The sequence below is a fragment of the Haladaptatus sp. HS23 genome, assembly GCF_056892285.1.
In genome coordinates this window covers 1-57671 of record NZ_JBXGLH010000021.1, presented here as the reverse complement: position 1 = coordinate 57671, position 57671 = coordinate 1, and the positions used below count along the sequence as shown (strand labels likewise).

Genomic DNA, 57671 nt, shown 5'->3' with positions numbered 1-57671 from the left:
GTCGACAACTATATCTGGTATTCTAGTTCCGCTTCTCGACGACCGTTTTTGATAACGATCCTTGTCAAGAAAGAAGAAACTGAACAGGAACGGTGTATGTCGAACCGAACCGTTGCGGGCGTCAGTTGTCCTCGCCGCCGTCAGCAGGTCGAACGGACGCTCTATTGCTCGCTCCACCCCACTACTCCCGCTACCGCTTCCACTTCCGAGTCCGAGGAACGAATCACTGTCGTGGATAGACTCTCTTCGGACGTGTCAGGAGTTGACGTGGATGACTTCGTAGGAGTGACTGCGTATCGAACGGATGATGTTCCGCGCTTGTCCGGCACCACTCGTCTCCACCTGAAAGACGAGGTACGCTTCGCCGACGTCCAGTTCGGGTGCCGAACGGTCGTGTCGGACGTTACGGATGTTCGCGCCATGGCTCGCGATGATGCCGGACACCTCCTGCATCTTGCCGGGTTGGTCGTGGATACGGACTCGCAGGCGGAGGAGTTGCTCGCGGTTCGTCAGTGCGTGCACTAACACGGTCTGGAGCATCGTCATATCGAGATTCCCGCCACAGAGCAACGGCATCACCGTTTCCCCCTCGACGTCAAGGAGTTCGCCCATGATGGCCGCGACGGAGGCCGCACCGGCACCCTCGACCACCTGTTTCGACCGTTCGAGCAGGAAGAGGACCGCCCGTGCGATTTCGCTGTCCGTCACGGTGACGATTTCGTCGACGTGATCTTCGATGATCCCGAGTGTCAACTCGGAGATGCCGCCGGTCGCGATGCCGTCGGCGATGGTGTCCACGGAATCGAGCGTCTTCGGAATCCCCTTGTCCAGGCTGTCAGGAACCGTCGCGGCACCCGTCGCCTGCACGCCTACGATTCGCGTCTCGGGGGACAGTTCGGCGAACGCCATCGCGATACCGGAGATGAGGCCGCCGCCACCGATGGGAACCACGACGGTATCGACGTCCGGGAGGTCCTCGTACATCTCCACGCCGAGCGTTCCCTGTCCGGCGATGATGGCCGGGTCGTCGTAGGCGTGGATGAGTTCCGCGGACCCTTCCTCCGCGAGGCTCTGTGCGTGGTTCATCGCCTCTCGGAAGTCCTGTCCGACGAGTTCGACCTCGCCGCCGTAGCCCCTCGTCGCGTCTATCTTCGTTTGCGGAGCGGTCTTCGGCATGACGATTGTGGAGTCGATGCCGAGTTTGGTCGCCGCGAGCGCGACGCCCTGCGCGTGATTACCGGCGCTCGCCGCGACGACGCGGCCGGTGTCCGTCCCGACGACGTCGCGTTCGATTTTGTTGTACGCGCCGCGCGTTTTGAACGACCCCGTCCACTGGAGGTGTTCCATCTTGAGGTGAACCTCGCCGCCGGTTCGCTCGTCGAGGGACGTACTCCGTTCGACGGGTGTCCGCTTCACGACTTCGGGGTCGTCGAGCCGTTCGATGGCCTGTTCGATGTCCGAAAAGGAGAGTCGTTCCGACGGGTTGGTGGTCATTTGTGTGTCCGTTGTCGTACACCACTATGATGGGCACGGTTCGACGCGAGAATCCCACCATGGGATTTCAGGCCATCCAATACGACACTAAGGTTTCAAGGCGAATTTTCCCACCGAGAGCGCGAAATCGAGTGACGACGAAACGGCCACATCTTTCACAAGCGGCTCCCCCCATCGAAACGTATGGACGAACTCCCGAACATCGGTCTCGGTACGTACAAAAACACCGACCCAGAGCAGTGTGTGGACATCGTTTCCACTGCGCTGGAAATCGGCTATCGTCACGTCGACACCGCACAGGCCTACGACAACGAAGCTCACGTCGGCGACGGTATCGAACGTGCGGACATCGAGCGCGAGGACGTTTTTCTGGCGACCAAGGTCTGGGACGACAAACTCGCACACGACGACGTGTTGGAGAGTGCGGACGACAGCCTCGACAGACTCGGTGTCGAGAGCGTGGACCTATTGTACGTCCACTGGCCGCGGAACACGTACGATGCCGGGGAAACCCTTTCGGCATTCGACGAACTCCACGACGACGGGAAAATCGATCACGTCGGCCTGAGCAACTTCACACCCGAACAACTGGACGAAGCACGCGACGTCCTCGACGCGCCGATATTCGCCCATCAAGTCGAGATGCACCCCCTGCTCCAACAGGAGGAACTCCATGAATTCGCGCGCGAGGACGACCACTGGCTCGTCGCTTACGCGCCGATCGCACGTGGGGAAGTGACCGAAGTTGACGAGATTCAGGAGGTTGCAGAGAAACACGACACAACACCTCATCAGGCGTCGCTGGCGTGGCTCGCTGCGAAGGAGAACGTGGTCGCCATCCCGAAGACGTCGAGCGAAGACCACCTTCGGGAGAACTTCGAGGCAGGGAAACTGGAGTTAGATGAAGACGATATCGCAGCGATAGACGCCATCGAGCGCGAAGAGCGCCTCATCGATCCCGACGACGCACCGTGGAATCAGTGACACGAGTACGTGTTACCGTCCGGAGAGCGGGAAGAACGCCTTTGGGACTCGACGGAGGAGGTTCCTCATGAAAGACACCGACGCCAAAGCCACCGTCCGAAAGTACTACGAATCGCTTCGTCAGGGCGAACCGCTCTATCCATATTTCGCAGAGGACGACTCGCTGGTCAAGTTCGGGATTTCGGAGCGACTCGTCGGGTTCGAGGCAGTCGCGGAGGGATTGCGCGAACAGACCTGTGGGTCTGAGGACTGGGCGGTGACGAGCCACGAACTGCGAGTGACCGAACGTGAAGACTACGCGTGGTTCAGCGACATGGTCGACATGGCGTGGACGGACACCTTGACCGAAACGCGCCACGAATTCAATACCCGGTGGAGCGGAACACTAGCCGAACGGGACGGTTGGACGTTCGTCGGAATGCACGTGAGCGTTTCACACGAGCTTTGAATCGTTTGCAGTGACGACGGCATCACTCAGTAGTAAAAAATGAGGCACCGAGGCGGTCGACCGTCGATGTGGGCGTGACGGTCCGTGAAACGGTATCGTACGTTAGCATTCCCGCATCTGCGAGTAGCGGAACATCGACATGGTGGAGTGTCACGCGGGTTCGCCGCTCATCGGAATGGGTCGGTCCTCGTCCCTCCGCGTTGGCTTTCTCCCGCGCCAGATGGGTGGCGAGTTTCGACAACTGCACCGCACCGTGATCGCGGAGATACGTGAGGACGGCACGGCGTCGCCAGTCTGTGACCACCGAAGCCATCTCGGACGACGGCCGGTCGAACACGGTTACATCAGTTCCTTCGTCACACAGTGTGGAATTCGAGTTCATGGGTGATACACCCTGGGTCACCGTAGGTGGCACCAAACGGTCGTTTCAGCGGTGTCGCGAGTGACCCAGTCACACGAGTGTAGGAACACCTGGTGATTATGATTTCTCACCAATGTCTCAAAACTCTCGATTATTGGGAAAACCTGTTGTCTGATGACCATAAACAGAAAGAAGGGAGTTCCGAGAACTTCCGAGTCGATTGCGATACTGACTACATCGATGGCGAAGAGTCGTTTCCCCCGTTCTGATGGGGGTCCGTCGAGTCCTTACTCATTCCCCCCGTCCGTTGATTCGATAGATGAGTCGGTTTCCGATGGATCTGTATTGACTGTATCAGCTGAGGGCGTCTCGTCGGTCGTTTTCCCGTCGGAATCCGGGATGGGGTCCGCGGCAGTTGCGAACGGCGTTAGCTCGCGGCCGTGGAGAAGGTCTGGGAGGATGATTCGTGCGCCGTGAACGAACAATACCATCAGAAGTGGGCCAAGGAACAATCCGTACCACCCGAAGAGGAGCGGACCGAGGATGTAGGCGAACAAAACAAGGCCGACATGGAGATTTCGGCCGGAAATGTACGGCCGCAACAGGAGTTCGGTCAACCCGTCGACGATGACCGCTGCAACCACAAGGAAGGCAAGTGGAAACCAGATCGACTGTGGAGAGGTGACGAGGGACCGTCCCAAAAGATACAGACCTATCGGTACGTAGACGATTTTCATGCCAATGACGGGAATCAGACTCCCTAGACCAGTCAAGAGCCCTAAGAGGACCGCTGCAGGAATACCTACTTCCGGCGGTGCAACGCTATCGAGCGCCGTGTAGGTGATGGCTGCGACGATGGCGACGACGAACGCGTTCAGGATGTTCCCGAAATAGATGGTTTCGAGGTCAGTGTCGACCTCCGCCAAATAAGCGTGCGTTGCGCTGTTCTCCCCGCTGATCTGTGTTGAAAACCAATGAGCGAGTTTTTGATCGTCTCGAAGGAGATAGAACGCGATAATGAGCGCGATAAAGACATGCAAAAGCCCCGATGCGACGGCACCAAGATACCCACCGGCCGACGTTAGGACCTCGCTTGCCGTTCGAGGATCGAGATACTGGGTGAGTTGCTGGGGATTCAAGAGTATTTGATTGATTGCGTCTTGGGGATTTTGCTGCCCGAGGACGCTTTGCACGTATGGTCCCAACAATGACTCATATTGCTCGAGGTCGATCCCGGCGAGTTCGCCCAATTGCCGAATACTCACGAATACCGTGTACGCGATGAGGAGTATGCCAGGGAAAGCGAGTACTCCCAACGCAAGTCCTGCTGCGAGGCTACGTGGTCGGATGCGATGGCTCAATCGACGATAGACTGGCCGCGTCGCATAGTAGACGAATAGTCCGAGGACAATCGTTCCAACATAAGAGTAAAGGATAAAGGCGAAAACTAACCCGAGTATCCCGAAGATGAGCCACCAAGCGGTCCGTTCGCGGTTCTGTGTTGGGTCAAAGTTCATATTTCATCCGTTGAGTGGGTTGCATTAAAGAACAGCATCAGATATTTCGACTGTTAACACGAGAACCGAACAGAAAAGACATCACGATTGCGAATAATCGAGCTTTCCCTCACCTTCGCTCATTCGAATCCAGTAGAGACGGGTGTACGGGATGTGCAGATATCCTTCGTCCTTGAGGTTCAACCATTTTTCAAAGTGTTTTCTATTATTAAAGTAGTTCTAGATAATTACGGAGGTGAATGTTAGAGACCGTGGATAGGTCGAATTGACGTACTCGTTTCTCGGCATTTTTGGTATATTTTTCTCTTGTAGTTTCATCACTGTATTGGCGGATTGCTGAAATTATTTCGCGGTGTGATCGAGGATCATCAATTAAAATACCACTATCTCCGATTGCTTCTGGTATTCCTCCGTTATTAGAGCCAATAACCGGTGTACCACTTGCTTGCGCCTCAATATAAACAATACCAAATCCTTCGACATCATATCCATCCTTTAATGGGGTGAGGATAAAAACATCAGATTCTCTCAATCTCCTATTCTTCTCTTCTTCCTTGACCCACCCCAAAACTTCGATAAAGGGGAGGTCTCGTGTCATTTCCTCTATTGCAGCACGGTTAGGGCCATCTCCAATAATAGTCAAGGAACAGTCTAACCCCTGCTCATTAGCAGATTTGACTGATTTCACTACAGTTTTCACATTTTTTCGATCAACCATCCGTGCGATCGAAATGAGCGACAAGGAATTCTCGGATTGGTGTTTTGTTTCTTTTTGATAGGATCCGAGATCAATCGACGGAGGTGCTACATATCTGTTTTTTTCGGACGGTATGTCTGAGAGGTTTTCTGTGAATTCACTAACTGAATGGACCACCGAGGCGTATTCGTATGCTCTTTTGGCGAGTGACTTGTTTTCGAGTTCCAATGCATGGATAGTCAATACGGAAGGCACATTGTATTCGTTTGCAGCTACCAATGCCGGTAGATTCTTAATATGAAGACAATGAATGATGTCCGGTTTATATTCATTTATTTTTGCCACACTCCTTTGATATTCATCTTCAAAAAACAGACCGTCGCCTGTGGTGAGGCTGTTGTAACCGTAAATCCACCGTGTCTTTGGAATCCGTGCCTTCGACCAATTACGATCACTTGGATCTAGTTGTAGTACTTCGACTTCATGACCTTGCTTTCGAAGTCCTGTTTCGAGATTGACTGTAACCGTTTGTATGCCCCCTGGTGGTGGTGGATAATCAGGTGTTACTAACAAAACTTGCATAAGCGAGGATTCGCCCCTCGTTGATAAAGTAGATTGTGGATCGAGTTCATCGATATTTAACTCCGATATCATGGTGAAAAAAGGCCTTTAACGTGCCTCTACAGTACGTTACTGCTCGGATTGACAGGGTCTAACTAATAAATTCTACTACAATGAAAATTATCACGATAGCTGACTCCGTTGTGTTACTTCTTTTATTATACGATGTCGGTTGGTTATGGATAAGCTTAAAAATAAGTAGTGACTACGGCATAATAGGAGTTTAAAATTTGAATGTACACTACCGATCAGATAATTTCAGGTATATCAAAGCCTAAAAAAATCGCGAAAGAACTTAGAAAACAGTCCGGAACGTTCCAAAACCGAATGTTTGGATGTGATATCATGTCCGAAGAGTGGGACAATTTGATCATATTGGATGCTTGCCGCTTTGATTTATTTAAAGACGTTTCAAACTTGGAGGGGGATCTAACGTCGAAACGTTCTAAAGGATCTGCAACACAGGAATTCGTTCTAAATAATTTCACCGGCAAAGAGTTTTTTGACACGTGTTATGTGACCTCGAATCCCTACGTTAGCATTCATGCCTCAGAAGCGTTCTATAATCTAGTAAATGTTTGGAAGGAGGGTTGGGATGAAGACACCGGTACCGTTCTTCCCCAAACGATGGTTGAAACTGCCATCGAAGAATATCAAGAGAATCCGGACAAACGGCTCGTAGTTCACTTTATGCAACCACACCACCCGTTTTTGGGTCAAACTGCGGAAGAAAATTTCTCCTCTTTTAATGGAAATATAAAATCTAGAAAAACTGCGCTTGGCGAGTCCGCGGATACGGATCCATCTGAAGATACTACACATGTTTGGGAAGCTCTCGAAAAGAACAAGGTTTCTGTCGAAACTGTGACTAAAGCATATGCAGAAAGCCTGAAAGAGGTGTTACCGTACGTTATAGAACTAGCCAAGCAAATCGAGGGGAAAACAGTAGTAACCTCTGATCACGGGAATTTGTTAGGAGAAAAGCCCCATCGCATTAACTTCCCAAAGAAACCTCGATATGGACATCCGGACTTCTCGACGGCTGAACCGTTAGTGAAAGTCCCGTGGCTAGAACTTCCTTTTGAGAATAGAAGGCAGATTGAACGTAATACTCCGAAGCAGGAGTCCACACCCCAGCCGGACGCACCGAACGAGGATATCGATCAACGACTCGAAGCGCTTGGGTATAAATAACAACAGTAACGTACTCACGCTTGGTGTACTATTCTATTTCCTCTTTAACCGGTTTATAATCTTGTTCGTTTTAGTTCTAAGATTCCCAATAGGGCTGTAGTTGATAGGAACTCAAACCCTGCGGTGATTTTTTCGCTCGTATCAATCCCTTCGTGTTCGATATCGGTGAGTGAATCAGACACCTTTTCTTGGAATCCATCTACTGACATTTGAGTATATTCTTGTAAAACCTGCTCGTTTTCACATATTTTATCGTATGATGTAGACAAATCCTCGAAAGTGATTCCACCATCGACGGTTAGATACATGTCCTCTTTGTAGCCGAGCCGTCTCAGTACAGATTTTACTTTTGGCTTATATGAAATCCCGAGAACGGGTTTATTTACTGAAGCAGCCATTATCACGCTGTGTAAGCGCATACCGACTACAAAATCCATTCTGTCGATTATACCCATAATCTCTTCCGGCTCATATATTTTTGTTATCACATGGCTGCTAGTATTCATCGCTGATTCTACTTGCTTGGATACCTCATAATCTGTTGCTTCCGTACTGCTCCCCTTTCCAAACGGTATAAATATAATCTCATATTCGGATGATAGAGTATCCAAGAACGAAGCTATTTGTTGCTTGTCCTTACCATTCAATTCGTAATCCCGTAATGAGACGCCAAGAAGTTTTGACTGAGCGGAGTCGACCAGTTCATTTATGATCTGGTGCCCCCTCTCGTCCTTTGTTAAGGAGAAAACTGGATCAGCCGATACTACGATTTCTGATTCGATACCCGCATCCTGTAGGACCTTCTTTGAATATTCATCTCTGGTAGTGATTGTATTCGAACGTCCCACGACCGATTCGATTTGCTTTTTAACTATGGAACTTTCGATGGGTCCCGCTCCGATTGAGAAAACTACGACTGGAGTATCTAGTATTTGGGCCAAGAAGCCTGTCTGGAGATAGCGGGATACCGTTAGGAATGAGTGATTATCCTGAAACAATCCACCACCTCCTATGATGACTGCATCGGCTTCGTTCACTGCCGTAATCATGGACAACCAATCGATGTTCACGATATCTCGTCCGATATTTGGCCTCCAAATCGCGTTTACCCCATATTTTTCTGCCGTCTCTTCAGGATTGTACGACAGAACTGTTATCTCACAACTGGTATATTCTGTCTTTAAAATATTAATGACGGATTGAAGAATGGCTTCATCTCCTGTATTTTCGGCACCGTAAAACCCTGTTATGACAAACTTTGTGCCCATTCGTATGTGATACGAAAGCGCAGAAGTTAATAAGCCTCCCGATGGATGAGTCCATGGATGACGAAATCCAAGCGAAATACTCTTCTAGAATCTGCGAGTTTTGTAATAATTTCAAAGTTTGTCTTGCTGGGGTCCGGTTTTATTGTTACTCCGTTACTCACTCGCGTTTTAGGACAGTCCGGGTTTGGTGTCTTTACTTTTGTTGTCGCCGTTTTCGGTATCGTTCGCTTAGTAAGCATGCTAGGACTTTTTGATTCGTTGAGAAAACATATAGCAGAAACTGACGATAAAAACTTAATCAGTGACTATTTTTCGATAGGTGTGGTTTTTACTACAGTCAGTGGTGTTGCCATCTCAATTGTGGCTCTCCTCATAATACTCACGTTGAATGTAAACCTCGGAGCACCAGCACCCAAGATAGCACTTATTCTCGTGTTTGGGGTCGTCTCCGGGAACATATATCAAATCTCGAGGTCTCTGTTTCATGGAATTCAACGGGAACAGATATCTACCAAGATCGAAATCGTGCGAAATATGTTATATCTCATCTTTTCAGCGATTGGTGGATTAGTTGGGGGGAGTACGGGAGCGTTAATTGGATTTGCTCTTTCGTTCTTTCTTGCTTCTTTGTATGGAATCGTTCTCTCCAATAAAACAGGAGGAATCACTTCAATCAATATCGCAGTGAGCAAGCCACGTACAAGTAAACTTCTTAGATATGGTTCTCTTCAAGCAATTGGAGGTGTTGCAGCTATGCTATTGTATAAAACCGACATTATTTTAATGGGTATTTTCACCAATTCTGAATCTGTTGCTATCTACAAATCTGCACTCCTCTCTGCAGAGTTAGTTTGGGTCATACCTTCAGCGATACAAGTCGTATTATTGCAAAACATATCTTTCAATTATTCTTCAAATAACGCTGCAAGAATCAACGATGTGTTAACGAAATCGATCCGGTTCGTTTCAATTTTTGTTTTCCTTACTGGTGTAGGTGTATTCTACTTGAGCAACGAATTTCTTCAACTCTATTTCGGCCCTGATTACCTCTCTGCCTCGATGCCTATGCGAATCCTGTTGGTTGGTACGATATTGTTAGGGATTACTAGGGTGATATCTCCTGCGCTCCAGGCGACAGGATGGATCAAATATTCTCAGATCGGATCTGTCCTTGCATTGTTCGTCAATACGGTGCTGAATCTATTGCTGATTCCCAAATATGGTGCACTCGGTGCTGCAATTGGGACATCGATATCCTACTGTGTCATTTTCATATCTAATGCGACGATATTCTATTATACAGAAATGGAACTCAGCGATGATAAATTGGTAGTAAAACTTATTGTTGCATTCTTATTATTCTCGTTATTGTTAGGAGGAATCAGTTCTATCATCAAGCTAAATCCTTTGTTTAAGATAATGGCTGTCTCATTTGCTGGGGTTGTCCTATTACTGATGATCCTTGTTCCGTTGGGATTAGTGAAAAGATCTGAATTCAATTCAGTCCTTGATTCGATATATAATCTAATGGGTAAAGTCGCCAAATCAGCCAATATCGATATCTAATGAGTCGCGTATTTGGCAACCATTTGGAGTAGAATTATGTTTCGAAATCATCACACTGCTCTCTTTCTATGGCTGAAGAAGTCGCTATAGCAACTAGCGCTGACAGCACGTCGTTTGAATAACCCTTCTTTCGTAAAATTTGTCCCCTCCGTCTAGAAATAGTCCTCTGTTGGACACAATCTCTTTTTCCTTTCAGAAACAGATCGTCGTGATAACTGGATCAATCAGCCTCTACTTAGATGCTTTGCGTCGATCTCGAACGGTTACCCGGTCTTTCCCAAAGGAGTAAATGGAGAATATGACGCATCTACTTTTACTGTAAGGGCTTGGGATTGCTTACAGAAAACAGTCCCGGTGGTTCACTATTAGTACAGATGATTGCATCGTTCGTCTCATCCACCGTCCGTTTCATTCACTGTCCAACGATTAGTGACTGGTTTGATTTGTGGCAATACCAAGAACACTTCTCTCTGTTCCAACTTGCATTTACTAGAAATTCACGTGTAACCGAGTGCCTCCAACTGATCCTTTACCATTTCGCTAGCGCTCTCACCATCTTTCGAATCCCATGAATCCGGAAAGTGTTTTTCCAATTTCTCGATCTCTTCTTTCCTCATTGGAACGAAGCTGTCTCCTGCCACGTCGGTTTTGACATCCGCTGTTAGCGTCATGTTGTTCCCAGCAGATTGAATCAACTTCCGGCCACCTGCGTAAACGGCCTTCCGTTCGAATCCGTACCGGACACCCTCACAAAGCACTGCTCTGTCTTCGGGGATTTTTTCAGACCAATTATGTCCAGGTAACTCCTCTGGAGGTGATGATAAAACATCTGCCAGAATAGTGTGTGGGATGTCACGGGAACTTGCCCATCCACTCCGAGGCAACAATTGTGGCGCGTTCGTTCCGAGTGGAACACGTGCAACCATATCGAATGGCGTCCCTCCGTGGCCAACACCATAATTCGGCTGTGAATGTGTAAACTCGCGATCTAGTTCACAATGTTCCCAGAATGCTTCTCCATGGTCTCCTGTGAGAACGACCATGGTATTTGGGGACGCAGCGAGCAGATTTTGAATTTGGTCACCAACGTAATCGAGTGCAGCTCGTGAGAGACGAAGCCTCTGTTCGAGAAATTCGTCGAATCCCGTCTTCTGTGTGCCAGTCCCGTCGTACCCCCCAAACCCTCTAATATCTTGGATGTCCATATCCACGCCCCTCTCTTCGAGGTAATCTCCAGGTGGTTGGACGGGGATATGTAGGTCACCCAAGTGTACATACGCAAAGGTTCTTTCTCGTCCCGTTCTCCATTTCGTATAATCGGAAAGTACCCGTTCCGCAGAGGCATCTCCATACACTCGATGGGATTGATACCACCCCTGTAAGGCTAAAAACGGCATCATGAAGGCACATCCAGCATACGTTTCGTAGCCTGCAGCTTCTAGATAATTGGAGAGAATCGGTGTAGCGTCGGTTTGTTTTGGAATTGCTAGATGTCTCTTCTTTTCATTCTTCGTATGAGCTACCGCTTCGTGCTGATGCGGGTACAAACCCGTTTGTAAGCTCGTAACTGCTGGAAACGTCCATGTTGCAGGAGAAATCGCACTGCTAAATTCAAGCGGGAGGTCAGGTATATGATCCGGTCTGAGTGCGTCAATGACTACAAATAAAATGTGATGGGGTGCATTGGACGAGCGCCGAAACGTCTCGTTTGGCGGTTGGTGGGATCGATTCGCTTGGTAACCCTGATATCGATAGTAAAAAGGCTTGGCGATTGTCTTGAATAGCTTGGAACGTTTAAGACTCCGTTTAATTGATTCTCGACTCATAATCACTGGACTTTTTTCCATTCTGTGGCGATTCTAAGAGCCCTGGAAGCTAATAGTTTAGTGTATTCCTTTATCTATTTTAGTAAGCATCGATGAAAACACCTGAATCCATCAAAATTTTGAAAACAATATTCAAATCCATGCCATTCGCTGGGTGAATCTATAATACATTTATTTGAATGGGGTCTCAACAAGAGTATCACTGGAACGCTCAATGGTCACGACGTTTCTCGATGGAATTGCTTTACTTTGACGCTTTCACGAAGGGAATTGTCGGTTACACATGTTCTGGTGGGAGTGTTATTGTACAGGATATAAAAATCGTAATCCAACGATGAATAGTAGTGGTGCTGTTTTGGATCTTATTTGGTCTAAAACGCTAATCAAGCAATTCGCGGTACACTTCCTCTGTACTCGCCACCATCTTCTCTTGTGAAAACTTTTTCCGCACTCGATTATCGGCGTTTTCACCGTATTCTCGAAGTTTGTCCGGGTCCAAGAGAAGTTCGTTCATTGCATCGGCGAGTGCTGTGGCGTCGCGCGGTGGGACGGTCAATCCAGTTTTACCATCCTTACTGACCCATGGAACTCCGGTTTGGAGATCTGTATTGATGACTGGCGTTCCGTACGCCATCGCTTCTAACTGGACAATGCCAAACGCTTCGCTCGGTTCCACTGATGGGAGTATGAAGAGGTCGGCGGCATCGTATAAATGATGGAGGTGATCGCGCGGTACGTACCCGAGCATACGGACTTTTTCCGAGATCCCCTGTTGCTTGATACGGTTCTCGAGGTCATTTCGACGGTCTCCACTTCCTGCGATTAGTAGCGTTGCGTCCACGGTATCCATCGCATCGATGAGATACTCGATACCCTTGTAGTAGTTAAGTCGCCCAACGAATAGCAGGATCGGCCGGTCAGGGTCAACCGGTATTTCCTGTTTATTGCTAGGTAAGGTTTCATACTCATCGAGATCAATCGAGAGTGGAACGACTGTGCATTTCGACTCATATGGGGCAAGATGTTCTGATGATTTGAGCAAGTTAGGTGAGGTTACTATGATCTTATCTGCACGATCGAGAAATCGATGAAGGAGCGGACGATAGAACTGGAGTGCTTTCACTTGTTTGATGATATCGCTGTGATATGTAACAACGATTTTTTCGTCACCTGATGGTGAAAGAAAATCCGATAGTACGGCAAGCGGGTTCGGGAGATGGTAGTGAACAATGTCGGCGTCGCGCCGCAGCCGTGCCAGCTGTAACGGAAAAGTGGGTGCAATTGATGTCGACATGAGGGTTCCAGCACTGCTTGCTCTGGTCACTGGTATTCGGTTAACTGTCGTCTGTTCCCCTTTTCCCTTCGAGGATGATGCGAGGACATGTGTGGCGTAGTCCGAATCGGTTACGCCCTCGGACGTTGCCTGCACAACACGTTCGATACCTCCAATGTCTGGATAGTAAAATTTACTCACTTGGAGGATGTTTGTCGTAGTAGACAAGGCTAATAACCCCTCATCGGCGAATTCTCTTAAAGCTGTATAACCGATCGATATACTTCAATGGTCTCTCGGGCAGTTCGTTCCCATGTGAACTTGCTAGCACGATCTCTCCCTCGCTCTCGTAGTTCATTTCGAAGAGTCGCGTCTTTCACTACCTGTTCTATGCCTTGAGCAATATCATGGGTATCCGATGGATCAACAAGTTGAGCCGCATCGCCTGCGACTTCAGCCATCGCTCCACAGTTTGAGGTGATGACGGGGGTACCCACGGACATGGATTCGAGAATTGGTAGCCCGAAACCCTCGTAGAGAGAGGGGTAAACGAGAGCAGTTGCGTTATTGTATAGCCATGCAAGCTCCTCGTCAGTAACAAAGCCGAGTGCTCGAACCCCATCTACTTCGGGAAGATTTGTAGTGGCGAGAACATCACGGGTTGGGCCTACGAGAGCTAATGGAACTGGATCGTCTACTTCGTTGCGGTACATACTATATGACTGAACCAACCTTTTTAGATTTTTACGAGGACTCGCTGCTCCGACGGAGATGAGGAAATTTTCCGGCTTAAGTTGTCCCACTGATTTGGTTACTTCTTGAGGTGGTTCCACACCGTTATAAATTGAGACAGTCTTTTCATTCGCACTGGAATACTGGGATTCTATCTCATCACGAGCAAAATTTGATACCGTGGTAATCTGGTTAGAAACGCGAACTGCAAGGGGAGTCAGTGTTCGGTAGAATAATGCGTACTTTCGAGAAAACCATTCAGGGTGAGTTATTGGTGAGATATCGTGAATTGTCGTTACTTGTGGAATTTTCGATAGAATTGGTGGCTGGCCTGCAGGTGTATGAAAGATATCCAAATCGTGATCGGAAATCACCCGCGGGAGTGTTAATTGCTCCCAGGAATGTGCGCGAAGGCCGCTGTGGTCTGGTGATGTGTTTCCAATTTCTATTGGGCACTTGTTTGACTGTAAATCGCCAGGGATCGAATCTATGCCAAACAAGATATATTTGATATTATCATCGCGCTGAGTTAGCGCATTAAGTAGTTTATACGTATAGCGACTAACTCCGGTCGGTTCGGGCTTCGAAAGGACCCTTACATTCATTCCTATCCGAATCATGGAGTTTGGTATGATACTAGTTGCTAAGCAACCATCCTATAAGTTCCTTTTTAGAGTAAGATAGGACGCAATCAAGAAGCTAATAAGCGATAAGTTTCTATCCCTGTGCATGGATCTGCTTGTAATAACGCGTGAATTCCCACCTCATGTGTTAGGAGGAATTTCTTATCATCTTTCGTATCTATACGACGAAATGAGAAAACTGGACCACGATGTTACTGTGATCACTGGAAAATGTCCGGAAAGCGAAAAAGTGTCTTCGGATTTGTGCCCAAATGATATTGATGTCCACACTGTTCCATTCGGTAGTCGCAGAGGTCACCATATTCGATTCTCAATTGCTCTCCGGCGTTTTTTAGCCGAATTTAACACCTCTGCTTATGATGTAGCTTTGTTACATACTCCAATCCCGTTTCCGTTAGATATCCCTACTGTTACCAAATATCACGACTGTGAGCGCGAGGAAAGAAAATATCGGCCATCTCAAAGTCCCAGCAAAAAAGCACTCGATAAATTGGTCGATCCGACCCGGCGGTGGAATGATCAACGTTCACTGTCCGTATCGGACCACGCTATTTTTGTGAGCAGTCTTTGCCGTGATGCATGGCAGAACCACTATAATGTTTCATGTGAGTGTGATGTCATACATAACGGGGTAGATTTAGATGTTTTCTACCCCCGAAGCAAAGAAAGACACCAGCAAGAATATATCCTCTTTGTCGGAAATGCGGAGCGGAAAGGTATTTCGAGGGTTCTTGAATTTGCCGAAGATGCACCTTATGAAGTATGGATGGTTGGCCCTTCACAGGTCAAACAATCAAACACAAGGGCGCTCGGACGAGTTTCCCCAGAGGAATTGGCTCATATATATAGCGATGCCGTCACCACTATTCATCCCGCTCACTTTGAAGCATTTGGTAATATTATTTTGGAGTCATTGGCCTGCGGTACTCCTGTTGTCGCTACTGAGGGATGTGGTGCAGCCGAAATTATTGATGAAACTTGTGGTGTGATTACCAATGACCTTCACGATGGTGTGCGAAAAGCAGAGGATCTACAGGATAAAGCGTGCCTCGAAACATCGAGAAACTATACCTGGAAGAATGTGGCAGAAAGAACCACTGAAGTCATATCTCAGATGGGAATTTAAGTTGAATTTATTAGGTCTAACGACAATCATCTCGACTTAATCGTCCCGATACCCACCGTTTGAACTGATTGTGATTGTGAATGGGTTCTTATCTCATTATCAGTCTCGCGTAGCAAGTTGACGAAAACCGGACTTCTGATCCTATCGACATGGAATTGATTACTGTTCTTCGAAAAGTTTTCCAGTTGGATCGGTATTCTGAATTCATCGGGTTATAATGCTCTCCTGATTGTTCTTGCTCAGTGTGCAATTCTGGGGACTCACTTGGATGGATTACTGCTGTGATGTACGAATCGACAATTTCTGTTTGAGACACTGCAAGTTTATTGGGAATCATCTCTTTGACTCCATGGGTGAGGCCTCCAACACCTGTAATCCGCGTCTCTATTCTGATTGAGTTGTGAAAGCGAAAATTACCGGATGAAGCGGGAAGACGTCCCGACTGTTTTCACTCTACCGATACCCGAGATCCTCGAGTAACTCCTCGGTATCTGCACTCAACTCTCCAGTCAGTTGTGGCAACTCTCCGTGCAGAATCGTTCGTTCTACCGCCTCCACGAGACTAGGTGACGGTTCTTCGTCGAGTGTATGGTGCTCACGCCGGTCGAATGTTGGCGCGTATACTCTTGCCGCGTCGAAATTGACCGCCCCGTCTTCGATCAGTTGTGTAATTATCTTACGCTCGGTATCACGGACCGCGATCGTCTGGCTTCCCCCAGATATTACGTCAGATTGAACGATCTCGCCTGGTTGCTCTTCGAAATGTGACTCTCGATTTGACGACAGAGGCATCGCTACGTTATTGATATCGAGCAATTCGGCGATCAGTTCGTGAAGCCACCCGAGCGAGAACAAATGGTTCATACGCTTTGGATCGTCTTCTACCGGTTTAGCCAACAGTGGGACATGTAAAAGTTCGTCATACATGTAATGGCGATCGTTTTCGAATTCAAACTTGTCGCGTCCTGCGGCGTGGCCGTAGATTCCACGATCATGAAGTGCTTCTCCATGATCGCTCGTCAGGACAATGACTGTATTATCCCACTTACCGTTTGCTTTCAACCACTCGATCAAGTGTCCAATCTGTTGGTCGATGTAGCGTAGCGTGCTATCGTACATATCCCGATAGTGCGGCTCGTAATTGTTCACGAGCCGATTTGCATCCCACATAAACTGGCGAATCGTCGAATCCGACGAGAGGAGACCTCCAGCGCGTGCGCGCTCGGGATGAATCGGCGCATGTAGATCCATCAGATGTGTCCATGCGAAAAACGGTCGGTTCGTTGAATCCAAAGCGGTAATGAGGTCATCGATGACGTCTTCTGCAGCCACTGTCGGCCACTGCCCCGAAAGTTGGTTTAGTCGATATGCGACGACAGGTGCAGTGTGAGACAGTGGGATATCATAGTCTTTGAGCTGGCGCATCGTCGATCTGATCGAGGAGATGAGTTTGACCTTAAAGTCAGGTGAATCCCCTGCTGCTCTCTCGGGAGTGAATTTTTCGCCCAATCTGTTGATGCGGAGGTTCTCAAACGAGTCGAATCCACGATCGAAATTCCTATATCTAGATAGATGAGGATTCGAAATCCGAGCAAGGGTTTGGTATTCAAGCGATTTGAGCCAGGTTGCGAGGGTGGGGGAGTCGTCTGGGATGGCCTTCCACGAGGTTTGCTGATAGTAGGCAGTGTCTTTTGATAGCCGGCCAGAAAGAATTCCGGGGAACGATTCAGGTGTCCATGGGCCAGTAGCATACGCGTTGTCGAAGACGGTAGCAGTGTTTGCAAGCCAGTCTATATTTGGAGTTGTTGGTCTATCATACCCGTTAAATCCGCAGCTGTCATAGCGCAAGCAGTCTATCGTAATTAAGAGCAGGTTTGGCCGTTTCATTGTCTATGATGGACGCTAATACTACTAAAAATTGGCTATTATACCATCTAAAATTGTATTTTATTTAGGAATGACTATATGGCTTCGTTGTCACTCACTGAAAATAATCCTGCCATAGTGAGAGTCTGTATTCTTGGTGAGAAATTAATGCAAGTTTACATCTATGGTTCTTCGACTATTGGTACTGCTCGCAAACTGACTTCAGTCCATCACGAAGTTTAATCTCTGGTTCCCAGCCTGTAGCCGCATGCATTTCGGAATAGTCCGCCATCGTATCGTGAACGTACACTGAATCTGGGATCGGATTCTCGATATACTCCGGTTCGATATTAGTGCCGAGTTCGTCATTGAGCAGTTCGACGAGATCATTGAATGAGATTTGCTCGCCTGTGCCGAGGTTATAGACGCCCGTGAGCTGGTTCTCTGCTGCGAGGATGAGTCCGCGAACGATATCGTCGACATGGGTAAAGTCACGCGTCTGCGTACCGTCCCCGAATAGAACAGGGGCCTCACCCTTCGCGATATCGTCAGCGAACTGTGCGATGACGTTCGCATACTCCTCTTTGTGTCCCTCTGCGCCACCATATCCTTGATATACCGAGAAGAAGCGCATACCCGCAATATTCATATCGTAGTGATTAGCGAAATACTCTGCGTACTTTTCACGGGCGAGCTTTGATGCTTCATAGCCAGTGTTGACAGTTACATCCATAGAGACGGGTGATGGTTCGGTTCGGTTCCCGTAGATGGACGATGTGGAGGCATAAACAACGGTGTCACAGCCGTCGTCCCGGGCTTGCTCAACGGTATTGACGAAGCCCTCAACGTTCACTCGCGCTCCCTTCGTCGGGTCTTCCTCATGCATTTTGTATGAGGAGAGAGCAGCAATGTGGAACACCACGTCCACGTCAGTCGGAAGATCGTCATCGAGAACGCTCTGTTTGTGGAATTCAACTTCGTCGTCTAAGTTCTCGGCAACCCCGAGGTAGCCGTCGTCGACTACGACAACGTCGTTTTCGGATGCGAGACTGTTCGCGAGATTCGAACCGATGAATCCTGCACCGCCGGTAACGAGAATGCGCTTATCAGATAGTTGCATTTGTAAGTCGCTATTTTGTACACTGTAACCCGTATACTTATATCGTTTGTTTAGTGTGACTTGGGTGAAAAAATGGATCTTCCTGAAGACGAGTTGGCTGACTCCAGTACGCGATGAAAGGTCTTTATAAGAAGGAGGAAAGCCCTTCGTCCACCGAAATGGACGGTTCGTAGCCGAGTTTTTTAGTGGCCTTCGAGATTTCGGCTTCACTTTCCGTGATGTCTCCTGGACGTGGTTTCGTGTGAACAATTTCGGAGGACGACTCCAATACGCTTCGAATTGTCTCGGCGAGTTCGTTTATCGTAATACTCTTTCCGGTGCCGATATTGTATGATTCCCCGACGTAATCTGTCGTCGCCGCCAGCAGGTTGGCCTGTACAATGTCATCAACATGGACAAAATCTCTCGTTTGCTCGCCATCACCATCTACGGTTATCGGGTCTCCGTCGATCGCTTGGCGTTTGAAAATACTAATGACGCCGCTGTAATCGCCGCTGGACTGTCGTGGGCCGTAAATGTTGAAGTACCTAAGAGCAACTGTTTCCAATCCATATAGTTCCTGGTAGAGGCGGGCATATTGGTCCAGTGCAGATTTCTGCAATCCGTAGGGTGATGACGGCGAAATAGGTTCCTCCTCCGAGATCGGAGTCTTGGTTGGCTGTCCGTAAATGGCACAACTCGAAGCCAAGACTACGCGGGCATTAAGTTCTCGTGCTCGTTCGAGCAATGCAAGCGTCGCATCGAGATTCACTTCGTTTGCGCGTATCGGTTCCTCGACTGACTCCTGAACGCTAACGACACCCGCTTGGTGGAATATCAAGTCGACATTCTTGGTCGCACGATGGAGGATCTCGGAATCGCAGATATCACCCTCAATGACCGTTACGTCGTCGTTAACGTTGGAGCGTTTTCCGGTGCTAAAGTTGTCGAGAATCCGAACGTCGTTCTCTTGAACGAGCGCATCGGCGAGATGGCTGCCGACGAATCCCGCACCTCCAGTGACGAGGACAGTTTTGGAGACTGGTGTTTGGGTCATTCATGTTTCTGTTAACAAGCCTTTCCTAAATTCGTTTCTACAGTAGGATAATTCGAACAGATACGGTAATTGTGCTGATTCTACAGACCAAGGAGTACTTATCGAAACGATGCTAGATTGAAACAGATTATGCCGACGGGCTAGCCACTTCTTCGTCCTTGAGTCGCTCTTCTGCCTCATTACGGTCCTCGGGATACCCGACGTCAATACGCCAGCCGTTCATCCGAATCGCGTCGATGGTACGACCGCTCCTAATGAGGAGATCGATAGCCTCACTGATCTCATATTCGCCACGGTTCGACGGCTGAACAAGGTGACAGGCGTGGAAGATTGCAGGCGAGAACGTATAGAACCCGGTCATCACGAGATTAGATGGTGGGTCGTCGGGCTTTTCGACAACGTCAGTGATTTCGCCGTAATCATTAGTGTCACAAACCCCGAACCGGCTGGCGTCTTCGTACGGTACTTCCTCGGTGAGGAACGCCGCATCCGCTCGGTCCTCCTGTTGCCGACGAACCACGTCTTCAAGGTTCGCCTGGAAGATGTTATCGCCTAGAATCAGCATGAAGTCGTCATCGATATGCTCTTCGACGGTCAAAAGTGCGTGTGCGAGTCCCTTCTGTTCTCGCTGATGGGTATAGGTGATCGGAATCCCCTTAAATTCGTCATCGTAGTAACTGATAATGTCTTCCTTCCGATACCCGACAACGACGATGAATTCCTCAGCGCCGAGGTCTGCGAGTCGCTCGAAACAGTGGGTGATGATAGGTTTGTCGTTCACTTCAACTAACCCTTTCGGCTTGTCGTCGGTCAGCGGTCGAAGGCGGGTACCTTCGCCGGCCGCCAGGACTACAGCTTTCATACTTTTTAACGTGAACTCGACCCATAAATACTTTTAGACCCACTCATATGCCAAGGTTCAAGGAAACCGGGAGTAGTAACCTTCTTAATGGAACTTAGTATCGTTGGGAGCGGTTACGTGGGTACAACCGTCGCCGCTTGTTTCGCTGACCTCGGGCACTCGGTCACTAACGTTGACATCGACGAAGAAATCGTCGAACAACTCAACAATGGTCAGGCCCCCATTCACGAGCCTGGTTTGGACGACCTTGTCGCCGATCATGGAGGGAACCGACTCACGGCGACGACGGATTACAGTGCAGTCTGCGAAACAGATGCAACGTTCCTTGCATTACCAACGCCCTCTCGAATGGACGGCAGTATTGATACATCAATCATCGAAGCTGGTGCCCGTTCCCTTGGTGAGGCATTAGGATCGAAAGATGACTATCATCTTGTCGTCGTCAAGAGTACAGTTCTTCCTGGAACAACTGAAAATGTACTCGGGTCCCTTATTGCGGATACATCGAATAAAATCCAAGGAGAAGGCTTTGACATGGCAATGAATCCTGAGTTCCTCCGTGAGGGGACCGCAGTCGAAGACTTTCTTAATCCGGACAAAATCGTTTTTGGTACTCGATCACAACGCGCTCTCGATCTACTACAAGGGATATTCGATCCACTTGTCATCCAAACTGACACACAAGTAGTCAATTCCGGTATTCGAGAGGCAGAGATGATAAAATATGCAAACAACGCATTCCTAGCAACTAAAATAAGTCTTATGAATGAGATTGGGAATATTTGCAAAGAATATGATGTAGACGCATATGAGGTTGCAGATGCCATTGGATTGGACGATAGAATTGGTGAACGGTTTCTTCGTAGTGGAGTTGGTTGGGGAGGAAGTTGCTTCCCAAAAGATACTGCGGCACTTATTGCGGCAGCTCAAGACGCAAATTACGATCCCTCTCTTATTGAAGCAGCCGTTGAAGTAAATGATAAACAACCAAAGCGTATTCTTGATTTACTTACAAAGCACATTAATCCAACCGACAAACGAATCGCCGTACTTGGGCTGGCCTTTAAATCTGGTACTGATGACGTACGTAACTCTAGAGCAATTCCAATTATTGAGCAATTATTGGAGAAAGAGGCAGATGTAGTTGCATACGACCCCGTTGCAGCTGAAAATATGCGGGATCACTTTCCACAGATTAAGTACGCGAATTCATCAAAAGAGGCACTTAGGGAGTCCCATGGTGCCCTAATTGTTACCGATTGGGAGGAGTTCGAATCGCTTGACGAGGATTTTGAATTAATGAGTAATCCTCTAATAGTCGATGGCCGCCATATCGTTCAATACAAAGATGGGATTACTTATGAGGGATTGACCTGGTGAATATATTGGACAGATTAGTAATGTTTCTACTCTTTCTCAGTGAATGAGTAGTTATATGATTTGGTGTGGGTTCGAAATCTTCTGTTCTACAGATCAGTATAGATCAGTTACTTCCTTCCTCAAAGGTAACTATTATATCCTGAATGACTTGCCAAATCTGCCGAGCAACGATTTTCACATCGAACCAGAACGACTGTCTTTGAATGTATTCTAAATCATATCTAAGCTTCCCCCTTGGGTCTGTACTATTTACATTATTAACTTGAGCTAAACCTGTCAATCCTGGTTTTACAAACCATCGTTTTCTCCATGTATCTATCTCTGCTTCTAGACGTTGTTCTTCTTCTGTCCAAATTGCCCGCGGCCCGACAACACTCATTCCGCCCGTGAGGATAGTCCATAGCTGGGGAATCTCGTCGAAATGGGTCTTCCGCAAAATTCGACCGACCCGTGTAATACGGTCATTAGCTTCATCTTCTTCTGGTTCCGCTGATTCACTATTTGGAAGCATAGTTCGGAATTTATATACTTCAAATGTGCCTCCCAATTCCGCAGTTCGAGATTGATTGTAGAATACGGATCCTGGACTATCGAGTTTTACCGCCAATGATATTATTATGAGTAGTGGCGCAAGGGCAATGAGACTGACCAATGCAAATGTTACATCGAATGTCCGTTTAAATAGATAGTCTTGCCAATCCCACGGTTCTAAAGCTATTTCAACGAGTTCGTCATCTGGTGTTGCTTCACCTTTTGTGAGAATGCTATCGATTTGCCGACTTGGAGCCTTCGCGGTTACTGCCATTTTATGGCAAGTGTCCAATGCACCGAAGAACTCTGATCGATCTGTCGTCGAGAACGCCAAGATTGCAGTATCAATGTTCTTTTCGATCAGGACATTTTCTAAACGAGAGAGTCCACCGAGTCGCTCTATACCGGGAAGCGGTTGATCAGTACCCCCGTCGGCAACTGTTTTTTGCCATTCGTCCTCATGTATTTCGTTTCCACTCGGCGGAGAAACGTAGCCCAACACGGGCGTATTGATGACTTTTAGGACATCTGCAACGTGACGAACATCATCTCCTACAACAATAGCTCGTTCGTTATCACTTGGTTGTCGTCGAATCATCACAAATAACACAGGGAGACATGTGGCAAGTAAGAAACTAATAATGATAAGTGTAGAACGAGGAAGACGGTACGAATAGTCCGCATAACCTATTGTTGCCAGACCGAGAACTGCAATCAATAACCTGTTTTCAGTAATTGAAAGCGTGTCCAGTATCCGACGAGGCTGTGGTTTAAACATTGGTGTGAGGCTTGCAGTAACGATAAATATCGTAATGAGTCCTGCAATCCCGAGTTTTCGTATGGGAAGTACTGTCGTCTTGAGTTGGTTAAAGACGGGAAATGCTGTGGTAACGAACTCTTGGACGATAGTCGTGTTAGCAACTATGATTGAAATCGCAACGAGAAAAATAGTTCCAGCTATACTCGTGAGACGATAACGGAATGAGGAAGGCATTACTTAATTTAGAGAGAGTACAAGATAATAAATGCTGCGTATGATTTTCGTTGGATTGGAGGAAATATACATTATAATTGAAAAATAGTGCCAAACGTATTGATCCATCTCTTTTAGGTGGATTTCCTAGGTTGAGTATTTCAACACTGAATACGTTGAGATTGTTCGTTACGAATGGTAGGCTACACGTTACAATAAGGATTAGCATTGTAATAACAGTTGAAGGAAGGATTGCATTGACAAAGATAATGCAGTTAGTTGTGCTGTTTAGTAAATTGATGAATAGGGGACCAAGCAGTCACTTTAAACCAGTAAATTCATTTTGGAAAGCGTATCTACTAGCAAGTATTTTGTCTGTTCTAATATGGTTTAGTATTGTCTATTTCTGCATAGTTATGGCTTAACTCTCGATTGGAAAAAGAAGGATCTCTATGATTTGGCTATTTTAAAGTAGTAGAATCTTGAAGCGAAATGTCACGCTCTCCCCATATTCCCTGCAATATTATAACTGGTACAATAAAAGAAGATATTACTAATGAGCTTCAACGTAGTAGATGAGAAAAATGACGAAAGATGAAGCACTGATTGCAGCCGGTATTCTGCTTGGGACCCTCGGTATCGGCTATACGTTCATCGGATTTTAAGTATGAAATGAAAAATTATTCCGTCATTATTTTTCAATCAAACAACAAACAAGAACACTCCACCAGTTACTGCTAAAATTCCAATACCAATACAAACTGCCCAGAAAGAAATTCGCTCGACAACTCGTAACAGTGCGCCAATGGAAATATAGCCGACAATGGCGCTCGTCGCGAGTGCGATGATTGCAACAGTTGGTGAAACTACAGGAAGGCCACCCGTTTCTAAAATAACGAATGCACCTGCTCCCCCAGCTGCGGGAATACTAAGGAGGAACGATAGCCGAAAAGCGTCTTCACCGTCGAACCCACGGAAAAGAAGGGTCCCAGCAGTTGTTCCCGATCGTGAAACGCCAGGTAAAATAGCTAACCCCTGCATCCCTCCTACAAGAATTGCATCCATCAGGGTTGGATTGTCCCGATTTCCCAGCTCGAACTGATCAGCCGATCGGAGCAAAATTCCAGTTCCGATCAATAATATCCCAATAAGTGCAACGAATCCACCACCAGCTAGCTCTGAGACGATTGTTTTTAGAGTTTTATATGCGAGTATCCCGACCATACCTGAAGCAATTGTTGCTACTACGAGAAATGACAGCTCGGCTTGTCGATCCTGAAAAGCTGAGCTAGGACCCCATTCGTGAAGAGAACCGAATACTTTTTTGAGTTCATCACGATAGTACGCCGTAGCTGCGATAGCAGTTCCAGCGTGGAGGAATAAAGAAAAGCGTAGTGCTGCTTCTGGCTTGCGTCCCATTGCACGAAGGAATAGAGTTAAATTTCCTTCGCTGGAAATCGGTAGCCATTCAAAAATACCTTGTAGGATACCTGCAATGAACGCGATTAGAATTGATTCGTCGACCATATATTGATGTAACAGGGAGAGCAAAAAGGCGATTCGGTTTCACCTCTATCGAAGCAATCTCTCAACATAATCAATCAGGGTATTCCTGCTTTGCCATTATATTTCAAGCGGCTCCAATTTATCCTACCGTTTATATCCACAGATAAGATAACCAAATACTAGCGTTGCAAACAGAGACGCCACGGCATTGTTAAACAATGTGTAGACTGCGAAGCTTTGGTGAATAGCAAATGCAAGGCCAAAAGCCAACATTGGTATGTCGACACTATTATTTCGGATAATTCCTTCTACAATACTTCCAACAATGATTACCAGGTATGCTAAACCACCAACAATACCAACATTGAGGAATATTTGAACATAAGAATTATGCGGAGAGTAGCCGCGGAACTGATCAACATAGACATACTTTGCTATGAGTTCATGGGTATTCGTGAGTCCATACCCGAATGGAGATGGAGCATGATATATCGCTCTCAGACCGGCCCTCCAAAGTGCCCCTCTACCGTGAGTCTCTATCGGTAAGATTGAGAGAAGTATCCCACCGAGTAAGAATAGTGCAATCGCGGCAAGTAGAATGATGATATATTGTACTGCTCGTCGACCTAACAATAGATAACCGAGATACGCAACCGATGCCACTCCGAATGCTAGCCAGGACGCTCGAGCATAAGTTAGGTACATTCCAAAAATGTTTATGAGAAACATTCCAAAAATAATTGGAACTGGTAGGATCTTTTTTCGATCAAGGCTCTCACCTAGTAGTACGAGTGAACCGAATGCACCTGAAAATGCTAAGGCACCAAGAATATTGGGGTTTGAGTAGAATGACTGGAGAAAGTGGAAATCTATATTAAGCAACGGTATTTCTTTAATAGCTGAAAATAGTCGCAGCTGTAGCCAAAATATGTTAAATTCGCCGATTGGATAGACTAATAACCCAAGTAAAACACTTATCGCAGCGATTATAGAAGTCCCTGCAAGGAATATGTTTCTTGAGACATGCCTCGGAATGAAAAACAGATTGAGACCAAAAACTAATGTTATATAGACAACAAATGACGCCCTTGTTGAGCCTGCACTCATTTGGTTAACGTGGAAAAAGTATACTCCAATCAATAGAAGATAGGCACAGATATATGGGGCCCTACTTTTGATGAATTCTAAGTAATTATATCCAAACAATGGATATACAGAAAACAGTAAGAAAATTAATCCCACATGGAGAGAACGTCCTCTTGCTGGGATAAATAAATTATGCTGCCGTATTAGAATAAATGTTATTAGTATGAGCACCGAGACCTGTGCCACATGTAGCCACAAACTCCTGTTTTTCATATAATAACCATACACGAATAACAGAAGTGGTGCAAAATATAGGTAGAGTATGTCGAGATGGAATGACCCGTAACCTTCAGGAATAGATGGTGAACGAAGTAGTACACCTATGAAGAGAATTGGTATTAAAGCAATTTGGATTAATGCCAACGGGCGAAAGTCACTTGAAAATGGATTTAGTGAGAAATAGGCAGACGGGTTTTGTTTAACATCGCTCATATCTGTGGGGCTCATTCTTGAGTAGCTATATCGAAGTTAAAACTATAGCATAAAAAGGTTATCCATTGCGAGATTGGCATGTTCTGTGTGAGATATGATGTGATATCATTTCTTTTGTCTGGATGACTCAAAACCATCATGTGTCTTGAATCACAGGTTCTCGTTGACGCAGTCTTATTTTAGTAAATACAGACAATGACTGAATCATCATTTCTTTGCTTGTCTTGTTAAGGATTATGTTGCCAGTTAGAACCTCTCCGATTATTTTCCTTCAAATACTGCGTAACCAACTACTTCCCCTAATTGGTGCCTTGTCTCTGAATCTTCACTTTCTTCTTCTTCCACCTTAATTTCGACACTTGAATCTGTCAGATTTCTGTATCGAAGATTACATGTATTATTGCCGTTGTACGTTTGAGAGTTGGCTATAAATTCGGGTGATTCATACTCATTCTCAAATTGTATTTTGAACCATTCCTCTGTAATCAATTCCTCAGTCCGCTGAACTTCGAATGAACTCCCATTCAATTCTCCCGAAATTTCCTCAAGTGCTATATATCCAACTTTCTCAAACCTATGACCATCACTACGAACTTCTGCTTCTTGGACTTTTACATCGAATGAATTCTCTGTCACATCTTTAATTCGTGTGACAATAGGATTGGATCCCACATACGTTTGAGACTGTGCAAACACAATTGGTCTTTTTTGCTCAAAGAAATTTTCTAGTGAGCATGTTTCAAACTCGTCGGATGCGGAGAGTATTCCAACCTTCGCCCGATAATGAGTACCATCACTCAATAATATCTCGTGATTTCCAGGTTCTGAAGCTAACGTGTAGAATGTTTCCGTATTATGTCCACCGTCGAGATGTTTCCACTCTTCGATCCGGTATTCGTAGCCACTAGATGAGGACTCCTGAAGTCGAATGTGCGCAGGTTCATGACCGTTATACGATAGTGGTTTTGCTATTACTACACGTGATGATTGAATATTCGAATCGACTTCATGCCATGAACCATTTGTTAGTTGACCATTCGTCCTCTTGTTTGTTGCAAGAGTAGCACCCTCAAAGACAGTATATCCGATTACTTCGGTAGCATGTTTTACTTCTTTATCTTCACTTTCTGCTTCTTCAACTTTGACTTCAACTCCAGTCCCAGTTAGATTTCGATATCGGAGAACTGCTGGATCAAACCCATGGTAGGTTTGTAGATCAGCACAAAACCTTGGTGTCTCATACTCCTGTTCAAATTGAATATAGAACCAGTCTTCATCTACTGATTGTGTTGTTTGTTGAACCTCAAATGGTTGACCATTCAAATGGCCAGTTCCCTGCTGCAGAGCAATATAGCCAACCGTTTCTAGAGCATGGCCCCCACGAGGTGTTTCTGATTCCTGCACCTGAACGCTAAATGAATCATTTGTTCGATCTTGAATTCGTGTAACAACTGGCTCAGGACCATTATATGATTGTGATTGAGTTAGGACAATTGGTTGTTCAGAACCGAAAAAGCCCCCTAATGAAACATCGTTGAAGCGATCTGAGGTTGAGACAGTTCCAGCTTTCATCCGATATGAAGTACCATTATCCTTCTCCAGTAGATGGCTTCCTGGAGAAACTGTGAGTAAATGGAATGTCTCTTTAATATGGGAACCGTCTTGATACAACCATTCTTCAATTTTATACTCGAAATCACCGTCATCAGAATTTCGCCAGCGAACATGAGCTGGTTGCGTTCCCCTATAAGAAAGTGGCTTTGCTATCGTAACACCTGTCGGTCGTAAATTTTGATCTACTTGATGCCACGTGTCTGCATCGGGTTGTGAGAGTGAGAGAGTCTCCGTGTTGATTGGTACTCCTGGATTAAACTCTGTCCCATCTGCACTCCATGTTGCTGAACCACCACCGGTTGTTTTTTCAATACCTCCGGTAACATAGAATGCATGAACTTCACCTGGTGGTACCTCACCAGTTGCAAGCTCCGAATTTGGTGGCCTAACTGGTGAATTGTTTGGTCCCCATTTCATTGAAATAGTTGCTTTATCATCTCCTGCGGGTAGAACATTTGTGCCAGCTTTGATCAAGTAGGACGCCTCTGAATCATTTCCTCTATTATCAATCTTAATGAGTTGAGCGGATTGCAGTGGTACTTGGCCAAGTTCTGGGGGATCTGGCAATGGTGGTCGCGTGTTTGGGGGTGTTGGGTCACCATCTGTGGTAACTCGGTTCCGAACGTATGATGAATCTGTTTGCCTCCCAGATCCACCTAATACACCGGAGACTTTCCCCCATTCATCAGGCTCTTGGTCAATTGAGACGGCATACGTGTATGGGTGATCATTCTCAACTTGGATATTTCGTAGCCTTAGGTATTCGAGATTTGCCACGTCGCCATCATTCATTCGACCGGGTAACGTATAGATAGCGTCGTGACTCTTTTCAGATTTATAACTAATTCTCACATTCTGAACGTCGATTCGTGCGACCGGGGTTGGGCCTGTGATTGGCCCCCCACAGGTGGGTTCTGGATAGCGATGATAGAAGTCGCTATCAGCAATAGTAATTGTTCCTTCATAGCTACTGACACCCCGTGATGAATCAGTTGGAACCGAACCTTCTGCATTTATGCCACGCTGGAGTGCTCCACCGGACCAAGCTTGAATTGGATGTTTGTCGTCCTTAATTGAAACACAGTTCCGGACTTCGGTATTCCCACCTAAGCGCATCCCATTCTGAGTATTCCGCTGGAAACAATTGTATACCTTCATAGGGCCTTCAAGATTCTTCGCGTACATTGTATTTTCAGCCCATAACTCAAACCAACAGCGGTTAAACACGAGTTCACCCTTTCCAGATTCAACGAGGACAGCTCGGCGATTACTCGCTTCATCGGGTTCACACGCACCCTCATGGAAATAACAATCCTGTAAAAGACCACGAGTACCCTCTGCTGCAGAGAGTCTAAAATAGGTTCGAGCTTCACTCGAGTCACCGGACCTAACGTTAGAGTCCGTAGCGGCTCGTACCTTTCCACGTGTAACCAACCGCTTGAGTTCCCAATCCCCAGATTCGTAGTTCATCCGCACGAATGGTGGCACTGGCGTATTGCGCATATCCAGTTCGAATCCATCCATAACGAATCCTTGTGAAAAAACATCGATCCACCGGATACTATCGCCTGATTGACCGGGGATGAGGCGAGCACCGTTTGGCGCAATGAGTTTAAGATCGTCTACACCAGATTGAACGACAAGTTCATTGAGTTTGTATTTTCCCGAGGGGAAGATTATCGTGGTATTCTCTTTAGCAATATCGTCTAGTACGCCATCGATTGGAGTGTTACCGTTGTCATCTGCACCTTCAGCTACAATATTATATGTCGACATTTACTTCGCCCCCAAGAGTGATTTGGATATCTGGTAGGTTTTTGGGTTGGTCCCTTTTTCGACTCTATTTTCTTCTTCCATTCTTGTTCCCCTCATAATCGCAGATATAACTATATTCTGATATTTTACCATACATCTTATCCAATTGCTTTGTTGATAACTATCAATTTCGTTAATAGGTGTTTTCATGAGATAAAAAGACTTCATCTACGTCAATATAAAATTTTTACTATTCCAATCCCTATAAGCCGAAATCAAAAGATATATATAGGATGTTTTATTACATAAACCAATTAATGAAGAAGCAACTTCAAGTAGATGGTCAGAGAAACAATCGGCGGTCCTTCTTAAAAACAGTCGGTATCACATTGAGTGCCGCAGCGCTTGAAAGCGGCAATATTGTTGCAATGGAGTCTGATAGTGAGAATTCAAATACTAACAGTGAGTGGACAACAGCTCGATCAAATCCAAATCGGACTGGAGCCATCACTGGTGATGGACCAAAACCATACGCAACAACGGATCGGAAATTAGATTTGGATGGTAGCATGTTACATAAGGAGCCGATTGTAACCAATGACACAATATACCTCTCAATCACAACAAATAGTAATTCTGGAGAGAGTGAGGGTTATATCGGTGCTTATGATCGTGAGACAGGTGATCTGAAATGGAAACAGTCTGATCTACCATCACCGAAAACTCCGACTGTTGGTGATGACTTGCTGTATGTTGCTACCAATGTGCCAGAAAGCCCAGAAACGGATAACGGAGGGCTTTATGCTCTCGATATTAATGACGGAAGCATAAAGTGGAGTCGTACTGACGATCTTCGTTGGCTTTCCCCACTTGTTGTCGAAGATCAGGTCTTTACAGCTAATGAAGACGGTGCTTTAGCACTTAATAAACAAACTGGTAAAACGATTTGGAGAACGCCAGGTGTCGGTACGCTAACTGACGGCAGTGATGGTGCACTAAGCTATGGAGATGGAGTTCTCTTCTTTAGTGATGGAAAAGCCCTGAGCTCGTCGGATGGGTTAGTAAGATGGGATATTGGTGATGAAGTGGTCACCTATGCTAATCATATTGTCTCAAACGAGCGAGTCTACTACCTCAAAATAGAGTACATCGATGGGAACGATGATACAGTGACACTTGAATCTCGATTAGCAGCAGATGGATCACTTGATTGGACAAATGTTCTTGAGAGTACAGCAGCAGTGGATAAGCGCATTGCAGCCACAGATAATTCTCTTCTTCTCTTTGATTCAAGTGAAGAGGATACTGTGATCGCACTCAATCCTGAAAGCGGATCAACGCAATGGACTCAGGAGTTAGCTGGTGAATTTTTCAGTAGACCAACTGTTGCCAATGGAACCCTTTACATCGGTGGTCGATACATGCTACCATCCAAACCTGGCGTAGGTAAAGCGATCATCTACGCGATTGAAGTGGCCTCGGGGGATACTCAATGGGTTCACTTACTTGATACCGAGTCGCTTGAAACATCTCCAGAGGAACCACCAGCAGCGGGAACTCCTGTCATAGCTGGTGGAAAAATATACACAACGACATATCCTGCTGGTTCAATGCTTGACTATGAATACTTGTTTTACTCCAATTTCTTTGTTTTAGGTGATTCTGACACCAAACCAGACAGCAGTGGCAAAACTCTCCTTTAATCTAATAAATTCTCGACGTATCTTACTTTATCACAAAGCTTATCACCCCTAATCGTAGAGGTTTTGGTATGAGCGAAGCCAGTCGACGAAGTTTCTTAAAGAACATCGGTGTCATTGGTGCAGCAGCAGGGATTGGCTCTGGGTTTAGCCTTACGATAGCCGATGCTAGAGAACCAAATGGCTCTTGGACAACCTTTAGAGGAAACGCAAGCCGTACCGGTACAACCTCTGATAGTGGTCCAGAGACGAATATCACAACGGAATGGTCGTTTGATTTAAATGGGGGGATGAATACAGTCGAACCAATTGTCGCAAATGGACTGTTGTATTTAGCAGTAACGACACAAAACACGCCATCATCTGGTAGCGGCTATGTTGCTGCTTATGATCTAAAAACACAAAAGGAGGTCTGGAAATTTGACGGGATCTCTCCGCCAGAAACACCAACATACGAGAATGGTGTACTATATTTTGACACCAGTGGTTCAGAATCTACCGATTCATCGGGCTTTTTCGCTCTTGATGCTTCTACCGGGGAAGAGAGATGGAGTAAAGAGGACTCAGTTGGTCTGACGAATCCGTTAATCGTAAATAATCGACTATTTGCAAGTGGTTCAGGTCATGCTAGCGAGCACGATCGGGACACTGGTGATATAATATGGCAAACCGATGTGGCCAGTGGACCTGCTTGTTTTGCAGATAATTCTCTTATCTATGAAAATGGCGTCGCGTTGAATGCTGATAATGGGTCTGTGTTATGGGATGTGTCCAGTGAGAAAGAGAGGCTACAAACTGTATCAGAGGGAACGGTTTACGGTGTAGGGAATAATAGCAGCTCTGAGGTAGTGATAAAAGCCCGATCCATTGACGATGGGTCAGTTCAATGGTCATATTCAGTTGAAACTGAAGTCACTTGGTCGAATCCTCAACTTACGATTGCAGGTAATCATGTTCTATTCCACACCGGGAATACCATCAGAGCACTTACTGCAAACAATGGAGAGGAAGCTTGGTCGCATGATGCAAATGCAACGATCACAGGAGCTATGTCCGTAGGCAATGGTACTCTCTATGCTGGTGGCCGAAGTGATTTAGAGACTGATACAGGTAATGCAGTTGTTTTAGCGCTAGATGCAGCATCTGGTACACAACAGTGGCGTCATGATTTTGGCAATTGGAATTTTGACGAATATGGTCCTGCAGCTAATTCTCCGGTTGTCGCTAATGGGAAAATATACACAGCAACATATCCAATGAACTCAACTACAGACTGGATGTATACCGAGTACGGGAATTTCCACGTTCTGGGGGGAGATATGGACTCTAACACTACAACGACCACTACCGGAGAAAAGACTACAAAGAAAACAACAACGAGCTCGACGAGTCCAAAGACAACTTCTACGAAGGCGGATACGAGTACAATTACTCAATCTAGTACTACTAACACCACCAAGTCAAATACATCTACTAAAACAATTCAGACAACAGAAACTAACGGGATGACAACATCTGGTAGTTTGACTAGTACAAATCCGACCAAAACGACATCTTCTGATGGTCAGCCTGGCTTGAATGTACTCACAGCTATCGGAGGTCTATCTGGTCTCGTGGCCTATCTTCGATCTTTATTAGAGTGACATCCTCCCCGCGCTAACGTACGGGCTTCCCACACCCATCAAGGGGTGGTTCGATGGGAACGTACGGTTTACACCCCGACGAAGTACTGGCTATGCCACGTAGCCGGTACTCCTATCGCGTCCAGAGAACGGACGGGACTCGGAGGTACTTGCTTGTTTTGTGTCGGTCCACCGTCCGTGGGCTTACTTTTTGATGCGGCAAACACCCAGTCAACTGCCAGTTGTCGGACTGTCAGACTCCGATGGGATCCTATCGGATTGACGACCTAAGACTTTCATTAACAGTGTTCATACAGATGAAGACGGCGCTGTATCCCCGCCCTAAAGGACAGAATTTTAGCGCCTGCATTAAAAATAACTACCTTCTTAGGCACTTTGCAGATTGAAAGTTGGGTGACTGCTCCCCGCTCCAAAGGGGCTTTCTGTTTCGGTGACGCGCTGTGTAGATACAACGGTTTTCGGAGGGAGCGCAGTCTCTAAAAGCGTTGATGAATCGGTCCGCGATTCGTTCGTCAGTCAGAAATCCTGGTTTCTAGTGACGTTAATTCGGGAAAGTCCGTCTTTATCTGATCGAAACCACGAGCAAGGATATTCCATGCCGCATTTGTCTCTATCGGCTTCGAATCGGGAGGACAGGAGTGTTCATGAACCACAGCGGTTCGTCCGTCTTCGAACCCCGACACACGCATTCCTTCGTTGTGTAAAGTTCGATTCTTTATCTGGTAGAAAGCAGTTTCGAATCAATCAAAAATAATTAATAGAAAAATATATAATGCGCCTTCTTCATGTATCATATAGGGACGAATGTCGTTATTGAACAAATTGTTTAGAAGGAACAACTCAACTGCACCCGACCCTCCTCTATATCAATGTGTCGGCTGCAAGGAAACAGAAGGTGCGACGACGCGGCATATTGTTTGTCCTGAATGTGGGGACAAATTAGAGAGGATCGATCTCCCAAGACAACAATAAGGTGGGTCTCTTGTTGAGTCTATTTTCCCTACCATGACCGGTTCCTAACCAAGATTCATTATAAATATGTTAGACAAGATACCTATATGAAATATCATAATTTCCACAAAGCCTATTACTTATTCGATAAAGCAGTATCTATGGAAATACTGCCGTATGTACAGCGTCTACTTCGATCTGGCGATCGAAACGACGTGATTATTGAATGTCGGCGGTGTGGCACAACACTTGCAACGAGAACAGAGGGGTGCCCTTCTTGCGGTTCAAATTCTACTTGCTATTTTGATGTTTCTTAATTATTGATACTTCCTCACTTCCCCTGAGACATACGCCGGAACTCAACAGATCTCGATACGATCACAGTGGGCTTCGGTTGAAAGGTCCGAATTTGTCCGATATTTAGTATGAGTGCGGACAGATTACATCAGATGGGATTAGAAATAATGGGGAACCAGGATTCTAGCGTATACTGAATGGACAAAGGAGGCGATTCATCTCTGCACAATGACAGAATTATATCGCCTGCGTCACGTAAAATACTTCGTTTCAGTAAGGAAGTTTTGTCTTCAACGTGCAAAACGCGTATTTGGTGTAGTCTAGTCGAAGATAACGCGACAGATAGTTCCAATGGAGACTGTCTCAGATTCTTCATCGTTACTGCTCGAATCCGAACTGGAAGAAGACGAGTCAGCGGAATCAGTTGACGAGTCAGTTGTGTCCTCTGAGGAACTGCTTTCTGACGACCCGGAGGAATCGGATGACTGGTCAGAAGTGCTATCTGAATCATCACCGGATTCATCGCTGGAACTGCTCGTTCCAGTACTGGATGAGCTCATATCCTCAGACTCCGAATCATCAGAGGACTGGTCAGACTCAGTGGTTTCCTCATTACTATTATCTTCCTCACTCGTTGACTCGGACGAAGTTTCCTCATCAGAGGAAGACGAGCTGTCATCAGAACTGCTTGACGAGCTCGCATTTGGAATGCGCTCGCCAAGCCAACTGAGGAGGTCATCGACATCATGATGAGGTGAGGTAATGTCCCCATCAAAAACCATCGTTGGGGTCCAACTCACACCATAGTCACCAGCTGTATATCGGTTTTCTTCTACGGTGTCATCGTACCGGCCAGAAGAAGCTCGGTCAATAATTGTTTCCTGACTTGAGACGTCTGCCGACTCCATTCGACCTTCCATCTCACTGAACGAGACATTGCCTCTGATGAGGTCCGAGAACATGTAATTGAAGAACTCCCAGTAGTCTTCCGGTGAGACATCCCAGACACCTAGAGCGGCTTCCGAGATGAGAGGGTCACTGTCGGAAATGTAGTAGGTTGAGGTACCATGCGAGGAGGTTCCTGGCGGCTGATATGCAAGTGCACGGAACCGAAGATTCAGGTCACCAGAAGAGACATACTCGTCCAATACTGCCTCTAGGTTGCCATCTCGAACAAATTTCTGCGTATATGGACATTTAAAGTTTCCATACACCGTTGCAGTGGGTGCATCAGAATTGGTTCCCATTGTCGCGTATGAGCGCTCGTCGGCGTCATCAGGAACAGGTGCATTTGAAAGGTCTGTTGCTGCGTTCACAGGAATTGATCCACCGAGACCGACTGCCGCCATCACACCTGTTGTCTTCAGAAACGTTCGCCGCGATGCATTTTGCTTTGACATCAGTGGTTCCGTCCAGAGCAGCTGATATTATATACCCCCCCAATTGTACAAACCGTATTCACGGTTTTGAAGTATTGGGCAACAATTTTGCACTCTTGCAGGAGAGTTCAAACTGTTTAAACAGTCCTAGTCATATCCTAATATGGCGCTAAAATGGGTTCAAACACGCGATTAGTCGAATATATTCAGTAGCATGCGAATAGAAAAAGATCGATAATGATAGATTGTTGAAGAAGAGTCTATTTACAAAGGCGATCGCCAACCGCCAGATATCCAGTTAATGAACTCATCTATTCTCCCATCCCATAGTAGGTACAGTCCGATGAGAGGGATAATAATTATCGCGCTAGATACTGTTGTCAACTGCAGAATTATGCTAAAGATTCGAAGGTCATCAGGATGCGATCTTTGTTTCGTCATACATGATTGATATCAGAGTAAAGTAAAAGCGTGTCGAAATCGTGTTTGCCTAGCGGTAGTGAAGAGATCTCGTCGCATACGGCTGAAAGATGTCGTGTCGATTGATTGCATGTTTCCACGTACATCGGTGGTTATCTGTCCCATTCAATGTATAGTCGGTGCTGATGCCGCGGAAGTCCTCGATTGGAAGTCGTTTCCCTGAGCCGTTCTGATATTGCAATCGTACAAAAGAGGTCTCATCACCCCCTGGCAACTTATCACCACAAAGGCTCGCTGGATCTTTAGAGAGGAAAACGGCTACGCAAACAGCACCCCTAAGTATATTGGAGAACAAATCGTAGTAATACTATGGATCGTAGAGCCCTCCTAAAAAGCACCATTCCAATCGGGATGTTGATTGCAGGTTGTACATCACAATCAGACGAATCGAAGAATACCAGTACTACTCAACCAGTAACGACCACAGTAGATCAATCTTCACAAAACTCGACGACATCGACAGGATCGTCAGTACATAATACCACATCTCACTCACCTTCTAAAAGTACAACTGATTCGGTAACAACTAGTACATCAAAACAATCAACCACTGAGAAAACTACAATATCTACTACGAAAGAGAGAAAGACTACATCTACTGCGCACTCAAGACCAGATCATCCCTCTACAATGGGCATATTCGATGAGCCAACCCGTGGTCCACTCCCCTTCAGTAAAGATGCGACATTGGTTGTTTTTGAAGATCCATCCTGCCCAAATTGTGTTCATTTTGAAGAGAGTACATATCCCAAACTCAAGAGTAAATATGCAGATACTGGCAAACTTTCCATTGTGTTTCGGACAATTCCCGTGATTAAACCATGGGCAGAGGAAGCGACCTATGCTCTCGAATCTGCATTTGTTCGAAATAAAGCTGCATATTGGAAATTAAAGTCATATTACTTTAGCAATCAGGATAATATAGATACTGATAATATTTTGGATAAAACAAAGGAGTTTGTCGACTCAGATACATCCTTGAATAGCCAAGATGTGGTTCAAGATGTAAAATCAAAACCACAAGAGACACAGGTTAATGAGGATCTATCTACGGCAAAAAAAGCCGGTCTCCGTGGCACACCAACTTGCTATGCGTTCCGATCCGATCGATATATGACAAAGGTTGTCGGCAAACAGAGCTATAGTGTATACAAAAATATACTTGGCCTTTGATTGAGATAAATCGTGCTATCCTATTCGTGAGATTGTACTTCTTCGTACGGCTGAATTATAACGAACCCTCCCTCCTCCGGGAACTGTAGCTGATATGTCTCACCGGAGGTCCGTCCAATGAAACTCTTGAGATTTAGATCGCGTTTAGAGCTCGGTGAGACGTTGCTACTCCATGCAACCGTCGCATTGGGATCGGTGCTGACCGGCGTTGGGACGACGAGCGGTTCACCGTGGGTGGTGATTGCGATATATCCAGGTCCCTTTAGATACACGTTGAACAGACCGCCCGAGGACGCTCCGGCGATACTGCTCATCATCTTGATGTCCCAGGAAACACTGTCCTCAAATGCTAGTATATCGTTTCCATTGACGCTAATCTCGTCGTCGGCATCAAGTTCGAGCAATTGGACCTCCTTACCTTGGTCGGCCAGATATAGATGACCGGTTCCGGTTGCCTTCATCATCACCGCACCTTCACCGGTGGCCTTCTGTTTCAACATTCCTTTTAGTCCACCAGCCGATTTCTGCTCGAAAGAGATTTCGCCGGTGTAACCGACCATCGATCCCGCTCGTGCCATGATACTTCCGTCTACCGAAACATCGAGCATCTTGGAACTCTCCAATTCGAATGTGTTTTCTGTTTCGTTCGGTGCGTGGAAGGTTACAAATTCGTCGAGATTCATCGATTGATACCCAGACGTTGTATCCCAACACATTCGTTTGTAGTTATCGTCTGAAATCCGACCACTTGGTGAAACAAATCCGGTATGTGGAACGGACTTACTTGGCTAAAAGGTAGACGGTATCAGAAGACACCAGGGAAAATGACGTAAACGAACAACATCGTCAGTACTCCGGTCATGGTCGCATAGTAGGCCAGCGGGAGGAGTTCGAGTCGAATGACGCGCCCCTCCTGTCCGACGAGGCCAACGACTGCGAGCGCCGCGACGACGTTATGAACCGCGATAAGGTTCCCAATTGCGCCGCCGACTGCCTGTGCGCCGACGAGGATGGTACGCGAAACGGCAAGGTTCTCGGCGACATTGTACTGGAACGTCCCGAATAAGATGTCGCTTACCGTGTTCGAACCGGCAAGGAACGCGCCGAACGCACCTACCAGCGACGCGAAAAACGGGTAGACGCCGCCAGCGAAGTTCGCCGTTGCGTCGGAAAGAACGACCAGCATGCTGTCGATGTTGGCGGCCTTGCCTGACTGGATCATGATCTGAACTGTCGCAACCGCGAATAGCAAGGCTATGACAGCAGGAGTAACGTTCTCAGCCGTTTCGACCCACGAATCCTTTATCTGACGACCATTCATGCCGTGCAGCGGAATGGTGATGAGATGAACGACAACGAACACCGCTCCCGGTAGGTAGAGCAGTGCGAAATCGTTATCAAGGCCGGTTCCGAGGATGTTCGACCACTTGAGGACGAGCGTGCTGGTCAGGAAGTCGGTGAGGGGGGTCCAAACGCGGGTAAGAACGAGCAGTATCGCCAGCAGTGCGTACGGTGTCCACGCCTTCCAGAGCGGCATCTGTCTTGTGACGACGCCGCCGTCGGCGGCGATAGAACGATCACCTTGAGACGTCTCGCCGGGTTCGATATCGCCGACCCAGTGGTCCGGCCAGAGTTCTTGCGGTGCGAAGTCCCACTCCTCATCGGGATGGAAGTACCCGGCTTTCAGCGCGCCGACGGTAAACACCATTCCGCTCATGGCACCGAGGAGGCCGGGGAACGTCGGGCTGAGGAAGTACGCGGTCAGCCAGTACGGAACCGCGAACGTGAACCACGCGAATAGGGTGAGCGGCAGCACTTCAAGCGCAGGCTTGATGGAACGCTCTTCACCGAAGAATCGTGTCATCATCGCAACGCCGATAAACGGCACCATTATGCCGACGATGACATGGAACGACGCAGCCCACATGCCGATTTGTGCGACCCATTCGGGTACTGTCGTTCCCGCAGGCGTCGCCACGTTCGCCGTCGAGAACGTGTCCTGTAAGCCGATGATGAGCGGCGTGCCCACCGCACCGAAGGTGATGGCCATCAGGTTCCCGGTGAGCGCAACGACGACTGCCGCGAGTGGTGGGAAACCCAAACCGACCAACAGCGGGCCAACGACTGCCGCCGGGGTTCCGAATCCTGCGGCCGCCTCGATAAACGACCCCATCAGGAAGACGAGTAGAACCACCTGCACACGTCGGTCCTCGCTAATAGAGGTGAATCCGGCGTTGATGGTGTCGAAAGCTCCGGTCTGTTTCAATGTGTACAACAGCAAGATTGCACCGAAAACAATCCAAAGGATGTTCGCCGCCGTGATGAAGCCGTTTATCGTCGCGGCCGCAATCCACGTCGGTGTCATTCCCCAACTCACGAAGCCGACGACGACGGCGGACAGCCACGCGAGCGGCATCGCACGCGTAGCGGGCCAGAACCTCCCTATCATGAGGTATGCGATGACCGCTAACGGCAGGACCGCGAGAACTATTTCGAGGACGCTCGCCATCGCGACTCACCACCTACTGTCGTTTTCGGCGACTGGATTAGTGGTTTCTCGGCGCTCCTATCATCTAGCTTGTTCGTTGATACGGCGTCCGCAACCGGACGGTATCGTCTCTGCCACGTCATCGCTGCCTTCCGTTGGTCGGTACCACCTGTCATGGGCCGATGGTACACAGAACAGGATATATAATTAACGATTATACTAATAATTTTAATATGTAATGGAACAAAGCTGATGTCGAACACCATTCAGTTGAGTCGCCCTAACGACGACTCGAACTCCGTGATTGTCTGCATGATATTGCATGTGTAATTCACGCATATCGGTGTTTCGTCCACGACAACGATACTATCCGTAAAACGAAGACGTCTCTCCATCATACCCGAAATAACCTATACTACTGGGGGAAATCAACACTAATCGAGAAATTTCTTCAGATGTGAATCCATAATCAACTATCATTGTTCATTCGTCAGACACACCTCAACGATATTCAAAAATGTATATACCTACACTCCTGGTACAAGGTAATTATGTCCCAGAATACCCCACATACGAACTCCATCGGGCAACCGATTTGCGGACGCACTGACGGGAACTCTAATGTCCCGTGTCAGTGCGTCGTTCCGTTTCCGGGCAGGCCGTGTCCCCATCATCGGAAATGAGCACTCTACCAACCCGTATTACCAATCACCGACCGAATTCCCATTCGATTCCGGGGAATTCGTGACCAGCGTCTCGTTGCTGTGCCGAGCGTATTTTTCGAACGGGGATTAACGGAGAGACCAGCGGATGCAGTCCCCGGTACCGGTTACGTTAGCTCCGCGCGAGCGAATCTCCACCGCCCAAATGCGAGCGGGCGAACGATCCAAAGTGCGAGGACGACGAATCCGAACCAGCCTTGTTACCAGAACGCACCAGCAGCGGGAGCGGTGTTCGCTGCAGAGACGGCCGAAAAGGCATGCTTGAACGCCGTCTGCGGATTGACCACCCGAATGAACGAGAGCAGATCGGTCTGGAACGCGACCGAACCGATACCATACCGCCGAAGAGTGAGTCCCAACACGGCCGTCAACACACCCCAGAGGAGCGTGAACAACACCACTAATCCGAAGCCAATCAAGACTATCAGATTCTCCGACCGAAGGCCGGCGGAAACACCGACGCTGACGCTGACGAACGTCGCTCCGAGAACGAGCGACAAGAGGACAAGAACGAGATAATCGGTCACGGCCAGCGTCGCCCCGAGTGCAATAATGATGGCACCACCGACCAGAAATCCGATCACCGTAGCGAGCGAAATGATTGCCGCTCGACCGATGAACTTCCCGAGAACGACGTCCGTTCGCGTGTGCGGCAACGAAAGCAGTAGCTTGAGACTTCCCGACTCGCGTTCGCCCACTATCGAACGATAGCCAGAGAAGATTCCCACGGCGGGGAGGAAGACACCGAGTGGCGTCGTGAAAGACATGATGACCGGAATCTGTACCGAGTCGTTCCCCTGGAAGAAGTTCGAGATTTTGATGACCACGAACGAAACCCCCGCAAAGAAGAGCACGAACGCGACGATCAGCGCGAACAAACGACGCGACCGACTCGCGTCCCGCACTTCCTTTTTCGCGATGACTCGCCAGCTCATGCGGTCATCGCCTCCCCTTCCGTGTACGCCGCAAAGAGGTCTTCGAGCGAGGCTTCACGTATCGAGAAGTCCTGAAGTCTCACGTCGGTAGATTCGACGGCGTCGATAACTTCGGCCTTCGACCCGTCGGCGATAGCGACCGTTATCCGAGTATCTTCGGTCGACACGTTTACGATTCCCCCACAGCTACGAATTGCAGCGAGTACCTCGGGCGTCACTTCGGATACCACGATGGTCAGCTCGGTCGTCGCGCTCATCTTCTGTCTGAGGTTGCAAATCGAATCCTCGGCCACCAGCGACCCGTTTGACAGAATCCCGACTCGATCACACACCGCCTCAACTTGGTCGAGGATGTGACTGGAGAAGAAGACCGTCGCACCGCGTCGGTTCTCTTCGAGGATGATCTCACGCATCTCACGCGCTCCGTTCGGGTCCAACCCAGTCGACGGTTCGTCGAGAACGATGAGGTCCGGCTGCCCGACGAGTGTCATGCCGAGGACTAATCGCTGGGTCATCCCCTTCGAATAGTTCCCGGCCCGTCGGTCGGCGGCATCCGCGACACCGACACGTTCGAGGATTTCCATCGGCTCATCGTTCGCCTCTTTCGACTCGATAGCCAGTTCGAGATGTTGATATCCCGTGAGGCGATCATACACGTCGAACCCGTCCGGCAGGACACCCACGCGCTCACGAATCTGCTGTGAATGGGCGTGGGCATCTAGATCGAAGAGGGTCGCCTGCCCCCTTGTTGGTCGAATGAAATCCAATAAGATGTTGATAGTTGTTGACTTCCCCGAGCCGTTCGGACCGAGGAAGCCGTAGATTTCGCCATCTTGGACCGACAGGTCAAGGTTTTGGAGGGCAGTCACGGAACCGAATTGTTTCGTGACATCGTCGAGCCTGATAACAGACATTCTGTTCAGATACATGAAGACAGTGGTTAAGAATGTTAGCTAGGAAGATTGTATGGAATGAATGAACGTAATCGTCGAACGTATCGTGTGGTCTCCTGCTAGATGGCGCTCACGATACGCAGTATCAGGGCAATGCCGACGGGTATTCCGACGGTGATGATGGCGTTTCGACGCGAGAGATCGTGCAATTTCTCCATCCCTGCTGTCCAAATCCAACCACTCCACGCCAACAACACAATGCCGACGATACTCGCGATGAAGAGCGCCGGGTCGTTCTGGAGCTCTTGAAATGCAGCTTGTGCCGCTTGGTTGTTGCCGGGCAATGTCGCGCCGGCGTAGACATAATAAGCGGCGATGGTACTGATGATTTGACTAACGAGGAGTGGGATTTGACATCCGCCCCGCGCTAAAGCGCGAGGATTCCTCGAAGAGGATATTGAGGTTGCGCGTTTCCTCGGTTCTCAAGTACGCTTTCGCGTGGAACGTCAACGGTAGCCACCGAATTATGACCGACGGTGTGCGTTACAGCGCGTGAAGCCGTGTCAAAGCGGCCTTCCTCCCCATCAACTATGGGCGTCAATGACGGCTGGCTGTTCAACCAGCAAGGGAGCACGGTTCGCCTCACCCGGAGTGTTAGGCCGTGCATGGTTCCCCCTCTCGTTTCCCGATGTTCGCCGCCGCGTTTAAATCAGCATGGCGTTCGTATCCACAGGACGAACATCTGAAATGGTCGTGGTTCCGTGACCCCCGTTCACCACATGAAGAACAGTTCTGGCTGGTATAGGCCGGGTCAACCGTTTCTACGCGGATTCCTGCCTGTTCAGCCTTGTAGGTGATGAACGTCTGAAGCTGGTGGAAGTGCCACGAATGGACACCTGACCACCCAGTACGGTCGCGGATACCTTCGAGCGTTTCAATCCGAATCACTGAATTCTCGAATTGGTCGGCGAAGTCGATGAGACGACGCGAGAGGGTGTGATTGAGGTCGCGGATACGGCGGTGTTCTTTGTTACCAACGTGGTTGCGAGCACGAAGTGCTCCCGCTTCCGACAGCGAATCACGAAGGGAACGATATTTCCGTCTGACGTATCGCGCCTCTTTTCCCGATACCAGCATTGATTCATCCGTTCCGAGGGCGTGGACAGCGAGAATGTGCCGCTCGCCAATATCAACGCCTATCGGCGTTTCACCGTCAGGAACGGTATCGTATTCGACGGTGAACGAGCAGAACCAGTTGTCACCACGGCGGTAGACCTGTAGACGAGATTTCTTCGCTTCGCCGTCAAGAATCCGTTGAACAGGTTCTTGAATCTCGTCGTGGACACAAATCGGCGTATGCCACCACTGTGAAATGCAAGGAAAGCCAACTACAACCGACCCGTTGTCGGTCGTTTCGAGCGTCCAATTCTGGTTGTTCGTAGCAAACGGTTGCGCGGCGGTATAGTTCATCCACCCGTCGCGTTTGTACTCGGCTTTTGCCTCTCGAATAGCTTGGTTCTGAACCGCCGAGTACAATCCGTTGTCAATGCTGGCGGTGGTCACGGACATGCCGAGTTCGCCGGAGTCCCATCCGTTCACCAACTGTTGTTTGGTGTCGCGGTAGACGAGCATGGCGTCTTGCCATTCTTGCCGCCGTGACCGGGTTGGTTGATGGAATTTCGCGGTTACTGTCACCGTGACCATTACATGCGTAATGGTGTCGGGTTGGCTTAAAACTATCCCAATATCGGCTATGCTATCGACGGTGGATTGTGGAGTCGATTGTCGGATTCATCCCCGCCCTAAAGGACGGGGCTTTCTCCTCGTATGTCCGTAAGCAGGTGATGAGGACGTCATTTACAGCGGTGCTCCTCGGCCTCCTCGTTGTCTCCATGCTGGTTCTTCTCGTCCGTGTCTCAGTCATGCCTATCGAGTCAATGGTATCCGAGTCGTCTTGGTCCGAATCCTCACCGTCCGTTTTGCTCTCGTCGGACCCATCGTTGTCGGCAGGAGCGTCGGCCGTGATTTGAAAAATCATTTTGTTTCGAGTGTTTCCCTTGGCCTCGTCCCTCTGTTCGGTTGTGCATGATGCAATTTATCGACCAATTGTTTCTGATATATCTATAAAGTTCAGTAAACGCTACATAACATGGAGATAAGATTGAATAAAGATGAGTGAATTAGAACTCGTACAAGAGACATCGGGACTACTTTTTTCTGTTTTTCTCATTGGAGGATCCCTCCTTTGTGTGCTTTTTTTCGGGGTAATAATCTGGGCACTCTCTTCATCAGCTTTGGACCACAATGGAATAGTCACGCAAACGAGAATTGTGATAGCACTGTTTTTCATGTGGGGTGGCATGGTCGGAATGACAATCGGAGGAACGCTATATCTCTCAGATTTGTAGGGACGATTCATTGAAATAGTTCAATAGGTTCGCCCATCTCGTAAAATCCAGCGACGATATTCGAAGTCCGAGAGTATCCCCCCCATGGTTGGCTAAGAAGCACCCGTCGCAGCCAGCAGGTCGTTCCGTTCACGGCGTCGGTCGCTCACACTTCGAGCACGTTGATGCGATGTTCCGAGCGTGCAAGAAGCGAGATTTCGTCGAGTGGAACGTCCATGTTTATGCTATGTATTGTCATACAACATTCTTACTATCGTGGTGACTACAGACTCTTTATCCGATCACGGATAGAATGTCAAAATCTTCGAACGGGCGTTTCAAACACGCTTTTTCGACTTTTTGGAGATGTCCCCCAATGATCCAGAGAGAGATTCCGACGGCCACTGTGACATCTTGGGCGTGCACTGACTAGGAACGGTGTAGTATTCTATCTCCACAGTTACCTCAAGCACTTCCTGTTTACGCGTGGTCGATGTGCATCACTTCCGAGATATAACACCCGAAACGAACCATTGGCGTTACTATGGTACTATCCAACTCTGTCGATGCTCAAGAACTCGTTAAACTGATCGGTGATGATCTTTTCAATCGATGCGATTAACGGCCATAATAACGAGGGAAATTCTATCGCTGAAAAATAACACAAAGTATTTACAATATCACACAACATTACATCTGTGGCGTAGTAGTCATTAATGCCCTAAAAGGTCTCCTGGATCCGGTGTTCACACCCCGATCCACCTTACCCCTACCCACATTTACTCGCCACAGCTCTCCTCACTTGTATATATACTATAACTCATTAATAACTGATTCAGCGATAGTTTCGCAGATCCACCTAACCTGTGGTCGCTTGCATCCAAAATATCAGACTAGGAGACCTTTATTCTCTAAGTCAGAAAGTGTGACAACTTCTACGTTGCTTTGTTTAAGATAGCGAAGAATAGTTTCGAACTTTTTCTCGGAAAGCCCATCTTTGCCGATTCTATGAAATAAGAAGACAGACAACTGTTTGTACGCCGCGCTATAGTCAATCATCTTTTTCGTACGAGCGATATTGCTGTCGCCATACATTCGTGAAAGGATTGTATCCTTCGTAATCACTGGAAGGGAATTAGGAGATGCTCCGAATGAAAGCGTCATGTCAAAGTGCTTTTTCGCTAAGTCGAATGTTTTTGGTCCTACAATATTCTTTGGCACAGCCATATACTTGTGACCGTTATAGCCATAGCGTTTGAGCCAACTTTTTGCGTCTTTCATCACCTTCTCTTGTTCCTTTGCAGGGAGTTGGGGAAACGGACTAGAACCAATATTTGGGTGAGCTACCATGTCCCAGCCATCTTTAACCAATTCACGCATCTGCGTTTGGGTAAGAAAACCATCATCATATACTGCATCTGTAATAACAGCGTCTACCCCTGGGAACCCATGTTTTTTCATGTGCTTTTTGTATGCAACGGAATAGTGAGATTCAAGACTATCATCGAATGTTAACATGACCATTCCCTTCTTCGGTGCGGGTACAGTCTTCACATCATCTACATAGAAATTAATAGGATTCTTCGAATTCGGATCCTCTGGTCGACCGATGATACGTACTTCATAGACCTGGGAGAGATCTACACTTTTCTGGCGTTGAGCATCCGTGACTCCAAGGTTTACCCGAACCCACTTTCCCTTTGGTCCATAGAGTGTGCGTTTCAACTCTACAATATGGCCCCGATCCGGCGCATACAACTGTACAGCGACTTTTACGAAGTCATGGGAAGTGCATTTGAATGCCAGAGAGAGATTTTTATTACCAAAGTTAGCTGGATTGCTTCCAAAATTCACCCGATGAATCTGCCCTTGGGTAGATTGCTGGCTCCCACTCACATGAGCAGCTTGTGATCCAGCATATGTCTGTTTCGTACTCTTTTCCAGTTTTCCAAGCCCGTCGACGGCACTCCAGTTCTTGAGCGTTTCGAAATCTTCGAATACTTTGGGAGATGTTCCCTGATTTTTCTGTTTCGTCGTCGTGCTTTCTTCTGTTGTTTGTTCTTCTGAGGTTGAGGATGGTGTAGTACTCTCTTTTCCATCATTTGATGTCTTCTCTGGAGTGGCTGTGTCCTCATTCGAGTCTCCAAATACAGAACATCCTGCAAGACTAACCGTTCCTAATGTAGCAGCTGTTGTCAGGAAGGCGCGTCGTTTTTCGCGGGGCATCGTTATGGAAGTTCAGGACAGTAGCGTTAAAGCCTTTTTCAAATCTTGTGCAGGAGTTAGATGTTTCGACAGATATGGATGATTAATATCTCATTAGCCATTTGAGATCAGACAGACTGTATATTTTGAAAGTAAAAATATTTATTTGAAATATAGATTCCGAATATGAATCTAACTCGCCCTACTTTAATTCTTCAGGTAAAGCTGACCGACTGTCTGAGGCTTGAGACTAGAATAAACTAATCATTTTCAATTGAAAGATTACAGAATAGAGTGTAGATGGATTCGAAAGAGTTAACCCGCATTATTCCGGTATGACGACTATGTCAAAAAAACCGCGTGAGCAGCTTGGGTCAACTACTTTATGGCGGCTCGTTTCTCTAATTATGGCATTTCAATTATTGTTTGCGGCATTTATTACTCCTGTTGCAGCGAATTCGAATACAGAAGAGGACGATTCGACAATTTCTATTGAGCAGCTAATCAACTGGACTGATTCGATGTCGAAATTTTGGGTTAAGAACCTCATGGAAAATATGAGCTATAGTGATATCCCGGAATATCTCATTAGCCAGCACCACACCGACAATACGTGCCAATCCGGTAATAATTCGACAAACGTTGATTCTGACGAAGATGGTATCTCAGATATTGTTGAGACAAACGGAGGTCAACCGATTGATACGGACGGCGACGGTATTATTGATTCGCATGATACTGATTCAGACAACGATGGAATATTAGATCGCATAGAGGGGACAAGTGACCGAGATGGAGATGGAATAGCAGACTATCGAGATCTGGATTCTGACGGAGATAGGGAACCCGATAGAGAGGAGAAAGCTGAGGACACCGATAACTCGAAAAGTGAAGCCGATAAGAACAACACTAGTACTGATGGTGGAAACAATGAAGAACAGAATACAAATGAATCGGTAAGTTCAACCACCACTAATGAGGAAATCGGTGGTCAAACTACGAACGACGGTACCAATACCAAGACTTCGACTAGTCAGACAAGTCCGTCGGACTCGACCAACAGTAAAACGACAAACGCCCAGTCAACCGAGAGTCACACCAGTGGAAAAGTAGGCACCACAACTAATAATTCGACTCCTGCTGCACCTAGCACTAAGTCCGCTCAGAATTCAAAATCACAAAAGCTTGTACCTAAATCAGGAGCACTTCCAGATATTAACTCACCGGTAATCGCTGTAGTTGGATTATTATGTGTACTCGGTGGCGCAATCGCTATTGCTCGTAGTCGTAATTAGATGCGATAATTTCAAAAGGAATTATCTCGGCGTTTCACATCTCAATTATGGAGTGTAATTTAGGTGCTATGTAATGCAACAACTTCTTCAAACAGTGGCCAAAATAAATATAAGTGTTCCCTGAGACGTCGCCAAATAGAATCTGATCGACTGGCGGCTATGGACTCTAGTATGATTCAAAAAAGAATTCCAACATCACGGGGAGATTTTCGAGTGGTATCACGAACAGTTCGTCTTGTATTGTCGATACCTCGTTACTTTATCTGTTCCGTACTCGCTTCATTAATTGGACTTTCTATTTTTGTTCTCTCACAAAATATTGAGTTGGTACAGACACTATTATTTAATGACTTTTTGACCTTTCAGCAACGAATCACTATATTCTCACAACTGTTCCCTATTATCGGAACTGCATTTTCACCAATAAAAGAATCCGTTCTCTTGATAACTTCTGGACTATTTGGAATCAACCTGTCGATGTCGATCTATCATCTAAGAGAACATAATGTTAGTTTACAAAGCGGAACTGGTAGTGCAGTCGGTGTGGTCTTTGGAACGCTGGGTGCGGGATGTGCAGCGTGTGGGTCTGTTTTTCTCACAGGATTTCTTTCATTCATTGGGGCAACAAGTATTCTCACTCTATTACCTTTTGATGGGCTCTCTTTTTCCATAATCTCGCTCGTGATATTTGGGCTCTCAATATATTGGATATCTAGTGGCATGCGTGGAGGAACAATCAACGGATGCCCAGTCGATATTTGATCTAATTGTATCTGTCAACTCCATATTTGAACTACTCTGCTATTGAGTATCATATATTATTGCTCTTACATCGAAACGTTAATAAACTAATGTTGTATGGTTGTATCCAACGCGAATTAAACACGTACATTAAATGAATTATGATAAGAAATAAACTAAAAAATCTGACGGGAGAGAAAGAACAACAGCTAGCGTCACGGAATAATATGACAGACCATTCACGTCGGGCCTTTTTACGCAAATCAGGTGGGATAGCTGCAGTATCCGCACTGGGAATGTCACAAGTCGGTAGCGTAATGGCAGATGGGAATGAATTCTGTCCGATTCGCCAAACTCATTCAGAGGATACGATTCTTGAGGGAACAAATGAAGAAGTTCCGGTTTACATAAATGATTCCCGAATCCCAGGTCCTACAACAGTTCTTGTTGGTGGTGTTCAAGGTAATGAACCAGCTGGATGGCGCACAGCACATGCGGTTAAAGACTGGTCAATCGATTCTGGAAAGATAGTTGTTCTTCCAGAAATCAATCCAGTTGCTATTCGTCGAGGTACATATATTAATGATAACGGTGATTTAAACGATCAGTTCCCACCAAATCGACGTCCCACAACTCAACTTGCACGTGCACTGTGGGATTATATTGTCGATACTGACCCAGATATTTTTTTCAGTCTTCATAGCTCCCGCGGTATCCTCCATGAGAGTGAGAGTCCAGCAGGTGTAGGACAGGCTATTTACCCAACATATGTTGACGGTACACGGAATGATGCCCGTAATACAGTACGGCAAATGAACAAAAGTCTGGACTCGTATCGATCAATCTATGATTTCAAAGTTGGAAACACACTTTACGGTGTCCGTCCACGTCTCACTCACAAAGTCGCTGCTGACCTTCAAATTCCTGGATTCCTGATCGAAGCGACGCGATATAAGACAACTCTGAGCACCCGTGTAGCATGGGAACAAGAAATCGTTGCCGATTTGCTCAGTCAAAATGGAATGAAAGTCAAACAGTGAACTACCCCACCGTCCACTGCTGTGGGACCACACTGAGGACGGGGCTTCCTGTTTCGATGACACGCTTTGCAGACACGACAGTGTCTGTCGGGAGCGCAGTCTTCACAGGCATTGAATCGGAGTGAACCACTCCTACTCTGGTGAGTCCGTAAGAAAGGATGTTTCAGCTGCGTTCGTATTGCGGTCGCATCTGAAGCCATACGCTGGGTCCGAGAGTTCTCGTACCCACAACGGCTTGTCTGTCTCCACACCACACTAGGAGCATTCCTTGGTCATTTCTCTCAGGTTCACCGCCACAACATGCATGTTTTCTCGATCGCAGCTAAGAGAGATGATGTTAGCACTTTATCTTCTCCCTCTTCGCTCGCGGTGCTCACTCCTGGGGGATGTTGCATTCGCGCTTGTATTCAGAAAAGAGAATATTTACTGAACTTGATCCCAATCTAATAGACTAATTAGCGATTACAGTATTCTAAGAATCATTAGATCTTGTGAATGTGTATTGCAACTTTCTCAATTACTGGGTTTCAATTACCAATCGAAACATTTAGACGTATGGTGTTTTAATAGATTGTTGGAACTCTACCAGTTCTAAAGGCACGATTTAAACGTGTCTTTTCCAACCCTTAAGAAAATAGATTACATATTGGTTATTATGATAATATTGTTGAATAACTCAATTATTTAGTAGAAAATAGGGAAGGGCGCTCATTCTCCGAATTCCGTCCGTCCTCTAGACGATACAAGATTATCAGCTTTAATTTTGAGACACACCTCGCGTGAGTGCAAACCCGAAGAGAACAACGGGTCGTCCATTCAATTATAGGAAGTCTCCGAATTCTCGCTCGAAGGAGATAGCATGCAATTTCACCCCGCAGCCCTCTTACATAGTTTCACTCTTGAGTCACAATTAATCAAATTTCTCACCACAAAGTATTTGCCTTCAAGGACGGTATTTGTATTGCAGCGTGGTTGTTTGCATGGAGATAAACTCTCCATAGGTCTGTATAACCGGTTCAGACCATCTCAACCGCGTCATTACTTCCCTCTTAAATATCCTCCACAGTGAGTGGTTTATTCCTTATTCTCTGCCGTCAATCCAAATTAATGACGAGATAATCACTGAGAATTTCGTTAATAGGTAACTTGTTTTCACGTAGCTAAATGACGTCCTTGTCGATGGCAAATGTATTGATAGTCACTCCATCGAGAGCTACGCAGTGAGCTAGTATTCGATGTTTTGACGCTTTCCGAGAAAATACACGGCTGCGAGTCCGAGACAAACTATTCCAAGGAGGGCAGAAACAATACCTGTCAAACCGTAGTTCGGATCAATTGCAAGACCAAAAAGTGAAAAAGTCCCAACAAGACTGAAGAGAGTACCAACTATATCTGCTCGATTCATACCATATAATGTCATCGCTAATATAAAACTGCTGTTAATAATTGATTGTTTAAAAGATGCTATAATAATGAATTTCCCATGGCTACTACAATCGACTAATTGCTGTTGACTTCCCCAACCGATCTACATCATGAGTTGAGGATAGGGCCACTTGTCTTGATGACACGCTTTGCAGATACGGTGTATCCACCGAGGGCCCCGTCCCCACAAACGTTTGTTCAGAGTGTCTCACTCCCACATCTTCAGGCTGGCGAGAAGGAATTTTCTAAGTCGTGCTCACTTTTCTGTCCGCCTTATGCTCGTAGGCAGGACAGGAGTGTTCACTGATCCACAACGGTTTCTTGGTCGCAATATCGCACGATGTACATTCTTTAGTCGTCCCTCTCAGGTCCATCGTCATGAAGTGTCTCTGCCCGTTTGCACTTGATTCGAGTATTGGTGTTGGCGAGACACGAAGCGTCTCGTTCGCGCACAAGAGCTTCGCTCTTGTAACTGCTATATTCCCCTACTGCGTTGCTCGGCCTACGTGGTCCTTGAGAACGAGAGCTTGGTGGACGCATTCACGGTGAAATGAATTGGATTGGTACCCTGTTTGCTGAGCTTGGAAAAATGTCTGAACCTCGGTGATTGTCTTCGGAAATAATTACCTCACACAACTCAATAACGTTAAATCACTTGTCTCCAGACGAGTAATCGATTGTTACGAATTTGACTCCGTAGATATCATCCCAATCGGTGTCTTTGTCCATGAGTAGGATCATGAGTGTTATTTCTCCATCTTCGACGCCTGCTTCATTGAGAGCGTCAGGGTGAATGGAGAGGGTGTACTCACCGTTTGTATCCTGACTAATGTCCGATCGTTCGATAAGTGTACCATCGGTACGTGAGAACTCGGATCCATTGTCGAGCGACCCATCCGCATAGACGAGGAAGAAGGGTTCACCATCCACAGTTCCGTGTTCTGCAGGATCGATACGCTCCATCTTTGTGTCTGCAGTGACTTGTAGGTCAAAATCCGAGTAGCCCCCAGTACTGACTTCCTGTGTATTTACAACTGAGATACTCTTGATACGGTGATGATCGTCTTCCGTCCCCATTTTATTTTGAAGGGGTGTATTCGGTTTTTCTGGTTTGTTCCAGGATTCAGTCGTTGTCTTGGTTGTAGTGGTTTCTGTCGTTGTCTCAGCTGAGGTCGTAGTCGAGGTTGTCTTCGGTGTGGTGGTCGACTCCGGGTTGCTGGAAGTTGTTCGCGTGCTAGTGGATGACTGTGATGTTGTTTGTGGTTTCTGTGCTTCCGAAGTTGTCGGTGATTGTATAGTAGTTGTAGAAGTTCTTGTTGAAGTTGATGCTGTTACTGACTGTGAAGTTGTAGTTGATGTCGAAGTTGAGGACTTCGCGTTCGTTGTTGATTCAGTGGCTTGTGTCGTAGTTGTTGGCACATCTGTAACTGACGACTCTTGTAACGTTGTTGTTTTACTGGTCGTTTGGGTGGTGTCTCCGGTAAGTGACGCACATCCCGAAAGCACTAAGCAAGCGATAAGCAATATTGATACAGATGTTCTCATCATGAATATTATCTCTGTGTGATGAGTGATTTTATCACAGCTAACTTAAAATCATATCATTCAATATCGACCTCTATATGCCAACATTTTCATATTAGATCTTGTAAAATTGAGTTGTAGGACTTATTAATTTACTATGTCATTTGACCTATTCGGGTGGTAATCCATTATTTTGCCGGTTTACTTAATCATTTCACTTTCAATTTCATCGTGTTTATTGCCGGGGTATTGTCGCGTGCATCGACTTACCCCGGTAAGCCCGGAGACATCCGATGATTTTGCCCAATGTGTGCAGATTCATGTAGTTAAAGTAGTATGCCATATTCGGCACCATTAATTCAATGTATTCTCAAAAACTTATAACATTATAAAATCATAAGTAATTATGGCGTGCTTGAATGATTTATTTGATTTTCAGACAGCACATAACAATGTAAAAGAGGAGATGAAATGATGCATGGTTCGAAAAGAGATCGTCACGACACAAGCTGTATCAGTTGACTTCACGAAGAGAAGGTGCAGATATCCAAAACAAGGTAACAAGCAGAGACTAGCAGGTGATACTAGAGATTTCGACGAGATGCTTAACCCCATGGGGGGACGCTGATGCCTACCTACAACATTGTCAATCAAGGTGCCGACCGAAACGGGGATACACCCATTGATTCGATTTTAGATAACCTGATAGGGAGCAACACAATAATAGTCTTTCCGTCGGGCACATACAAGCTCAACGAACTTACCGTTCCGTCGGGCACTGACAATCTCGAACTCATTGCACCAAACGGTGCACGTCTTATCCCTGGACGGTCAGGAGATGGCATAGCTTGGCTTGATGTGTATTCACAAGGCTTTGTACTGGACGGATTCGAACTCGATATGCGAAATACAGCGATTCCGCCGTTCGTGCGGATGAATAGCAACTCCGGAGATTGGGAACTTAGACGGCTCATTACACGTGGTTATGTTCGAGCAGCTACTGATACAAATATTCGCTCAAACGATTCAGGTGAAGCGCGCACGTACTTCCGGTTATCATCGGAGGAAGGAACTCGAGGACTTCTCCAAGACTGTTATTTCCACAGAGGTTCGTGTGAACCAGATGAGGCAAGCAATCGCCGCGCGATCCTTATCGAATCCGGTGAGGGCTTACTTACTTTTAACCGATGTTGGTTCGAACACTGGGGAGAGAATACAATCTACGCAAAAAAGCCGGAAGGGAGTATGAGAATTTTGAATAGTTTCGTTCGAAATTCGCAAAACGGAATGCGACTTGGTGGCGCCAGCGCGGTTCGAAACTGCGTCTTCATTAAAGACGCTCAACATCCAACTCAAGCATGGTCGGGTGGGTCACTACAAAGAGGCGTAAACGTGGAGGCAAACGTACCCACGAATTCATCGAATGGCATTAACAGCTATGATGGAACGATGTTCATAGCCGACTGTGACTTCTATCATCGATATTTAGACAGTAGTTGCGGTGGAGCAATTACAGCACCAATACCGTGCCAGCGCATCGATATTCGACGAACGCGAATAAGTTACGAATCGACGAAGAATCACGATGCAATCTATACGTACGATGGCTTGTTGAGCGACGGCACGCCTGCGAACCTCGAGTATCTGCGACTCGAAGACGTGCAAGTCACTAACGATCACAATTCAGAGTACGCCATTTACATCGGCCAGGAACCAGACACTTGGGGGCCGGTATCCGGTGTGTTGGGAGGAAGCGGTTCTCAGACGAATTCCAGCCATGTCAGTCGAGAAATGACCACCAACGGAAATCCTATACCGCCGGATAGGACGCCACCCCTGCCAAGCCCGCCGCCGGTCGGTGAAATACCGATGGACCCATCGCAACTCGTTCGTATCAATAATATTGATAATGAGTCACCCACTACGTATGAGATCACAGCTGGTGAATACGTCTTACCCGCAGGTAATGATGGTGCGTCAATAGCTCTCTCATGGGCACCAGGTGGAGGCCCCCGACGTCCGTCAAATTCGGAGATTGCCACTGGAACAGTCCCGCCTGGTAAGGAGTATGCCTTCTACGTAACTGGAGGAATTGTCTCGACCGAGGCTGATGGACCAGCAATCTGGACGGTCGATGGCGAAAAATATAATCCCGGTACTGAGGCGAGCCTCATCTCTGATACGATTACTAGTGGTCTACAGGAAAATGAAAACCAATGGAAGCAGGCCGATTCAGTAGTCCAACCCAATGGTGTTGCCGTCACAAAGCCATTGTCATTTAACGGGAGCCAACCCGCACATGTTCGACTGCGAGATGTTTCTGATGGTGATCTCGAGTATAAAGTCGAAGAGTGGGATTACCTCGTTGCTTCGCATAAGAGTGAAACATTCCATACACTTTCTATGGAACCGGGAGAGCTAGAAATCCAGTTAGGTAATGGCACACCCTATCAAATGAAGGCCGGCCGTGTATCTGTTGCTAGCGATTTAGTCACTGTTTCATTAAACGACTTTTTCAGTTCAGAGCCACCAGTAGTCCTTACACAAGTACAGACGTTTAATGGGAAGGACCCTGTAGTTGCTCGATCATCAGTTGATTCCAGAAATTCATTTCGAGTCCGGGTTCAAGAAGAAGAAGCACGGGGAGGACACAAGAGTGAAACAGTTGGGTATATTGCTCTCGAACAAGCAGCAGGGCAGATCAATGGTATCCCATTTGAAGTACAGCAGACTGGAGAAACAATCACTGATGATTGGTCTCACATCAGCTTCCAGCAACAGTATGAATCACCAAAATTGATTGCCAGTTTGCAAACATTTAACGGCCCTGATCCAGTAAATGTCCGCTATCGAAATCTCACAGGAACCGGTGTCGACGTGACAGTGCAAGAAGAACAAAGTGCTGATGATGAAACGAAACATGCCCGGGAAAGAGTCGGATATGCTGTCTTTGAAGATGATGTGTAAGCAGCATCTGTTCGGTTACGGTAAAGCGTCTTTATCCGGACATCCTATTCTTGCGGATTGTCGATCCACCGGACTTCGAAGGCAGATCCAATGATGCGGTCTGCAAGGCCGCAAGCCAACTATTCGACAGCTTCGAAAGTCTGATCAACTGTACCGCGGAGACTCTTATCCTCCTTGGTCATCTTATCGACGAAACGGTGCGACCACTTGCTTCAAACCTCGGCGAGTTTCAAGCAGAAGCGATGAATGAGCTCTTAAGTTACGTCGAAAATTTGGCTGACGAACTCGCGAAGGTGGTATAACCGGATGGGACTAGTCTGTTTGAGACCGATTCGATTTCACTACGGTGTGAATCGCTCGAAGGGTCGGTTGCAGCGGTCGACGGCGACACGCAGGTCGTAGTTGTCCGCATTCAGCCAGTAGCAATCACAGATGAACTCTTTGAGAGTAACGTAGGTGTACTGCTCCAACACGTCGAGACAGACTCGCTGAAAGGGGTTCCAGAGACACGTCATATAGTACCAGTGGAAGACAAAAGGCAGGACACAGTCGCTGACGAGGACGTCGTATGTCTCATCAGACCTCTTGTTGGGCGAACGCAAGTTCGATGGCGGTCGATGATGACGAGAAATAATCAAGGGATAGAGCAATCGCGGAGTTCCGAGAGCGCATTGGTGGGGTCGAATTTCGGCAGTGGCGTCTGACCATCGTCGATGTAGACCACAGCACGGACCATGATGTCGCGGTCCCGAGCCGCCTGAAGTGTTGGAAAGAGCTGCTGTAGTTGTTCGTAGCTCCCTGCGACTTCCACGACCGTATCAGCATCGTCAATCAGTATCTAGGCGTTTTCGACAGCCGTCTCGACGCGTTTGGTGACACCGATTCGTGCGTCCACCTGTTCGGGCTTCCGATATCGTTCACGTATTTCATCGGCAGCGTCATGAAAGGGTTCGCCTCTCGACTCTAAGTCAGACATCGAGACACTCGGGTCACAGGGTCGGACATAGAGCTTCTCACGTTCAATCGTTTCGACGTATCCTTTGGACTCGAGGCTACGGAGGACGTCGTAGACCTGTGAGACGGGAACCGAACTCTCACGACCTCGATGGCCGGTGAAACGCCTATTTCGAGCAGTGTCAGATAGGCATCCGCCTGACAGGAGGTCAAATCCGCATACTCAAGTGCTTGTCTGAGCGTCTCACGGTCCATATCTAGAGGGAGTAGACACAATTATTTGAATGATATATATATATATATATATATATAATTTACAAACAGATGACACGATATTCTAGAAATCCATCTATAACTATGAAATTATGTATTTTATGATATTGAATAAAAGTAAACACAACTAGTAAGAGAACTTTCTAATGGTGGCACTGTCTAGATAAGGACGAGCAGGTCGAAGAGCTAGTTGTTCATGCTACTCTCAAACCTGCTCAGAGAGAGTT

Annotated in this window: 43 protein-coding genes and 2 pseudogenes; 14 read left to right on the top strand and 31 right to left on the bottom strand. The window is 47.0% G+C overall.

What is annotated here, in order from left to right:
* Positions 1-255: 255 nt before the first annotated feature.
* On the bottom strand, positions 256-1494 hold the full coding sequence (gene ilvA, locus AC1XDK_RS28025) for a threonine ammonia-lyase (RefSeq protein ID WP_483353308.1): 1239 nt from the start codon (positions 1492-1494) through the stop codon (positions 256-258).
* A gap of 183 nt (positions 1495-1677) precedes the next feature.
* Between ilvA and AC1XDK_RS28020 the strand changes: the two genes are divergently transcribed.
* Both AC1XDK_RS28020 and AC1XDK_RS28015 read left to right on the top strand, forming a co-directional pair.
* Positions 1678-2478: an aldo/keto reductase gene (locus AC1XDK_RS28020; protein ID WP_483353307.1), complete on the top strand. Its 801-nt coding sequence runs from the start codon at positions 1678-1680 to the stop codon at positions 2476-2478.
* Positions 2479-2545: 67 nt separating this feature from the next.
* Positions 2546-2926: a nuclear transport factor 2 family protein gene (locus AC1XDK_RS28015; protein ID WP_483353306.1), complete on the top strand. Its 381-nt coding sequence runs from the start codon at positions 2546-2548 to the stop codon at positions 2924-2926.
* Positions 2927-2948: 22 nt separating this feature from the next.
* On the opposite strand, the gene AC1XDK_RS28010 is transcribed toward AC1XDK_RS28015, so the two are convergent.
* The 3 genes from AC1XDK_RS28010 to AC1XDK_RS28000 form a co-directional block, all read right to left on the bottom strand.
* Entirely contained in the window at positions 2949-3308 is a 360-nt protein-coding gene (locus AC1XDK_RS28010; RefSeq protein ID WP_483353305.1) for a DUF7344 domain-containing protein, read from the bottom strand.
* A 266-nt stretch (positions 3309-3574) separates the two neighbouring features.
* The gene (locus tag AC1XDK_RS28005; RefSeq protein ID WP_483353304.1) at positions 3575-4804 is read right to left on the bottom strand and encodes an AI-2E family transporter; all 1230 of its coding nucleotides are present in this window, start codon (positions 4802-4804) and stop codon (positions 3575-3577) included.
* A 208-nt stretch (positions 4805-5012) separates the two neighbouring features.
* Positions 5013-6155 carry a glycosyltransferase family 4 protein gene (locus AC1XDK_RS28000; RefSeq protein ID WP_483353303.1) on the bottom strand — a complete coding sequence of 381 codons (1143 nt, stop codon included), beginning with the start codon at positions 6153-6155 and terminating at the stop codon, positions 5013-5015.
* 201 nt (positions 6156-6356) lie between these two features.
* Here AC1XDK_RS28000 and AC1XDK_RS27995 point away from each other — a divergent pair, with 201 nt between their 5' ends.
* Positions 6357-7316: a sulfatase-like hydrolase/transferase gene (locus AC1XDK_RS27995; RefSeq protein ID WP_483353302.1), complete on the top strand. Its 960-nt coding sequence runs from the start codon at positions 6357-6359 to the stop codon at positions 7314-7316.
* Between the two features lie 53 nt (positions 7317-7369).
* Here AC1XDK_RS27995 and csaB read toward each other — a convergent pair whose 3' ends face one another.
* Positions 7370-8584, bottom strand: a complete 1215-nt coding sequence (gene csaB / locus AC1XDK_RS27990) for a polysaccharide pyruvyl transferase CsaB (RefSeq protein ID WP_483353301.1) — start codon at positions 8582-8584, stop codon at positions 7370-7372.
* A 57-nt stretch (positions 8585-8641) separates the two neighbouring features.
* Between csaB and AC1XDK_RS27985 the strand changes: the two genes are divergently transcribed.
* On the top strand, positions 8642-10150 hold the full coding sequence (locus AC1XDK_RS27985; RefSeq protein WP_483353300.1) for a flippase: 1509 nt from the start codon (positions 8642-8644) through the stop codon (positions 10148-10150).
* Between the two features lie 497 nt (positions 10151-10647).
* On the opposite strand, the gene AC1XDK_RS27980 is transcribed toward AC1XDK_RS27985, so the two are convergent.
* From AC1XDK_RS27980 to AC1XDK_RS27970, 3 genes are all read right to left on the bottom strand, one after another.
* On the bottom strand, positions 10648-11976 hold the full coding sequence (locus AC1XDK_RS27980) for a sulfatase-like hydrolase/transferase (protein WP_483353314.1): 1329 nt from the start codon (positions 11974-11976) through the stop codon (positions 10648-10650).
* 379 nt (positions 11977-12355) lie between these two features.
* Positions 12356-13450: a glycosyltransferase gene (locus AC1XDK_RS27975; protein WP_483353313.1), complete on the bottom strand. Its 1095-nt coding sequence runs from the start codon at positions 13448-13450 to the stop codon at positions 12356-12358.
* Between the two features lie 56 nt (positions 13451-13506).
* Entirely contained in the window at positions 13507-14586 is a 1080-nt protein-coding gene (locus AC1XDK_RS27970) for a glycosyltransferase family 4 protein (protein ID WP_483353299.1), read from the bottom strand.
* A 124-nt stretch (positions 14587-14710) separates the two neighbouring features.
* On the opposite strand from AC1XDK_RS27970, the gene AC1XDK_RS27965 reads away from it, so the two are divergent.
* Positions 14711-15751 (top strand): glycosyltransferase family 4 protein, encoded by a 1041-nt coding sequence (locus AC1XDK_RS27965; RefSeq protein ID WP_483353298.1) that lies wholly within the window; start codon positions 14711-14713, stop codon positions 15749-15751.
* A 453-nt stretch (positions 15752-16204) separates the two neighbouring features.
* On the opposite strand, the gene AC1XDK_RS27960 is transcribed toward AC1XDK_RS27965, so the two are convergent.
* The 4 genes from AC1XDK_RS27960 to aglF form a co-directional block, all read right to left on the bottom strand.
* Positions 16205-17638, bottom strand: a complete 1434-nt coding sequence (locus AC1XDK_RS27960) for a sulfatase (protein WP_483353297.1) — start codon at positions 17636-17638, stop codon at positions 16205-16207.
* A gap of 175 nt (positions 17639-17813) precedes the next feature.
* Positions 17814-18737, bottom strand: a complete 924-nt coding sequence (locus AC1XDK_RS27955) for an NAD-dependent epimerase/dehydratase family protein (RefSeq protein WP_483353296.1) — start codon at positions 18735-18737, stop codon at positions 17814-17816.
* Positions 18738-18861: 124 nt separating this feature from the next.
* Positions 18862-19773, bottom strand: coding sequence for an NAD-dependent epimerase/dehydratase family protein (locus AC1XDK_RS27950; protein WP_483353295.1), 912 nt, complete (start codon positions 19771-19773; stop codon positions 18862-18864).
* 127 nt (positions 19774-19900) lie between these two features.
* Complete coding sequence (aglF, locus tag AC1XDK_RS27945; RefSeq protein WP_483353294.1) at positions 19901-20635, bottom strand: UTP--glucose-1-phosphate uridylyltransferase AglF; 735 nt, start codon at positions 20633-20635, stop codon at positions 19901-19903.
* An 87-nt stretch (positions 20636-20722) separates the two neighbouring features.
* On the opposite strand from aglF, the gene aglM reads away from it, so the two are divergent.
* Entirely contained in the window at positions 20723-22015 is a 1293-nt protein-coding gene (aglM, locus tag AC1XDK_RS27940) for a UDP-glucose 6-dehydrogenase AglM (protein WP_483353293.1), read from the top strand.
* Positions 22016-22118: 103 nt separating this feature from the next.
* On the opposite strand, the gene AC1XDK_RS27935 is transcribed toward aglM, so the two are convergent.
* The 4 genes from AC1XDK_RS27935 to AC1XDK_RS27920 form a co-directional block, all read right to left on the bottom strand.
* Positions 22119-23540, bottom strand: a complete 1422-nt coding sequence (locus AC1XDK_RS27935; protein WP_483353292.1) for a sugar transferase — start codon at positions 23538-23540, stop codon at positions 22119-22121.
* Between the two features lie 681 nt (positions 23541-24221).
* Complete coding sequence (locus AC1XDK_RS27930) at positions 24222-25046, bottom strand: undecaprenyl-diphosphate phosphatase (RefSeq protein WP_483353291.1); 825 nt, start codon at positions 25044-25046, stop codon at positions 24222-24224.
* A gap of 123 nt (positions 25047-25169) precedes the next feature.
* Complete coding sequence (locus tag AC1XDK_RS27925; RefSeq protein WP_483353290.1) at positions 25170-26603, bottom strand: O-antigen ligase family protein; 1434 nt, start codon at positions 26601-26603, stop codon at positions 25170-25172.
* A 261-nt stretch (positions 26604-26864) separates the two neighbouring features.
* Positions 26865-29993: a hypothetical protein gene (locus AC1XDK_RS27920; RefSeq protein WP_483353289.1), complete on the bottom strand. Its 3129-nt coding sequence runs from the start codon at positions 29991-29993 to the stop codon at positions 26865-26867.
* A gap of 296 nt (positions 29994-30289) precedes the next feature.
* Here AC1XDK_RS27920 and AC1XDK_RS27915 point away from each other — a divergent pair, with 296 nt between their 5' ends.
* Positions 30290-31675 carry an outer membrane protein assembly factor BamB family protein gene (locus tag AC1XDK_RS27915; RefSeq protein ID WP_483353288.1) on the top strand — a complete coding sequence of 462 codons (1386 nt, stop codon included), beginning with the start codon at positions 30290-30292 and terminating at the stop codon, positions 31673-31675.
* Between the two features lie 68 nt (positions 31676-31743).
* Complete coding sequence (locus AC1XDK_RS27910; RefSeq protein ID WP_483353287.1) at positions 31744-33315, top strand: outer membrane protein assembly factor BamB family protein; 1572 nt, start codon at positions 31744-31746, stop codon at positions 33313-33315.
* A gap of 1568 nt (positions 33316-34883) precedes the next feature.
* On the opposite strand, the gene AC1XDK_RS27905 is transcribed toward AC1XDK_RS27910, so the two are convergent.
* Positions 34884-35963, bottom strand: coding sequence for a thioredoxin domain-containing protein (locus tag AC1XDK_RS27905; RefSeq protein WP_483353286.1), 1080 nt, complete (start codon positions 35961-35963; stop codon positions 34884-34886).
* Positions 35964-36731: 768 nt separating this feature from the next.
* Between AC1XDK_RS27905 and AC1XDK_RS27900 the strand changes: the two genes are divergently transcribed.
* Complete coding sequence (locus tag AC1XDK_RS27900) at positions 36732-37595, top strand: DsbA family protein (protein ID WP_483353285.1); 864 nt, start codon at positions 36732-36734, stop codon at positions 37593-37595.
* Positions 37596-37615: 20 nt separating this feature from the next.
* On the opposite strand, the gene AC1XDK_RS27895 is transcribed toward AC1XDK_RS27900, so the two are convergent.
* The 7 genes from AC1XDK_RS27895 to AC1XDK_RS27865 all read right to left on the bottom strand — a co-directional run bounded on the left by AC1XDK_RS27895 (position 37616) and on the right by AC1XDK_RS27865 (position 47246).
* Complete coding sequence (locus AC1XDK_RS27895; RefSeq protein WP_483353284.1) at positions 37616-38278, bottom strand: AIM24 family protein; 663 nt, start codon at positions 38276-38278, stop codon at positions 37616-37618.
* 122 nt (positions 38279-38400) lie between these two features.
* Positions 38401-40104 carry an L-lactate permease gene (locus AC1XDK_RS27890; RefSeq protein ID WP_483353283.1) on the bottom strand — a complete coding sequence of 568 codons (1704 nt, stop codon included), beginning with the start codon at positions 40102-40104 and terminating at the stop codon, positions 38401-38403.
* Positions 40105-41005: 901 nt separating this feature from the next.
* On the bottom strand, positions 41006-41740 hold the full coding sequence (locus AC1XDK_RS27885) for an ABC transporter permease subunit (protein WP_483353282.1): 735 nt from the start codon (positions 41738-41740) through the stop codon (positions 41006-41008).
* Positions 41737-42654, bottom strand: coding sequence for an ABC transporter ATP-binding protein (locus tag AC1XDK_RS27880; RefSeq protein WP_483353281.1), 918 nt, complete (start codon positions 42652-42654; stop codon positions 41737-41739). Before AC1XDK_RS27880 ends, AC1XDK_RS27885 begins: the two co-directional genes overlap by 4 nt.
* 98 nt (positions 42655-42752) lie before the next feature.
* On the bottom strand, positions 42753-43010 hold the full coding sequence (locus tag AC1XDK_RS27875; RefSeq protein WP_483353312.1) for a YIP1 family protein: 258 nt from the start codon (positions 43008-43010) through the stop codon (positions 42753-42755).
* 277 nt (positions 43011-43287) lie between these two features.
* On the bottom strand, positions 43288-44337 hold the full coding sequence (locus AC1XDK_RS27870; protein WP_483353280.1) for an RNA-guided endonuclease InsQ/TnpB family protein: 1050 nt from the start codon (positions 44335-44337) through the stop codon (positions 43288-43290).
* Between the two features lie 1571 nt (positions 44338-45908).
* The gene (locus AC1XDK_RS27865) at positions 45909-47246 is read right to left on the bottom strand and encodes a polysaccharide deacetylase family protein (RefSeq protein ID WP_483353279.1); all 1338 of its coding nucleotides are present in this window, start codon (positions 47244-47246) and stop codon (positions 45909-45911) included.
* A 323-nt stretch (positions 47247-47569) separates the two neighbouring features.
* Between AC1XDK_RS27865 and AC1XDK_RS27860 the strand changes: the two genes are divergently transcribed.
* The 3 genes from AC1XDK_RS27860 to AC1XDK_RS27850 all read left to right on the top strand — a co-directional run bounded on the left by AC1XDK_RS27860 (position 47570) and on the right by AC1XDK_RS27850 (position 50301).
* On the top strand, positions 47570-48520 hold the full coding sequence (locus tag AC1XDK_RS27860; RefSeq protein ID WP_483353278.1) for a hypothetical protein: 951 nt from the start codon (positions 47570-47572) through the stop codon (positions 48518-48520).
* A gap of 213 nt (positions 48521-48733) precedes the next feature.
* Entirely contained in the window at positions 48734-49282 is a 549-nt protein-coding gene (locus AC1XDK_RS27855; RefSeq protein ID WP_483353277.1) for a hypothetical protein, read from the top strand.
* A 206-nt stretch (positions 49283-49488) separates the two neighbouring features.
* On the top strand, positions 49489-50301 hold the full coding sequence (locus tag AC1XDK_RS27850) for a M14 family metallopeptidase (RefSeq protein ID WP_483353276.1): 813 nt from the start codon (positions 49489-49491) through the stop codon (positions 50299-50301).
* A gap of 1 nt (position 50302) precedes the next feature.
* On the opposite strand, the pseudogene AC1XDK_RS27845 reads toward AC1XDK_RS27850, so the two are convergent.
* From AC1XDK_RS27845 to AC1XDK_RS27835, 3 genes and pseudogenes are all read right to left on the bottom strand, one after another.
* Positions 50303-50622: pseudogene (locus AC1XDK_RS27845) on the bottom strand (zinc ribbon domain-containing protein); the annotation flags it as partial.
* A 904-nt stretch (positions 50623-51526) separates the two neighbouring features.
* Positions 51527-51706: a hypothetical protein gene (locus AC1XDK_RS27840; RefSeq protein WP_483353275.1), complete on the bottom strand. Its 180-nt coding sequence runs from the start codon at positions 51704-51706 to the stop codon at positions 51527-51529.
* A 671-nt stretch (positions 51707-52377) separates the two neighbouring features.
* On the bottom strand, positions 52378-52803 hold the full coding sequence (locus AC1XDK_RS27835; protein WP_483353274.1) for a hypothetical protein: 426 nt from the start codon (positions 52801-52803) through the stop codon (positions 52378-52380).
* 34 nt (positions 52804-52837) lie between these two features.
* On the opposite strand from AC1XDK_RS27835, the gene AC1XDK_RS27830 reads away from it, so the two are divergent.
* Positions 52838-53293, top strand: a complete 456-nt coding sequence (locus AC1XDK_RS27830) for a hypothetical protein (protein WP_483353273.1) — start codon at positions 52838-52840, stop codon at positions 53291-53293.
* Positions 53294-53877: 584 nt separating this feature from the next.
* Positions 53878-56217 (top strand): hypothetical protein, encoded by a 2340-nt coding sequence (locus tag AC1XDK_RS27825; protein ID WP_483353272.1) that lies wholly within the window; start codon positions 53878-53880, stop codon positions 56215-56217.
* 341 nt (positions 56218-56558) lie between these two features.
* Here AC1XDK_RS27825 and AC1XDK_RS27820 read toward each other — a convergent pair whose 3' ends face one another.
* From AC1XDK_RS27820 to AC1XDK_RS27805, 4 genes and pseudogenes are all read right to left on the bottom strand, one after another.
* Positions 56559-56732 carry a hypothetical protein gene (locus AC1XDK_RS27820; RefSeq protein WP_483353271.1) on the bottom strand — a complete coding sequence of 58 codons (174 nt, stop codon included), beginning with the start codon at positions 56730-56732 and terminating at the stop codon, positions 56559-56561.
* A 119-nt stretch (positions 56733-56851) separates the two neighbouring features.
* The gene (locus AC1XDK_RS27815) at positions 56852-57028 is read right to left on the bottom strand and encodes a hypothetical protein (RefSeq protein ID WP_483353270.1); all 177 of its coding nucleotides are present in this window, start codon (positions 57026-57028) and stop codon (positions 56852-56854) included.
* A gap of 27 nt (positions 57029-57055) precedes the next feature.
* Complete coding sequence (locus AC1XDK_RS27810) at positions 57056-57193, bottom strand: hypothetical protein (RefSeq protein ID WP_483353269.1); 138 nt, start codon at positions 57191-57193, stop codon at positions 57056-57058.
* A gap of 63 nt (positions 57194-57256) precedes the next feature.
* Positions 57257-57376 (bottom strand): annotated as a pseudogene (locus AC1XDK_RS27805) (hypothetical protein); the annotation flags it as partial.
* Positions 57377-57671 lie beyond the last annotated feature (295 nt).

Excerpts from the sequence above, each read along its gene's own strand:
- AC1XDK_RS27835 (WP_483353274.1), bottom strand. The coding sequence starts at position 52,803 with ATGGGGACGGAAGACGATCATCACCGTATCAAGAGTATCTCAGTTGTA.
- AC1XDK_RS27930 (WP_483353291.1), bottom strand. The coding sequence starts at position 25,046 with ATGGTCGACGAATCAATTCTAATCGCGTTCATTGCAGGTATCCTACAA.
- AC1XDK_RS27840 (WP_483353275.1), bottom strand. The coding sequence starts at position 51,706 with ATGAATCGAGCAGATATAGTTGGTACTCTCTTCAGTCTTGTTGGGACT.
- AC1XDK_RS27870 (WP_483353280.1), bottom strand. The coding sequence starts at position 44,337 with ATGGTCACGGTGACAGTAACCGCGAAATTCCATCAACCAACCCGGTCA.
- AC1XDK_RS27920 (WP_483353289.1), bottom strand. The coding sequence starts at position 29,993 with ATGTCGACATATAATATTGTAGCTGAAGGTGCAGATGACAACGGTAAC.
- csaB (WP_483353301.1), bottom strand. The coding sequence starts at position 8,584 with ATGGGCACAAAGTTTGTCATAACAGGGTTTTACGGTGCCGAAAATACA.
- AC1XDK_RS28005 (WP_483353304.1), bottom strand. The coding sequence starts at position 4,804 with ATGAACTTTGACCCAACACAGAACCGCGAACGGACCGCTTGGTGGCTC.
- AC1XDK_RS27965 (WP_483353298.1), top strand. The coding sequence starts at position 14,711 with ATGGATCTGCTTGTAATAACGCGTGAATTCCCACCTCATGTGTTAGGA.
- AC1XDK_RS28020 (WP_483353307.1), top strand. The coding sequence starts at position 1,678 with ATGGACGAACTCCCGAACATCGGTCTCGGTACGTACAAAAACACCGAC.
- AC1XDK_RS27810 (WP_483353269.1), bottom strand. The coding sequence starts at position 57,193 with ATGTCTGACTTAGAGTCGAGAGGCGAACCCTTTCATGACGCTGCCGAT.
- AC1XDK_RS27905 (WP_483353286.1), bottom strand. The coding sequence starts at position 35,963 with ATGTCAAAGCAAAATGCATCGCGGCGAACGTTTCTGAAGACAACAGGT.
- AC1XDK_RS27950 (WP_483353295.1), bottom strand. The coding sequence starts at position 19,773 with ATGACCCAAACACCAGTCTCCAAAACTGTCCTCGTCACTGGAGGTGCG.
- AC1XDK_RS27895 (WP_483353284.1), bottom strand. The coding sequence starts at position 38,278 with ATGAATCTCGACGAATTTGTAACCTTCCACGCACCGAACGAAACAGAA.
- AC1XDK_RS28015 (WP_483353306.1), top strand. The coding sequence starts at position 2,546 with ATGAAAGACACCGACGCCAAAGCCACCGTCCGAAAGTACTACGAATCG.
- AC1XDK_RS28000 (WP_483353303.1), bottom strand. The coding sequence starts at position 6,155 with ATGATATCGGAGTTAAATATCGATGAACTCGATCCACAATCTACTTTA.
- AC1XDK_RS27910 (WP_483353287.1), top strand. The coding sequence starts at position 31,744 with ATGAGCGAAGCCAGTCGACGAAGTTTCTTAAAGAACATCGGTGTCATT.
- AC1XDK_RS27915 (WP_483353288.1), top strand. The coding sequence starts at position 30,290 with ATGAAGAAGCAACTTCAAGTAGATGGTCAGAGAAACAATCGGCGGTCC.
- ilvA (WP_483353308.1), bottom strand. The coding sequence starts at position 1,494 with ATGACCACCAACCCGTCGGAACGACTCTCCTTTTCGGACATCGAACAG.
- aglM (WP_483353293.1), top strand. The coding sequence starts at position 20,723 with ATGGAACTTAGTATCGTTGGGAGCGGTTACGTGGGTACAACCGTCGCC.
- AC1XDK_RS27885 (WP_483353282.1), bottom strand. The coding sequence starts at position 41,740 with ATGAGCTGGCGAGTCATCGCGAAAAAGGAAGTGCGGGACGCGAGTCGG.
- AC1XDK_RS27995 (WP_483353302.1), top strand. The coding sequence starts at position 6,357 with ATGTACACTACCGATCAGATAATTTCAGGTATATCAAAGCCTAAAAAA.
- AC1XDK_RS27925 (WP_483353290.1), bottom strand. The coding sequence starts at position 26,603 with ATGAGCGATGTTAAACAAAACCCGTCTGCCTATTTCTCACTAAATCCA.
- AC1XDK_RS27860 (WP_483353278.1), top strand. The coding sequence starts at position 47,570 with ATGTCAAAAAAACCGCGTGAGCAGCTTGGGTCAACTACTTTATGGCGG.
- AC1XDK_RS27820 (WP_483353271.1), bottom strand. The coding sequence starts at position 56,732 with ATGACGTGTCTCTGGAACCCCTTTCAGCGAGTCTGTCTCGACGTGTTG.
- AC1XDK_RS27825 (WP_483353272.1), top strand. The coding sequence starts at position 53,878 with ATGCCTACCTACAACATTGTCAATCAAGGTGCCGACCGAAACGGGGAT.
- AC1XDK_RS28010 (WP_483353305.1), bottom strand. The coding sequence starts at position 3,308 with ATGAACTCGAATTCCACACTGTGTGACGAAGGAACTGATGTAACCGTG.
- AC1XDK_RS27900 (WP_483353285.1), top strand. The coding sequence starts at position 36,732 with ATGGATCGTAGAGCCCTCCTAAAAAGCACCATTCCAATCGGGATGTTG.
- AC1XDK_RS27980 (WP_483353314.1), bottom strand. The coding sequence starts at position 11,976 with ATGAGTCGAGAATCAATTAAACGGAGTCTTAAACGTTCCAAGCTATTC.
- AC1XDK_RS27935 (WP_483353292.1), bottom strand. The coding sequence starts at position 23,540 with ATGCCTTCCTCATTCCGTTATCGTCTCACGAGTATAGCTGGAACTATT.
- AC1XDK_RS27850 (WP_483353276.1), top strand. The coding sequence starts at position 49,489 with ATGACAGACCATTCACGTCGGGCCTTTTTACGCAAATCAGGTGGGATA.
- AC1XDK_RS27890 (WP_483353283.1), bottom strand. The coding sequence starts at position 40,104 with ATGGCGAGCGTCCTCGAAATAGTTCTCGCGGTCCTGCCGTTAGCGGTC.
- AC1XDK_RS27960 (WP_483353297.1), bottom strand. The coding sequence starts at position 17,638 with ATGAAACGGCCAAACCTGCTCTTAATTACGATAGACTGCTTGCGCTAT.
- AC1XDK_RS27880 (WP_483353281.1), bottom strand. The coding sequence starts at position 42,654 with ATGTCTGTTATCAGGCTCGACGATGTCACGAAACAATTCGGTTCCGTG.
- aglF (WP_483353294.1), bottom strand. The coding sequence starts at position 20,635 with ATGAAAGCTGTAGTCCTGGCGGCCGGCGAAGGTACCCGCCTTCGACCG.
- AC1XDK_RS27955 (WP_483353296.1), bottom strand. The coding sequence starts at position 18,737 with ATGCAACTATCTGATAAGCGCATTCTCGTTACCGGCGGTGCAGGATTC.
- AC1XDK_RS27985 (WP_483353300.1), top strand. The coding sequence starts at position 8,642 with ATGACGAAATCCAAGCGAAATACTCTTCTAGAATCTGCGAGTTTTGTA.
- AC1XDK_RS27970 (WP_483353299.1), bottom strand. The coding sequence starts at position 14,586 with ATGAATGTAAGGGTCCTTTCGAAGCCCGAACCGACCGGAGTTAGTCGC.
- AC1XDK_RS27865 (WP_483353279.1), bottom strand. The coding sequence starts at position 47,246 with ATGCCCCGCGAAAAACGACGCGCCTTCCTGACAACAGCTGCTACATTA.